The 53,821-nt window shown below is 36.9% G+C and carries 47 protein-coding genes and 1 riboswitch (1 of these 48 cut by a window edge); of the genes, 33 read left to right on the plus strand and 14 right to left on the minus strand.

The window, feature by feature from the left end:
• Positions 1 to 1,160, plus strand: partial view of a malate:quinone oxidoreductase gene (locus C1724_RS23610; RefSeq protein WP_102349234.1) — the 3' portion only. The gene continues 367 nt to the left of window position 1, outside the view; the window shows 1,160 of its 1,527 coding nt (coding positions 368–1,527); its start codon lies off the left edge, out of view; the stop codon is at positions 1,158 to 1,160.
• A gap of 410 nt (positions 1,161 to 1,570) precedes the next feature.
• Here C1724_RS23610 and C1724_RS23615 read toward each other — a convergent pair whose 3' ends face one another.
• A complete protein-coding gene (locus C1724_RS23615; RefSeq protein ID WP_102349236.1) occupies positions 1,571 to 2,530 on the minus strand; it encodes a DMT family transporter in 960 nt (319 codons plus the stop codon).
• Positions 2,531 to 2,957: 427 nt separating this feature from the next.
• On the opposite strand from C1724_RS23615, the gene C1724_RS23620 reads away from it, so the two are divergent.
• From C1724_RS23620 to C1724_RS23640, 5 genes are all read left to right on the plus strand, one after another.
• Positions 2,958 to 4,037, plus strand: a complete 1,080-nt coding sequence (locus tag C1724_RS23620) for a Wadjet anti-phage system protein JetD domain-containing protein (RefSeq protein ID WP_102349238.1) — start codon at positions 2,958 to 2,960, stop codon at positions 4,035 to 4,037.
• A complete protein-coding gene (locus tag C1724_RS23625) occupies positions 4,028 to 5,542 on the plus strand; it encodes a hypothetical protein (RefSeq protein WP_258000514.1) in 1,515 nt (504 codons plus the stop codon). The genes C1724_RS23620 and C1724_RS23625 overlap by 10 nt, the downstream gene beginning before the upstream one ends.
• Complete coding sequence (locus tag C1724_RS23630; protein WP_102349242.1) at positions 5,539 to 6,285, plus strand: DUF6063 family protein; 747 nt, start codon at positions 5,539 to 5,541, stop codon at positions 6,283 to 6,285. The genes C1724_RS23625 and C1724_RS23630 overlap by 4 nt, the downstream gene beginning before the upstream one ends.
• On the plus strand, positions 6,263 to 10,726 hold the full coding sequence (locus C1724_RS23635) for a hypothetical protein (protein ID WP_102349244.1): 4,464 nt from the start codon (positions 6,263 to 6,265) through the stop codon (positions 10,724 to 10,726). The genes C1724_RS23630 and C1724_RS23635 overlap by 23 nt, the downstream gene beginning before the upstream one ends.
• 366 nt (positions 10,727 to 11,092) lie before the next feature.
• The gene (locus C1724_RS23640; RefSeq protein ID WP_102349246.1) at positions 11,093 to 11,557 is read left to right on the plus strand and encodes a hypothetical protein; all 465 of its coding nucleotides are present in this window, start codon (positions 11,093 to 11,095) and stop codon (positions 11,555 to 11,557) included.
• A 268-nt stretch (positions 11,558 to 11,825) separates the two neighbouring features.
• Here C1724_RS23640 and gdhA read toward each other — a convergent pair whose 3' ends face one another.
• Positions 11,826 to 13,211: an NADP-specific glutamate dehydrogenase gene (gene gdhA, locus C1724_RS23645; protein ID WP_102349248.1), complete on the minus strand. Its 1,386-nt coding sequence runs from the start codon at positions 13,209 to 13,211 to the stop codon at positions 11,826 to 11,828.
• Positions 13,212 to 13,383: 172 nt separating this feature from the next.
• On the opposite strand from gdhA, the gene C1724_RS23650 reads away from it, so the two are divergent.
• Positions 13,384 to 14,286, plus strand: a complete 903-nt coding sequence (locus C1724_RS23650; protein WP_102349250.1) for a LysR family transcriptional regulator — start codon at positions 13,384 to 13,386, stop codon at positions 14,284 to 14,286.
• A 520-nt stretch (positions 14,287 to 14,806) separates the two neighbouring features.
• A complete protein-coding gene (locus tag C1724_RS23655) occupies positions 14,807 to 15,748 on the plus strand; it encodes a BadF/BadG/BcrA/BcrD ATPase family protein (RefSeq protein ID WP_102349252.1) in 942 nt (313 codons plus the stop codon).
• A 36-nt stretch (positions 15,749 to 15,784) separates the two neighbouring features.
• Here the strand turns inward: C1724_RS23655 and C1724_RS23660 are convergent, their stop codons facing one another.
• The gene (locus tag C1724_RS23660; protein ID WP_102349254.1) at positions 15,785 to 16,600 is read right to left on the minus strand and encodes a glycosyltransferase family 2 protein; all 816 of its coding nucleotides are present in this window, start codon (positions 16,598 to 16,600) and stop codon (positions 15,785 to 15,787) included.
• Between the two features lie 235 nt (positions 16,601 to 16,835).
• Between C1724_RS23660 and C1724_RS23665 the strand changes: the two genes are divergently transcribed.
• A complete protein-coding gene (locus C1724_RS23665; RefSeq protein WP_102349256.1) occupies positions 16,836 to 17,429 on the plus strand; it encodes an RIO1 family regulatory kinase/ATPase domain-containing protein in 594 nt (197 codons plus the stop codon).
• A gap of 225 nt (positions 17,430 to 17,654) precedes the next feature.
• On the opposite strand, the gene C1724_RS23670 is transcribed toward C1724_RS23665, so the two are convergent.
• A complete protein-coding gene (locus C1724_RS23670; protein WP_102349258.1) occupies positions 17,655 to 18,482 on the minus strand; it encodes a HipA family kinase in 828 nt (275 codons plus the stop codon).
• A 349-nt stretch (positions 18,483 to 18,831) separates the two neighbouring features.
• Here C1724_RS23670 and C1724_RS23675 point away from each other — a divergent pair, with 349 nt between their 5' ends.
• Positions 18,832 to 19,485 (plus strand): kinase, encoded by a 654-nt coding sequence (locus C1724_RS23675; protein WP_102349260.1) that lies wholly within the window; start codon positions 18,832 to 18,834, stop codon positions 19,483 to 19,485.
• A 49-nt stretch (positions 19,486 to 19,534) separates the two neighbouring features.
• Here the strand turns inward: C1724_RS23675 and C1724_RS23680 are convergent, their stop codons facing one another.
• Positions 19,535 to 20,356 carry a HipA family kinase gene (locus C1724_RS23680; protein ID WP_102349262.1) on the minus strand — a complete coding sequence of 274 codons (822 nt, stop codon included), beginning with the start codon at positions 20,354 to 20,356 and terminating at the stop codon, positions 19,535 to 19,537.
• 229 nt (positions 20,357 to 20,585) lie between these two features.
• On the opposite strand from C1724_RS23680, the gene recQ reads away from it, so the two are divergent.
• From recQ to C1724_RS23705, 5 genes are all read left to right on the plus strand, one after another.
• Positions 20,586 to 22,706, plus strand: coding sequence for a DNA helicase RecQ (gene recQ, locus C1724_RS23685; protein ID WP_102349264.1), 2,121 nt, complete (start codon positions 20,586 to 20,588; stop codon positions 22,704 to 22,706).
• Between the two features lie 90 nt (positions 22,707 to 22,796).
• On the plus strand, positions 22,797 to 22,988 hold the full coding sequence (locus C1724_RS23690; protein WP_102349266.1) for a hypothetical protein: 192 nt from the start codon (positions 22,797 to 22,799) through the stop codon (positions 22,986 to 22,988).
• Between the two features lie 124 nt (positions 22,989 to 23,112).
• Positions 23,113 to 23,496, plus strand: a complete 384-nt coding sequence (locus tag C1724_RS23695; RefSeq protein WP_102349268.1) for a VOC family protein — start codon at positions 23,113 to 23,115, stop codon at positions 23,494 to 23,496.
• Between the two features lie 268 nt (positions 23,497 to 23,764).
• Positions 23,765 to 24,214 carry a hypothetical protein gene (locus C1724_RS23700; RefSeq protein WP_258000515.1) on the plus strand — a complete coding sequence of 150 codons (450 nt, stop codon included), beginning with the start codon at positions 23,765 to 23,767 and terminating at the stop codon, positions 24,212 to 24,214.
• 197 nt (positions 24,215 to 24,411) lie between these two features.
• Entirely contained in the window at positions 24,412 to 24,819 is a 408-nt protein-coding gene (locus tag C1724_RS23705; protein ID WP_102349270.1) for a DUF4830 domain-containing protein, read from the plus strand.
• 401 nt (positions 24,820 to 25,220) lie between these two features.
• Here C1724_RS23705 and C1724_RS23710 read toward each other — a convergent pair whose 3' ends face one another.
• Complete coding sequence (locus C1724_RS23710) at positions 25,221 to 25,868, minus strand: nitroreductase family protein (RefSeq protein ID WP_102349272.1); 648 nt, start codon at positions 25,866 to 25,868, stop codon at positions 25,221 to 25,223.
• A gap of 223 nt (positions 25,869 to 26,091) precedes the next feature.
• Between C1724_RS23710 and C1724_RS23715 the strand changes: the two genes are divergently transcribed.
• The 3 genes from C1724_RS23715 (at position 26,092) to C1724_RS23725 (ending at position 28,567) form a co-directional block, all read left to right on the plus strand.
• Complete coding sequence (locus C1724_RS23715) at positions 26,092 to 27,054, plus strand: aldo/keto reductase (RefSeq protein WP_102349274.1); 963 nt, start codon at positions 26,092 to 26,094, stop codon at positions 27,052 to 27,054.
• A gap of 12 nt (positions 27,055 to 27,066) precedes the next feature.
• Positions 27,067 to 27,360, plus strand: coding sequence for a putative quinol monooxygenase (locus C1724_RS23720; protein WP_102349276.1), 294 nt, complete (start codon positions 27,067 to 27,069; stop codon positions 27,358 to 27,360).
• A gap of 73 nt (positions 27,361 to 27,433) precedes the next feature.
• Entirely contained in the window at positions 27,434 to 28,567 is a 1,134-nt protein-coding gene (locus C1724_RS23725; protein WP_102349278.1) for an NADH-dependent flavin oxidoreductase, read from the plus strand.
• Positions 28,568 to 28,761: 194 nt separating this feature from the next.
• Here the strand turns inward: C1724_RS23725 and C1724_RS23730 are convergent, their stop codons facing one another.
• The 4 genes from C1724_RS23730 to C1724_RS23745 form a co-directional block, all read right to left on the minus strand.
• Positions 28,762 to 29,163: a hypothetical protein gene (locus C1724_RS23730; protein WP_102349280.1), complete on the minus strand. Its 402-nt coding sequence runs from the start codon at positions 29,161 to 29,163 to the stop codon at positions 28,762 to 28,764.
• A gap of 137 nt (positions 29,164 to 29,300) precedes the next feature.
• The gene (locus tag C1724_RS23735; protein ID WP_102349282.1) at positions 29,301 to 29,840 is read right to left on the minus strand and encodes an HD domain-containing protein; all 540 of its coding nucleotides are present in this window, start codon (positions 29,838 to 29,840) and stop codon (positions 29,301 to 29,303) included.
• A gap of 84 nt (positions 29,841 to 29,924) precedes the next feature.
• Positions 29,925 to 30,356: a YueI family protein gene (locus C1724_RS23740; protein WP_102349284.1), complete on the minus strand. Its 432-nt coding sequence runs from the start codon at positions 30,354 to 30,356 to the stop codon at positions 29,925 to 29,927.
• A 96-nt stretch (positions 30,357 to 30,452) separates the two neighbouring features.
• Positions 30,453 to 30,893 (minus strand): GNAT family N-acetyltransferase, encoded by a 441-nt coding sequence (locus C1724_RS23745; protein WP_102349286.1) that lies wholly within the window; start codon positions 30,891 to 30,893, stop codon positions 30,453 to 30,455.
• Positions 30,894 to 31,109: 216 nt separating this feature from the next.
• Between C1724_RS23745 and C1724_RS23750 the strand changes: the two genes are divergently transcribed.
• A complete protein-coding gene (locus C1724_RS23750) occupies positions 31,110 to 33,296 on the plus strand; it encodes a copper amine oxidase N-terminal domain-containing protein (RefSeq protein ID WP_102349288.1) in 2,187 nt (728 codons plus the stop codon).
• A gap of 914 nt (positions 33,297 to 34,210) precedes the next feature.
• On the opposite strand, the gene C1724_RS23755 is transcribed toward C1724_RS23750, so the two are convergent.
• The 4 genes from C1724_RS23755 to C1724_RS23770 all read right to left on the minus strand — a co-directional run bounded on the left by C1724_RS23755 (position 34,211) and on the right by C1724_RS23770 (position 38,621).
• Positions 34,211 to 35,116, minus strand: coding sequence for a nuclease-related domain-containing protein (locus tag C1724_RS23755; protein ID WP_102349290.1), 906 nt, complete (start codon positions 35,114 to 35,116; stop codon positions 34,211 to 34,213).
• A 169-nt stretch (positions 35,117 to 35,285) separates the two neighbouring features.
• Positions 35,286 to 36,605 carry a nucleobase:cation symporter-2 family protein gene (locus tag C1724_RS23760; protein ID WP_102349292.1) on the minus strand — a complete coding sequence of 440 codons (1,320 nt, stop codon included), beginning with the start codon at positions 36,603 to 36,605 and terminating at the stop codon, positions 35,286 to 35,288.
• A 36-nt stretch (positions 36,606 to 36,641) separates the two neighbouring features.
• Positions 36,642 to 37,232 (minus strand): xanthine phosphoribosyltransferase, encoded by a 591-nt coding sequence (locus C1724_RS23765; protein ID WP_102349294.1) that lies wholly within the window; start codon positions 37,230 to 37,232, stop codon positions 36,642 to 36,644.
• Between the two features lie 98 nt (positions 37,233 to 37,330).
• A riboswitch (purine riboswitch) is annotated at positions 37,331 to 37,431 on the minus strand.
• Between the two features lie 230 nt (positions 37,432 to 37,661).
• Positions 37,662 to 38,621 (minus strand): thymidylate synthase, encoded by a 960-nt coding sequence (locus tag C1724_RS23770; RefSeq protein ID WP_102349296.1) that lies wholly within the window; start codon positions 38,619 to 38,621, stop codon positions 37,662 to 37,664.
• 158 nt (positions 38,622 to 38,779) lie between these two features.
• On the opposite strand from C1724_RS23770, the gene C1724_RS23775 reads away from it, so the two are divergent.
• From C1724_RS23775 to tatC, 14 genes are all read left to right on the plus strand, one after another.
• Positions 38,780 to 39,265: a dihydrofolate reductase gene (locus C1724_RS23775; protein ID WP_102349298.1), complete on the plus strand. Its 486-nt coding sequence runs from the start codon at positions 38,780 to 38,782 to the stop codon at positions 39,263 to 39,265.
• Between the two features lie 179 nt (positions 39,266 to 39,444).
• Positions 39,445 to 40,005, plus strand: a complete 561-nt coding sequence (locus C1724_RS23780; RefSeq protein ID WP_102349300.1) for an HD domain-containing protein — start codon at positions 39,445 to 39,447, stop codon at positions 40,003 to 40,005.
• Positions 40,006 to 40,328: 323 nt separating this feature from the next.
• Complete coding sequence (ilvA, locus tag C1724_RS23785; protein ID WP_102349302.1) at positions 40,329 to 41,594, plus strand: threonine ammonia-lyase IlvA; 1,266 nt, start codon at positions 40,329 to 40,331, stop codon at positions 41,592 to 41,594.
• Between the two features lie 351 nt (positions 41,595 to 41,945).
• The gene (fdhD, locus tag C1724_RS23790; protein ID WP_102349304.1) at positions 41,946 to 42,707 is read left to right on the plus strand and encodes a formate dehydrogenase accessory sulfurtransferase FdhD; all 762 of its coding nucleotides are present in this window, start codon (positions 41,946 to 41,948) and stop codon (positions 42,705 to 42,707) included.
• 74 nt (positions 42,708 to 42,781) lie between these two features.
• A complete protein-coding gene (gene fdnG, locus C1724_RS23800; protein WP_142386592.1) occupies positions 42,782 to 45,760 on the plus strand; it encodes a formate dehydrogenase-N subunit alpha in 2,979 nt (992 codons plus the stop codon).
• A 2-nt stretch (positions 45,761 to 45,762) separates the two neighbouring features.
• On the plus strand, positions 45,763 to 46,584 hold the full coding sequence (locus C1724_RS23805; protein ID WP_102349311.1) for a 4Fe-4S dicluster domain-containing protein: 822 nt from the start codon (positions 45,763 to 45,765) through the stop codon (positions 46,582 to 46,584).
• On the plus strand, positions 46,574 to 47,254 hold the full coding sequence (locus C1724_RS23810) for a formate dehydrogenase subunit gamma (protein WP_102349313.1): 681 nt from the start codon (positions 46,574 to 46,576) through the stop codon (positions 47,252 to 47,254). Before C1724_RS23805 ends, C1724_RS23810 begins: the two co-directional genes overlap by 11 nt.
• A gap of 107 nt (positions 47,255 to 47,361) precedes the next feature.
• The gene (locus C1724_RS23815) at positions 47,362 to 48,162 is read left to right on the plus strand and encodes a formate dehydrogenase accessory protein FdhE (RefSeq protein ID WP_102349315.1); all 801 of its coding nucleotides are present in this window, start codon (positions 47,362 to 47,364) and stop codon (positions 48,160 to 48,162) included.
• Positions 48,163 to 48,191: 29 nt separating this feature from the next.
• Complete coding sequence (gene mobA, locus C1724_RS23820; RefSeq protein WP_102349317.1) at positions 48,192 to 48,794, plus strand: molybdenum cofactor guanylyltransferase; 603 nt, start codon at positions 48,192 to 48,194, stop codon at positions 48,792 to 48,794.
• A gap of 64 nt (positions 48,795 to 48,858) precedes the next feature.
• Complete coding sequence (locus C1724_RS23825; RefSeq protein WP_102349319.1) at positions 48,859 to 50,091, plus strand: molybdopterin molybdotransferase MoeA; 1,233 nt, start codon at positions 48,859 to 48,861, stop codon at positions 50,089 to 50,091.
• A gap of 22 nt (positions 50,092 to 50,113) precedes the next feature.
• Entirely contained in the window at positions 50,114 to 52,036 is a 1,923-nt protein-coding gene (locus C1724_RS23830) for a molybdopterin biosynthesis protein (RefSeq protein WP_102349345.1), read from the plus strand.
• Positions 52,037 to 52,160: 124 nt separating this feature from the next.
• Positions 52,161 to 52,364 (plus strand): twin-arginine translocase TatA/TatE family subunit, encoded by a 204-nt coding sequence (gene tatA, locus C1724_RS23835; protein ID WP_102349321.1) that lies wholly within the window; start codon positions 52,161 to 52,163, stop codon positions 52,362 to 52,364.
• A 24-nt stretch (positions 52,365 to 52,388) separates the two neighbouring features.
• On the plus strand, positions 52,389 to 52,589 hold the full coding sequence (tatA, locus tag C1724_RS23840; RefSeq protein ID WP_102349323.1) for a twin-arginine translocase TatA/TatE family subunit: 201 nt from the start codon (positions 52,389 to 52,391) through the stop codon (positions 52,587 to 52,589).
• A 230-nt stretch (positions 52,590 to 52,819) separates the two neighbouring features.
• On the plus strand, positions 52,820 to 53,587 hold the full coding sequence (tatC, locus tag C1724_RS23845) for a twin-arginine translocase subunit TatC (protein WP_102349347.1): 768 nt from the start codon (positions 52,820 to 52,822) through the stop codon (positions 53,585 to 53,587).
• The last annotated feature ends 234 nt before the right edge of the window (positions 53,588 to 53,821 follow it).

The raw sequence follows: 53,821 nt of genomic DNA on the forward strand, positions 1-53,821 counted from the left end.
AACAAAATGTAACTTTTTTAAAGAACCGTTTTGAAGCGCTGGTCAACAATCCTCTATTCAAAGGGATGGAGTTTTCCGAAGATCCAGAAAAACTGAAGGAATGGATTCCGCTTATTATGGAAGACCGCGCATCAAATGAACCTATAGCGGCAACAAAAATTGACACTGGAACGGATGTCAACTTTGGTGCTTTAACCCGCATGATGTTTGAACACTTAGAGAATAAAAATGTCACAGTAAATCATAGTCATAGTGTTAAAGATATTAAACGGACTAGCGATGGTATGTGGAAATTGAAAATTCAAAATCTTGATAACGGTACTGTTGAAAACCATACTGCAAAATTCGTCTTTATTGGTGGTGGTGGCGGCAGCCTGCATTTACTGCAAAAATCCGGTATTCCTGAAGGAAAACATATTGGAGGATTCCCAGTAAGTGGATTATTTATGGTATGTAATAATCCGGCAGTTGTAGAGCAGCATCATGCTAAAGTATACGGAAAAGCTAAGGTTGGTGCACCACCAATGTCGGTACCACATCTTGACACAAGATTTATTGACAATAAAAAATCGTTGCTATTTGGACCATTTGCCGGTTTCACACCTAAGTTTTTAAAATATGGTTCAAATCTTGATCTAATAACGTCTATAAAGCCGCACAATATATTAACTATGTTGGCAGCTGGTGCAAAAGAGATGCCATTGACAAAGTACTTGATTCAGCAAGTTATGTTATCTAAAGAACAACGCATGGAAGAGCTGCGAGAGTTTATCCCGAATGCGAAAAGCGAGGATTGGGATTTAGTAGTAGCTGGCCAACGTGTACAAGTTATTAAGGATACGGCTGCTGGAAAAGGAACACTTCAATTTGGGACGGAAGTAATTACTGCAAGTGACGGCTCGATCGCTGCATTATTGGGCGCATCTCCAGGTGCATCTACTGCTGTTCATGTTATGCTTGAAGTAATTAAAAAATGTTTCCCACAGCAAAGCAAAGAGTGGGAACCTAAAATTAAAGAAATGATTCCTTCCTACGGTGTGTCACTTATGGAAAATCCAGAGCTTCTGCAAGAAATTCATAGTTCAACAGCGCAGGCGCTTGGTTTAGCAGACCAACAAGCGGAAGTTCGCCCGGAAAGAAAAGTTCCAGCAATGGTTTGATAGATTTTCAAGAGTGCTGTTCACAGCTAATTTCGCTGTCATCAATATGACCTCTTTAAGAGAATCTATCCAAGTTGATGAAGTTTTACATTCTATCAACTAAAATTCGATAATGATTTAACATTCTTGTACCAGGGATCAAGCTCTTCTAATGATGCCTGGTACAGCTATTTAATTAGTAAGTCCTCTTTTTATTTTACCCTCCTTCGATCATTTGGTAATCTTCCTTTTCAAGGACATTCTTCACTACTTGAAGCTATTGTACTCCATTTAGTAAGCCTTTTCATGGGCTAAATCTGAATAAATTGCTTCCATTTGAGTAGTGAAGAATTTACTGTCCTATCAGACAAAGTAGTCTAAACCAATAGAATCAGGAAAAAAGTAGAGACTAGGTAAACCTAGTCTCCCATTTATTGTGCGGCTTTAACTTTTGGTTGTGTTGAAATTTGCTTAGTTAATTTTCGAATATATATATTGTTCGCTACTAAACTAGCAATTGTTATTAAAGCTCCTACTAATTCAAATATAGTTAAGTGATAACCTTGAATGACAGAAATGATAAAGGTAGTTATCGGTACCAAGTTCATAAATAGAATTCCATTTATTGGAGTAATAATCTTATTACCATAATTCCAAACAAAAACGGCTAGCACCCCAGCGATAAATATCATATATAGGAGGGCTCCCGAAACATCGCCTATTATTGAGAGGGTAGGAACCTTTAACCACCCAACTAATGTTGCAAATCCCACAATAATACTGATTGAAACGACTCCATAGATTGTCGTTACAGTAGTATATCTCAACGGTGACCATGTTGGAAAGGAACTCCCGCCTGATGTATAGATAACCCAACACAATGCACCTATTAAGATCAATAGATTGGCAAATATATTACCTTCTTCAGATACGAAAACACGTAAATCTCCTTTGGAAATAACCATCACGACTCCTATTAATCCTGTTAACATAAACAGAACTGTAACAAACTTTGGAGCAGCTTTTTTAGTCACCCAATTTACAATAATTCCAAGCAAAGGTTGAACAGCCATTATAACGGCCGCTATTACAGCCCCTGATGGTCCAGCTAATTGTTGTCCTAAAAACACAAGGAAACTAAACCCAGCAAAACCCATCGTTCCAAAAAAGAATACTTTTCCTGTTTGGCCTTCCGTAGATAATTTTCCTTTTCCCTCTAATACGATTAGCAATAAAATAAATATTAGAGCCGCTGATCCATATCTTAACAATGTGAAATAAAATGGGTCCATTATCGTTAGGGCATTCCCCATTACAGGAAACATTCCGCCCCAAGATATAACAGCTATTAAACACATGAGAATACCTAATAAAAATTTATTACCGTTCATTGTGATTCCTCCTACTAAACTTATGTAAATCTTAATAGGAACCAAATTGAAACAGGTCCCTACAAATTTCATGTTCGAGAGGTACCACGAGCTCTCCCGTTTATCATTTTGTAATTGATTCTAACGTGGACTTTGAAATTATTCTTCTATTTGATCACTATAACGCTGAATTTTAGCTGTGCGAGCAAAAGGCATTCTATTATTATCATACATAATTTTGATAATTTTGTAAAAATTCACTTATTTCGCATAGGATATTTTGACTTCCTCGTTTTAATATGCGAACGGTTAACGATATTTTGTACTGGTTACCTCGCCTGTCTCACCGGTTCTAGCGCCAATATGATAACTAGTTTATAATAGAAGGATGTCGAAATTTGTTGTTAGGAATTCTTTAAATCCTAAAACACAAAGAATATGTAAGTAGGTGAGTACAATCGATATTATTGAAACGCGGGTGCGAGGTTTTATAGCAGATATTCAACACCCTAAACAAAAAAAGAAGATTAATATAAATGATTTGGAGTTGCAGTTACGCAAGCTTATGGATGATTATTTTGAAATGGATGGTTATTCGCTGTTTTATACTTCAATCGAAACATTGGAATCAGAGGGACAACTGACCCCTATACATAATAATCAATATAATGGCAGAACCCCGAGCTTGCCATTATATTACTGGGTGAATATAAAGGTTCAGGAAACGAAATGGGATCGTCTTGAGATGATGAAATTAAGTGATCAGTTTGATTTTTCTTATTATGAACATCATCCCGAATGGCAAACGAAGGACGAATGGAATCGAGTCCAGAGTTTATATACGTTTCTTAAGTTTAGTCAGGATCGCAGAATTGTATCTTTGGAAGAAAGAAGCCTAGAACTTTTTGGTCATGAAAAATTCTTACAGGACAATGATAACTTTCCGGATGGAAAAGGCTTTTTATCTCGAATCGGAATTTCAGAAAACCAGCTTAAAGTAGAGAACTACGGGGAGCCGTTTGTATTTTGGATGAAGCAGGGTAAAGAAATGAAAGAAATTCAAAGGGTACTGATTATCGAAAATCTATCATTCTTTCATACTGCCATTCAACTATTGGAAATGAATCAACTTGATTATGACCCCGAACTGATTATTTATGGGGACGCAACAAAAATAGAACGCAGCTTTTCGTTTTTCTTTAAAATGTTTCCGCCAAAAAACTATCTTGTCTATTACGTAGGTGACCTTGATGCAGCAGGGTATGGAATCTTAATTCGTCTGATTGAAAACTATCCGGATTGCTGTATCGAGCCTGCTTTAAAAATTTATCGCAAAATGCTCGAATGTATAGAACAAAGAAATGACGACCATAGCATAGGACAAACACCAAACAATATCAACTATCGTGATACGTTCTTACGATATTTTACGGAAGAGGAGCAAACGGTACTTCTGAACTTATGGAAAGAAAAAAAACGAATCCCGCAAGAAGTGTTAACAATTGAAACATGGGGGAGATGGATGTGAACGAATCATGGGAAGGTTTTGCCCAGCGAATGCAACGATTAAATCCACTGTTTGAGCTTGGCAGAGGTATGGAAGTAGGAGAACTCAAGCCGCATCTCCAAACTATTCTCATGCAAGTACTACTAACCATTTTTTATAAAGAATTAAATGATGATGAAAGCAGGCGGAAGTCTGATATCAAGTACATGGTTGAGGATGCTATTAAACAAATGAAGCTGCTAGCAGATGATAAGCAAATTGATCGGATTACAAGTGGGCTATTGTATCAGGGTAAAGAAGAGTTTAGTAAGCCGTTTGAAGCCTTATATTATGATGAAATAAGACAAACGTGGGAAACGCAGGTTTTTCGATATGTCACGATGGATGAATCGTATACGAATTTAGAGATGGGGGGCACGATTGTTTATAAACTCACAGATGTTGCGCAAGAAATGATTTTTATGAGCAGGGAAATGGCTGAGGAATTCTCAATCACGATCGAACAACTCTATAGCATGAAACTGATTAAAAACGGTAATTTTCGAAAAGCTACGCGAAACCTCGATCACCTCATTTCAAGGGTTAACCGCTTAATGGCAAAAGAATTCACTTTTCAAAAGGAAATGATAAATAATCCTAAAATCTTATTGATTGAAGAGGAATGGCAACGGGCCGACAATCGTGATGAAATTGAGACCCAGTTTGAAGAAGAAAAAACACATTTTCGGACGATTACGAGCATGATCGAAAAAACAATTCAAAGAAATGAAACAGACGATTATATTCAGCGAGAATTGATGCTACTTCAAGAAAAAATTGGCCATACAAGACAGCTGCATGATCGTTTCGCTAAATTGGTAATACAAAATATCTCTTATGAGATTAAATTAAAAGCAGAAAATCCTTCCTTGTTTTGGGAAACTAGTTTGGTTTCATTTCGTGAGCATATTTATGAAAATTGGCTGCAAAAGGAAGGAGTTCAAAGTTTCGATGCAGTTGAAAAAGTGCTTGCTCCTTTATTCTCTCCGAAGAATGAATTTATTTTGCCGCTGGATTGGATCTGGGGTGAACAAGAATTCGATGAAACGCAACGTAACGATTCAGTCATTGAGGAGGAAGTAGAGGAACAGCTTCCTCGTCAGCGCGTGACAAACTGGGATTCTGTCGTGAAGGCTTGGAGTTATGTTTTTCAATACCTGCAAACCTATGGGGAGTTTTCGCTCGCCGATCTAGCGAACTTGCCATTGGAAGTACAGGATTTATGGTTTGAAGAATCAGAAACAATTGATTTATGGATGATGTTTGATAAAAAGCCGTTAAAGGTACAAGTTCAGTATCGAAAGGAAGAAACCATAAATGATGAACGGGAGATTCTTCTTTATAAATTGATGAAAGACTATCCGCAGTTTACAGTATTTGAGGGCACAAAGATTTTTACACAATTTGATCCTCGTGGAAAGCCTTTCCGGTGGTATCAGATGAAAATGACTCCTTTTAAAATATGTGTCGAGGAGGACAAAGAATGAGTGCAGAAATAGTCAAAAAAGCATCCGCTATCTATTTTTCGTTATTAAAAGACAAGGTGATCGACGATAATAGTGAACATTTTCAGACGTATTTTGACCCGGAAGTGAGGCAAACGGTGCTTTTATTAGCAGATGAATCCGGTACATTTATCATTGAATCGCCTAAACGTATACAACTAGTGGTTCAGCCCACCGGCTCTGTGTTTGCGACGAATTTTACCCATATGAAAGAAAAGCATAAGCAAATTGAAACGAAAAAACACTTTCATCTGATTAACGTAGTGATTATGTCGTTTTTAGCAATCATTGATCGCAACCAGGCTGCTAAAATTCGAACTCAGCGCGAAGGGATCAGCTTTTATGCATTAGAACGGCAAGTGAACGACCTGATATTAAATTGGGATAGCAACCTCAAAGCAAATCCTAGATTCGGAGAAGAAGAGCGAATTGATATGAAGGAAGTGGTGACCACATGGAAATACATGGAGGTCGATACCGAAGATTATGGAGTGAAAAAAGCCAATCGCCGGACGAGAATTGGACTCATTGCAAGTGCGATGCGCTTATTAGAAACGGAGGGACTTATTATCATTCTTGATCGTGATGATATCCCTAAAGCGATTCCGAAACAAGAGCTGTTTGAACGGATTGAATATTTATATCATGATTATGATCGCTATGAACTGTTAAAGAAATTAATGACGTCGGAGGAGGATGAGCATGCCGAAGATCAATCGAATTAGAATTGTGGGCCTCAAGTATGATGGTATGCAAAAGCAATATAAAGATACCACCTTTAGCTTCCATAATGATGAGACCTCCACAAACGGGCTGATCTCGATGATGAATGGTGGAGGTAAAGGGGTTTTTCTGCAAACGATCTTTCAGGTTCTTAAGCCGGGAACGTCATGGGGCAAACAAAATAACCGCTATTATCAGCAATTCTTCTTTAACCATAAAGAGCAATTTGTTCCCTATACGTTTCATGTCGTTATTCAATGGGAATTGGACGGAACGGATCAGCGCCATTTGATCACTGGCGGCATGTTCTCCGCCGAACAGCGGATTTCAATGAGTGAGGAAAGTGGAAATGACCAGAAAACATTGGAACAAGAAGCTAAGATCCTCCCCAATATTACCTTTTATACTAGAGAGTTTGAACGAAAAGAAGAGGCAGCGCTTGAGCATATTCCTCTCACTGAAAATGATGAGGTTGCTGAAACCGAAGGCTTGAAGGATTATTTAAAATGGAATGGTTATGATGTATATCGCGATACGAAAAAACATTACCGCATCCTGGACACATACGGCATTAATCGTAAAGATTGGGATATTATGAAGGATATTAACAAAGATGAAGGTGGAGTTGGGAAGTTCTTCGAAGGAGCGGAGGATGATCACTCTTTGTTCCAAAAACGAATCATTCCTACAATCAGTCAGGTTCTGCATCGTACGGAACATGAAAAAAATGATCTAGTCGAAATTTTTAAGAGTCAGGCTAGTATTGCGAAGGATCTGCCTGTGCTTTTAAAAAGAGAGCAAGCCCATAAAGAGTTTTTAGAAGACATTGTCCCTTTCGAAGAGCATTTAGAAAAGGGAATTTTGCATAAAGAAATTATTGAGACCGATATAAAGGTTGGAAGGCAGCTGCTAGGTGCTTTAGAGCATTTGCTGCAAACCGAAAGAGAAACGCTGCTGACGTTAGAGAAGGATCTAGAAAAATTAGCGAGTAGGCAAGAGGATTTACGCTATCAAAAAGACAATTTAGAGTATGCAAAAGCACATAGAGAGGTCCTAGATTGGGAAAAGAAATTAGCTGAAGAAAAGAAGAAACACGCCTCTTTGCAAGCAGTAGTGATCGAGAAACAAGAACGGAAAGAACAGTTGGTCTTTCAGGCGTTATTGAAAGAATGGTATGAAAACGAACAAAGCATTCGCTCACTTTCACAGCAAATTGCTAAATTAGAGCAAAATAGTAGGTTAGAGCAAGTGAATCAAAGAATGGCTGAAATCAAAACAGAAACCGCAGCGCAATGGGAGCAATCTTATCAAGCTTTGCAGGAAACTGTTAAACAATATGTTGGCTATCAGAAGTTTTTAAAGAAAAAAGCAACCGAACTGGCCCAGCAGGATAAGCAAAAAACAAATGGCATTGCTCAAGTTATGGCAGAAATTGATTTTCTTTATTCTCAAATTCATGCTTTTGAAACAAAGGAAACAGCGCTGATCAAAGAATTTGGCGACCGTCTGACCTATGATTTGAATGGCTTTATTGAGGGCCTTACTAAGCAAATTGACGACAAGAAGGCAATATTAGTTGAGTTAAATGCGAAAGAAAAGACGTCGACTGAAAAGCAAAACCAACTGGCCACTTCGCATGGAACGCTCGTCCAAGCTATTCAATTTTTAGAAGAAAAACTTGAACAGTTTAAGGATGCGAATGACCAGCAAAAGCAAAAAGAAACCAAGCTGGCCGATAAGCTGCATGGTTTGCTCGATGATGACTCGGCACCGTTTACGCAAGCGCTACTGTCGAAGTATGCCCTTAAGATTGAAGATCTGCTAAGCCGTAATCGAGAGCAAGCGGAACAAATGAAGAAGGAATTGTGGGAATCGCAGCTGGACCATTCGTTAAATGATGAGCCATTCTGGGTGCCCAATAAAGATGTAAAAGAATTAAAGGAATGGATCGACGAAAAAACGGGGATTGACGTGTTTTATGGCACACAATTTCTTCAATCGTTACCGGCTGAAGAAATGGCTATATTGCTTATCACCTATCCACTGCTTCCATATGGTTTAGTTGTAAACGGGCAACAATGGCAAAAAGTAAATCAGCAGGTGCTGTCAGGACGGATGTTTAAAAGTCCTGTACCGATTTTCCTGCGAGAGGAAATGAATAGTGATCATCAGGTCTCCACGTTTGTCATTATCAACGGGACGGAGCAGGAGCTGTTAGTAGATAAAAACCAATTTAGCACATGGAAAATAAAGATTGCTAAACAAATTGATCAAAAGAAAGAAACACTTATAGAAATTGAGAAAACAGAAGTGACCCTGCGTCGGATTTTAAAAGAAATTGATCGGTTTTCAGCAGGGGAGCTATCAGTTGAGATTGAAAAAAGTATCCAACAAGAACAAACGAATTTGCTTACAAAGAAAACGCAGCTACAGGACATTACGGCTCAAGAAGAAAAAGAAAAAGAATACCAACTGCAGCTGAAAGAACAGCGGGAAAAGGCAAAGCAAAAGCTTGAAAAGCTTTCAAAAGATGTGGAAACCTTAAGCGATTTTGAACGTGAAAAAACGGTTCACCAAGAAAATAAACGGGTGAAGCTAGAAAAAGAGAAACTAAAGGAAACTTTAGTTAGCCAGCAGCAAGAAATCGGAAATGAACACCAGTCAATCGTGGACATGCAAGCCAAGTGGAATCAAACGTATTTAGAATGGAAACTGACGACCGAACAATCGATAAAAGAAGTAGCCATCTTTATCGAGGACGCGACTTTTCCTGCTGAACCAAAAGCAGAGCTATACGAAGGGGTCCCGCGTTTATCTCAGCATCTATTAGAAGAGATCACTGGCAGCGTAGATGAGCTCAAACAGCTGCAAAAATCAAAAGAAGAACAGGCTGGCGAACTACTTGTTATTCAAGCGAAAAAAGAAACCGAACAAAAACAGCAAAAGAAATTAGAGAAAAAACTAAGCTCCCAAAACAATGAGTGGAAAGACGCTCCGGAACCAGATGAACCAATTAGTATCTTGGAAAATATGCTACAATCAGCACAGAAGGAAACAAAGGCAGCGGAAAAAGATGAACGTGAGCAAGGCACGGCAGTTACCGTAGCCGAAACCTCTATACAGCATGCGATCGTCCAGCGTGACAAGGCCGGCAAGAAGATAGAGAAACATGAAAAACAGCCTGAAAAATGGGAAGACCTTGATCTTGAAGTTAAGGCTGTTGAAATTAAAGATCAAACTAAGCGAGCAAAAGATGATGTCAAACATACAGAGAAACGTCAAAAAGAAACAGAAACGACAATTGCGGGGTATGAAGGTGATCTATTAACGTTATCCGTGATCTTGAAAGAGGATGCTGCAACCTTCACGGAAGAGGATTTAGAAAAAATAAAGCGGCAAGGAAAGCAGTGTATTCTATCTTGGTGCGAAGAACATCAAAGTATTCAAGAGGAAGGGCAAGAGAAACATGCGAAAATTGAACAATCACTGCGCAATTTAAAGCTTGCGATTGAAAGTAAAGATTGGGAAATTCGCTTTAAAAATGAAGTGTTAACAACTCTGGACCATTTGGATACAAGGCATTATTCGCATATCCAAACGATTGTAAAAAATATGAAACGTTTTTCACAAAGCGGATTGGAGCAATTAGAGCGTGACAAAGAAAGAGCGGAAAAGGCACAAAGCTTTTGGGCCAGCCGAGCCAGCATGAAGGTGATGAGTATTTCCGAGGCGATTCGGTCGATGATTGCGAAGATGAAACTGAAAAATGAGCGAGGATCGTTTCCGCTTGTCCAGCTTAAAGAAGATATTTTACCTAAAAAAGCAGAAGATATTGAACCTCTACTCAAACAGCATTTTGTTACGGCTATAAATAAAATTACGAAACAATTTGAACAAATTGATGATTATAACCAAGCTTTAGATCAAGAAATTAAACAGCTTATTAATGATGAGCAAATATTATTTGTTTCGCTGCGCAATCGCTATCCAGAGTTGCTCGTCTATAATATGCGGACGGATAATGCATTTATGTACGGAAAGCCGCAACGTGAGCATTATTCATCGTGGCAAACGATTAATCAAGGTTCGAAAACGAAATCAGATGGGAGCGGCGGGCAAAAGCTATCCGCTCGTATGGTAATGATGATGATGCTTTTATCCGTCAAAAGTGAAACGGATTCCAGCTGGGTTCCGTTAGTTTGTGATAATCCATTTGGACAAGCAGCATCCGCACATGTCCTTGACCCAATCTTTGCGGTAGCTGAAAAACTGAAATTCCAATTCATCGTCGTTACACCGCCTGAGCTGGTAAAAACAGAAATCAGCCAACGTTTTGAAGTCTATTATAAATTGGATTTCATTAGGGAAAAAGGCAAAGAAATTGTTTCGGATACGATTGTCCCGGCGTTTAGAATATATCAGGGGGAGGAAGTAGGGCAGTAAGGTAAAAGAGTGTTAATATTGAAGAATAAATAAAAAGAATCTCACTTTTTTGAAAGTGGGATTTTTTTCTTCGGCATGGATGGTTAGAGAGGGATGGTGTTCAACTTGAGTATCCTAATTAATAGTCAAAAAAGATGGTATCGAAACCATATATTTAATGCTTGACAATTACATAAAAAAGCATACAATTTAGTCAAGCTCCCATTTCTTATCACAATACCTCTACATGAAAATCACTTCAACTAGGCTATAAACATACTTTCAATAAACATATCCTTAATGTTCGTCTCTATCTTTCTACTTACAAAATGATTTTTACTCTATTATCCTTAAAACTTTGCAAAATGATAATAAGGAGATGGTTTAATGGCCTCCAATATTTCTGCAGTTGAATGCCCTCAGTGTGGTCGATCTGCTATCCAAGACTATTATTATAAAACCGATGAAGTGTATATTCAATGCATTAGATGTGGATTTACCTATTCAAGAACAATAAAAATTGAAAATGAAAAGGAAATAATTTTTGATGAAGTAAGAAATAAAGGGTACGGAATAGCTTGTATAGTAAATCATGACGGTCGAAGAAAAACTACGTTATTAGGTAGCGAATTGAGCCCTGAGTTAATTGAACAATTCAAAAGTGACTATTTTAGTAGTAATGCTGATCAAAAGAAAAGTTATCTTGTAAGCTTTAACGATAAGGATTGTAATGTTCTTTTCGGAAATCCACCAGATAATTTCTTTCTCCCATTTAATCTTTATAAGGAAAAAATGAGAAAAAAGTATGGTGATAGCGAATATTTTGACGTCTTGGTGCCGCTTGATGAATAGGAAATCTTAGTGTGATAAAAATGGGGAGCTTTAGGAATTATTTATATAAAACTACTAACTTTTCATATCGAGATCAATTATGTAAGTTGAATCTTGTATGTGCTCGAAGAATAATACTTGCCTAGTAATCAGCATCGCAACGTAGTAGGGTAGCGTCTAACAAATCCCAACTTCAGATGACGTCAAATAGGGGAGAGTTTAAATAATTTATATACCAAAGAAAAGAACCAGGCTAGAATGGCCTGGTTCTTATTTAATAAATTTACTATTAAATGATGCCTTGTGCTAACATAGCATCTGCAACTTTTTTGAATCCAGCAATATTTGCACCATATACAAAATTTCCTGGGTGTCCATATTCTTCAGCAGCTTGCTTGCTTTGTTGGTAAATATTACTCATAATTTCATGTAATTTTGCATCTACTTCTTCAAATGACCATGCAATTCTAGCGCTATTTTGTGCCATTTCTAAAGCTGAAACAGCAACACCACCAGCGTTAGCAGCTTTTGCCGGTCCGAATAAAACGCCATTGTTTAAGAATACATCAATTGCTTCTAATGTAGAAGGCATGTTTGCACCTTCACCAACCGCGATAACACCATTGCTAACAAGTGTTTGTGCACTATCTTCATCGATTTCATTTTGTGTTGCACATGGAAGAGCAATATCACAAGGGATAGTCCAAATATTTGTGCAACCTTCATGGTATTCTGCACCTGGATGTGTTTGAAGATATTCAGAGATTCTTTTTCTTTCAACTTCTTTTAATTGTTTAACAAGAGCTAAATCAATGCCGTTTTTGTCATAGATATAACCGTTTGAGTCACTAAGTGCAACAACCTTAGCTCCAAGCTCTGTAGCTTTTTCAGTAGCGTAGATAGCTACGTTACCAGAGCCAGAGATAACAACAGTTTTACCTTCAAAGCTTTCGCCTTTATCTTTAAGCATTTCGTTAACGAAGTATACAGCGCCGTAACCTGTTGCTTCAGTTCTTGCTAAGCTTCCACCGTAGCCAATACCTTTACCAGTTAAAATACCAGCTGCTACAGTATTGCTAATTCTTTTGTATTGTCCGTATAAGTAACCAATTTCTCTTCCGCCAACACCAATGTCACCTGCAGGAACATCAGTATCAGGTCCGATATGTCTTGAAAGTTCAGTCATAAAACTTTGGCAGAATCTCATGATTTCAGCATCTGACTTACCTTTTGGATCGAAGTCAGATCCACCTTTACCACCGCCGATTGGCTGTCCAGTTAAAGAGTTTTTAAAGATTTGTTCAAAGCCTAAAAATTTAATGATACTAGCGTTAACAGAAGGGTGGAATCTTAAACCACCTTTGTAAGGTCCAATGGCACTATTGAATTGAACGCGGAAACCACGGTTAACTTGCACTTTACCATTATCATCAACCCATGGTACTCTAAATGTAATCATACGCTCAGGTTCTACGATTCTTTCTAAAACACCTGCTTCGATATATTTAGCATCCTTTTCAAAAACAGGAACTAATGAATCAAGAATTTCTTTAGCTGCTTGGTGGAACTCATTTTCATTTGGATTACGTTTTTTGATTGTTTCAAGAACTGAATTTACATAATTCTTTGCAACATTTTGTGTTTCTTGCACTGGTGTGTCTTGTATAGTTGTCATAATTACATATCTCCTTTATATTAAAGAATAACTTTTTGTTAGTTAAATAAATTTTTTAAAAATTATCATTTATTTATGTTTTTATTTTATAATTAATAATCATTCTATTCCAATATATTAATTAGATAAATATGATGCCGAAATTAGATGAATTATGGAAGTGGTGGTAATTATGGAGTTAAGGCAGTTACAATATTTTATTGAAGTAGCAAAACGGGAGCACGTTACAGATGCTGCAAAAGCAATGCATGTTGCACAATCAGCTGTAAGTCGACAAATCTTTAATCTAGAAGCAGAATTAGGTATTGACCTTTTTGTAAGAGAAGGTCGAAATGTTCGATTGACTCCAATTGGGGAAGTATTTTTGAAATACGTAGAAGAAGCAATGGAGGTTTTAGAAAAAGCTAAAAGAGAGGTAGACGAATTTTTGGATCCAGAAGGTGGAACTGTTCGGATTGGCTTTCCAAGTAGTATGGCCAACTATACATTGCCGACGACAATTTCTACTTTTCGAAAAAAATATCCACAAGTTAAATTTAATCTTAGACAAGGAAATTATTATTATTTAATTGATGCGGTTATCACAGGGAAAGTGGATATGGCTCTAATTGGACCATTGCCAAAGAAAAACGATAAACTTAATGGGGAGATATTGTTTTTAGAAAACATCGTAGCTCTATTACCTGAATATCATCCTTTAGCAGAACAAAAAGAGATAACTTTAAACCAACTTCGAAATGATCCATTTATATTGTTTCCACTAGGGTTTGGATTAAGAGAACTTGTAGATAATGCTTGTAAGCAGAATGGCTTTGAACCTGATGTTGCTTTTGAAGGAAAGGATATCGACAGTATTAAGGGATTGGTTTCTGCTGGTCTTGGCGTTACTTTAATACCTGAGATTAGTTTAATAGATAGCATGCCGCGCGGAACGAAGAAACTAATAATAACAAACCCTCCAGTTACACGGACGGTCGGCATTATAACACCTAGTGATCGAGAATTACTTCCAACAGAAAAAATATTTTATGATTATTTAAGAGAATTTTTCAAAGTGTTAGATCGGTTTGGTTAACTTAATTTAGGTTCCTGCCCACGATACGTTAAAGTCGAAGTATCGGGGTAGGAACCTTTTTCTTTTAACTTGATAATAAGTCTGCGGAGTTTCTACATTTCTAACAACTAATGTTGAAGATGAGCCTGGCCCACTTATTTTATAGTATATTTGTTTGCCGCTATTCCCAATAACCTTCAGTGGAGTCCGCGGGGACAGTGATTGGGGAAGACCGAGCTACGAGTTTTTTTGCGGACATTCGGTGCGTTATTTGCTCGAAAACAAGCCTTTTGAACATAAAAGCGGACAAATGGCTCGTTATTTGCCCGAGAAACGTCAATAGGAGCAAGATAAAAGTGAAATAAGGAATCAGATGGCCGGTTTACAGGAAGAAAACAAGCTTTTTAACGAAATAACGAACCGTATGTTCTCAAATGAAACTCCATGTTGAGGAATAATAAAAAATTAAGCCTGAACCTTTTTGGCTCTTCATCATAAAAATGAATTAAAAGATCTATATTGAAGAGTGATGTGGTGACCAATGAGTATTGTAATTGGAATTGATGCGGGTGGAACACATACCAGGGTAATGGCGGTTGATCTCAGCGGGAACGTTCGTTCTTTTGAAATGACAATTGGTATCTCTAGAACTGTTTCAACCCAGTATATACAACGGGCAATAAAGAAGGTTGTGTCAGATGCGGGCTTTGAGTTAAAGGATGTGAGAGCACTAGTTGCTGGTATCAAACACCTCAACAAGCCGAATGACCAGCAATGGGCGGATTCTTTTACCGATATCCCTGGGTTAACATGCCAGAGACTGCAGGTCAATGATGCTGTAGTGGCACACGCGGGTGCATTACGAAAACAACCAGGAATTGCAGTGATAGGAGGTACTGGCTCCAATATATTCGGCGTAACAGATTCAGGTAAGCAACTCTTTATACGTGAATTTCGATATAACGCTGTGGCGGGCGCAGCCGATCTCGGTCTAGATTTTGCCTGCCGGGCTATTGCAGGGAAAGGGAAACAAGCAGATGAAGAATGCATTAATAGGATGTTAACCTATTTTAACGTAACAAGCATCGAGGGCATTCGGGACTTGTTTCTTTCTGGACAGGTTCAAACCAACACGTTCTCTCCACTAGCTCCCTTTATAACAGATGCTGCTGAACGTGGGCTCCCTTTAGCTTCCGGTGTTTGCAACCGCGCGCTTGATAAAAGTAAATTCGCTATTGACCTGATGGGTTCGAGCTTTACAGCAGGTAGCATCTCAGTCGTACTCATCGGCAGCGTTTGGCAAAGCACCTATATGAAAAAAGGCTTGGAATGGCGGCTGTCTCTACCAGCCCATAAAGAATATAAATTGATCCAGCCGCAATTTACCCCGGTTGCTGGAGCAGCCATAATGGCATTGGAGTCCATAGACTGTCATCCTAATGAGGAAATGTTAAAGCGGCTGAAAAGGCATCCCTTCTGCTAACGAGACTCCGAATTAATATTAATATATCATTCCATGTCAAAGCGTTACAAATGGCTTGTAATCATTTGTATAAGTGACAAGGGAACATCTGGCCAACATCTCTTCGTCCGAAATGCTCCATGTATGGTGGTTTTGATTTGAGGATCTTAGGTAACAGAGGTTATAGTTATCCGCAGAAAATATTTTAAATCCTTTTTTAATACTTTCAATGCAGAAAATGCGATCCTCTTGGTTCGACAGAGGTGGGAACTTAACTACATCGAATACTGATTTTTTCACAATTCTTTTACCGCCGCCAACAAAGTCGACATATTGAAATTCATTAGCCGGATTGCGCAGCACAAGGGCTTGTAAACCTTGAATATAACAAAAATAAGAGGACTTTCCCACGATATCGGCATCTGTGTATTTAAAAGCTAGCATTAAGTCACTTATATAGTTGGGTGCGTAATAATCGTCATCGTCAAAGGTCGCAATATACTCGTATTTTGTTTTTTCAACAGCAAAGTTTTGACACTCACCTATCGTCTTATCTTGGGGTACTTTGTAGATTGATACGTTTGGATAGTTCTCTGCTTTCATTTTCCACACATCGAGATCCATATCGTCTCTGTTTAAAATAATAATTAGTTCTTTTATTGCATGAAATTGGTTTTCATAATTTGCAAATATATTGTTCATGAAATGCGGTCTGTTTGTACAAGTTATAATTGAAACGCCTTCCGTTTTATCGTTAGCAAATATTTGTCTTAATCTTAACACTAAAGATCTACTATATTGAGGATCTTCTAGCACTTTTGACAGACCGGGAACAATGCCTTTAAACAATTGCTCCAAAAGTTGCTTATCCATCTTTTCTCCTCCAGTTTTACAAAATTTTAATAATCTCTTTAATATTTCATATGAAAAGAACACTGTTTTTGAAAGGTACAAGTATCACATGAATAATAAAAAGACTCCTAGATTGAGAGTAGGGAATTGCGAAAACAGGCTTGTGGCTAGAACAAGCTCCTTTCCATCATCATAAAATATATAATGAATCGAAAAATAATAGATTCGAAGGACATTTTAAAAGGAGTGATGGAAATTGGAGGATATTAAATCGATACTTGCTGCAGCCGAAAAAAATGTAGAAAAGATCGAAGAATTATTTGCTTCCTACCCTTTCCTTGGCAAGGGAAACCAGGGCTTTGTATATAAAATTTCGCCTGATAAGTGCGTAAAAGTTTATAAACGTCCGGAAGATACTCTCACCGAGAGCGCAGCATTGAAAGCGTTGCAGGGTGCGACTATTATTCCCAAGCTTTACGAAGTAGGAGCCAACTATATTATTATGGAATATATAGAGGGTAGGCAGGTAAAACAGTATCTTCTATCAGAAGGTGTCATAACCAAAGATCTTACGGAAAAAATTTTACTTGTGCTTAAAGAAATGAAACGATTAAAGATTCCTCGCGTAGATGTACGTTTAAAGAACATGATACTAACAACTTCGAATGAAATTAAAGTCATTGACCATGTAAACTCATTTAAAAAAAGCAACACCATACCTGTATTGCTAATGAATGGCTTAAGAAAACAGGGGTTATTACCTTCGTTTTTGGAGCATGTAAAGGAATTGGATCCAGAATCGTACGAGCAATGGAAAGATGCTGCACAAGAATTAATGGACAAAAAGTAATAGTACAAAATATTTTATGATCAACCAAGTAGACGACGTTATTATGCATCTTCGCCACTTGCATACCTGTGCTGAGAAAATAGTTGATATTAAGCTGGTGCTATTAAAACTAATTTGGCTGGCTATCCACGCCTTCCATATTTTGGCCCCCCACTTATGGAAGTCACTTTATATAGTTAGCCTCAAAAGTGGACCGCCTATAACTCAGGACGGTCCGTTTATATGTTAGATGTTAAGGGTGCTTGCAAGAGGAATGACCTTCCTAAAGAGCGAAGCGACTTTTGGCATCCGTACTTTTTCTTTAATTAAGTATTGATAAAGTGTTTCGCGCTCCTCACTCGTTACTTCCCATTCGTCAGGGATGGATACAATCACTTCGTATATCCACTCATTCGGCAAAGCTTTAATTCTTTCCGCAAATTTTACAAGCAGTTTATCATCATCGAGCATGGAGTAGCACCAACGATACACTTGATTAAGCATCCGATATTCAGGCTTTTGGCTGCCAATTGTTTTTGCGTTCCACCTGTACCCCCCTGGAAAACAACGATCGTGATTAATCATATGAACATAATAACCCCCTTTATCAGTATGTTGCAGCAGTAAGTTATTGATACTCCGGTTTGAATTATAAACCCATTGATCGAATATGATCATTCCAGCAAGCATATTCCGGTTGATGATTTCTTGTTTCGAGGGTGGAGTTTCTAATTTATCAGCAAATACAATGCTATTTTCAATAACTAAACTGCCATATCGTAATCTGGGGTCATAATTAGGTTTGTTAGCATATAACGCTGGGGTACTTTTAATAAATTCTTCATTGAGCTGAATTAGCTCAAAGGGGATTACCGGCAGTGAAAGGAGCTTAGCTAACTTACCAAACACATACTCATTAACCATTTCTTTAGGCCGCTTGCTGACCGTATTCATTTTCATTACATATTGATTTCCGTCACTGCAGAGAATGACATGGGCGGTTCCCCCCGTTACTGCTTGTACGTACTGAACCGGATATATCGGCTGTTTTGTTAGTCCTATATCTTTTTCCATATGCCATTTCCTCCTAAAAAGACACAATATTATTTAATATTCATATGAAAGAAAGGATCTAATTGAAACGTACAGATATCACAAGAGATGTTGATAATTTTAGACCAATATGTCACCTGCAGAAGTTTATGAGAAACATAGAAAAATAGGTTAGAAGTCAAATTTCTTAGAAATCAAACCATTAGTGGGGATTTAAGCCTGCCTGATGGGAGTTTCACTTGATTGTTAGTGGATATAGTGTACTAAAAAAGGCGAGCGGCTAGAGCAAGTCTAAACCTGCAGACATAAAATATATAAGGTGATTCACTGTTTTTAAGTAATATAGCTTTCTGAAAGGAGTTGGAGGAAAATGGAAGACTTAAATTCTCTCCTCGAAGCGATTGGAAGATTTGAAGGAATGAGTTTTAGAAAAATAGATTTTGAAAAACTGACACACTATCCACTAGTTGGAAGAGGAGCGCAAGGAGCTGTTTTTAAAATTGCTCCAGATCGGGTTGTGAAAGTTTACAAGCATCAAGAAGATGTTGAAACCGAGAGTGAAGTGTTAAAAGCTGCTCAAGAATCGACTATTGTGCCCAAGCTTTATGAAATTGGTCCTAAATATGTGATTATGGAGTATATCGAAGGGCCATCACTAGATCAGTATCTGGAAGCGAATACTGTCATGACAGAAGAGCTTTCGGCCAAAATTTTCTTTTTGCTAAAAGAAATGAAACGGCTAAATTTTACCCGATTGGATGCGCGTCTGCGCCACATCCTCTTATCTAAACAAGGGGATTTAAAGATTGTTGATCATGTGAACTCTTTTATTAAACAATCATCACAACCTAAGTTAATGATGAAAGAATTAGATCAATTGGGCCTACTTTCAACGTTTCTAGAGCATGTAAAAAAATTCGATCCAGAATCCTATAATGACTGGGCCGGGGCGGTGCAAGAAATAAGGGAAAAATCATTGAAAGAATTGAAGAAGGATTCTAAGAAAAAATCAAAGGATAATTGATCAGCATAGATGAACTCCCTCACGAATGATAGGGAGTTCTTTTAAATTTTTACATTGTGATATCATCCATCATTGGGATAACCTTACGGAAAAATGTCGCGACATTCGGTAAATGATGTTTTTGGCGGATAAGATATTGGAACAGCGCTTCTTTCTCTTCATCAGAAACTTCCCAATCATCGGGGATTGATTGGATGACTTGACGAATTAATTCGTCTGGTAATGATTGGATTTTTTGTGCAAAAGAGATAAAAGAATCTGGATTATCAAGCAGAGAAAAGCACCATTGATAGACATAATTGAAAACCCTATATTCAGGTTTCTGGCAAAGTGTTTGCGTAGACCATTTATAACGGCCGGGAAAACATCTTCCATGATCTATCATATATGCAACATAGCCGCCATCTCCGAGGTGTTCTAGAAGTAAATTATTTATATTCCGATCAGAGTTATAAACCCACTGGTCGAATAGAATCATCCCAGTAAGTTCTTCGCGATTTTTTATTTTCAGCTTGGAAGGGGGGGCATTTGCAATATCAGCAAATACACTAGAATTCTCTATAAATAAACAACCGAAATGGTATCCGGGACGATATTCGACTGTTGATGAATTTAATTGTGACGTTTTTTCTATAAAGTCCTTAGGAATATAAACAAGCTCATATGGAATGACGGGTAGTGATAGAAGACTTGCCAACTTGCTGACAACATATTCATTCACTACTTCCTTTTTTCTACTGGAGTCTGATTTCCATTTTACTACATATTTTTTACCATCGTTAAAAAGGAAAACATGGGGGCCTCTTTCTTTTATGGCTTGTACATACTTAACTGGATATAGAGGTCTTCTGATATTTTGATTTTGGTCCATTTTCATTCACCTCCAATCTCTTTATAATTATTAGATTCAAAATGAAACAGTTCTGAAACGGCCAATGGCATATCTACTGCATGTTTATTATATTTGGCAGTATTTCAAAATGACTTGCTCCTTCTTCTTATTGATAAAAAATCTTAGTTATATTATCTTATTTCGATATTTCCCCCTTATTATCTGCTACAATGGAAAGGAACGATATGCAAGAGGTGATAACATAACCATGCTAGAACAAGCGAAACACACGTTAAAAACATACTTTGGTTATTCTTCCTTTAGAATTGGGCAAGAAGATATTATTTCGAGAGTTCTCGGGCATCAAGATACATTAGGGATCCTGCCAACAGGAGGAGGAAAGTCTCTATGTTATCAAATTCCGGCCTTGTTAGTTGACGGACTTACAATTGTTATTTCGCCGCTGATCTCACTGATGAAGGATCAAGTTGACCAGCTCCAGCAATTAGGGATTCCGGCAACGTTTATAAATAGTAGTTTAGATGCGATTGAAATGGATGAAAGAATTTCAGGAATCAGGAATGGTGATTATAAGCTTATATATATTGCACCAGAACGGCTAGAGGCTCAGGGTTTCCGAAATATGCTTAAAACCCTACCAATCTCTATCATAGCCGTGGATGAAGCGCATTGTATTTCTCAGTGGGGACACGATTTTCGGCCAAGTTACCGTTATATTTATAAGATTTGCGATCTGCCGGAAAAACCGACTGTTATCGCGCTAACAGCAACGGCGACACCCAATGTTATTGCAGATATTCAGGAGCTTTTACATATTGACGATCAAAATACAATCGTAACAGGCTTCAAGCGAGAAAATCTTACTTTTTCGGTGATGAAAGGTCAAGACAAACGACGATTTATTCAAAGCTACGTGAAAGAACATAGCACCCAATCTGGAATTATTTACGCAGCGACCCGCAAAGAAGTTGATCAGCTTCATGAATTTTTACAACAAAATGGGGTAAAAGCAGGTAAGTATCATGCAGGCCTTGGTGAACAACAGCGCGAAGACATGCAGAATCAATTTTTATATGACCAAGTCACTATTATGGTCGCGACTAATGCCTTTGGGATGGGTATCGACAAATCGAACGTCCGCTTTGTTATTCATTATAATTTACCGCGAACAATGGAATCGTATTATCAGGAAGCTGGTCGTGCAGGCCGTGATGGGGAACATAGTGAATGTATATTGCTGTTTACGCCGTATGATATCCAAATTCAAAAATTTTTAATTGAGCAATCCTTAATGGATGAAACAGCCAAAAAGGCGGAATATGAGAAACTGCAGAAAATGACGGATTACTGTCACACTGAATTATGTCTTCAGCGTTATATTGTGGAGTATTTTGGTGATACATATGATCAGGAGCAGTGCGGGAAATGTCAAAATTGTACAGACAACCGTGAAACAGTCGATATTACGACCGAGGCGCAGATGATTTTTTCGTGTATTCGACGGATGAATGAGCGTTTCGGAAAAACAATTGTGGCCCAGGTGTTAAAGGGCTCAAAAGGAAAGCGAATCATCGAGTTAGGCTTGAACCACTTGCCTACCTATGGTTTGCTAAAACATAAAACAGAAAAAGACATTGCAAGTGTGATAGATTTTCTTATTGCTGAAGGCTATTGCAAGCTAACGAATAGTCAATATCCTGTTGTGATGCTTACCCCGAATGTTATACCAGTTTTAAAAGGGGAGTTAAAAGTTTTCAAAAAAGAACAGGTTGTAACTAAGCATATTCAAGAAGACAATGCATTATTCGAAGTGTTAAGGAACTTGCGAAAAGAAATTGCCGATCGAGAAGGGATTCCGCCATATATAGTGTTTTCGGATAGTACATTGCGTGATATGTGTGAAAAATGCCCGACGGATGAAACGTCTATGCTCACTGTCAAAGGAGTTGCGCAAACAAAGTTCGAAAGATATGGAGTGGACTTCTTAAAGACAATTCAACAGTATTTAAATGAAAATGGACAAACTATCACGACTAACGTTGTTTCGAGTTCTACAAGTTCACCTGTTAAAAGTGATGAAAAACCGAGCTATTTTCAAACGTACGAACTGTTTCAAGCGGGTATGGACATCGCTAACATTGCCGAAGAACGCGGGTTGTCTCGCAGCACCGTTGAAAGCCACCTGTTACGAGCAATTGAAGAAGGACTTACTATAAATATAGAAAGATTAATAAATCCTGAGCATGAAAAATTGATCATTGAAAAAGCAAAGGAATTGAAATTAACAAAACTGAAAGAACTAAAAAATGCACTTCCAGAGGAATTTGATTATTTTGAAATCCGACTAGTTTTACAAAACTCCTTTTAACAGAACCTTGCATGAGAGTCATGCAGGGTATTTTTTTTGACGAAAATGGAAATAAAATAGATAGTTATTATTTAAGAGGGTGATGTGCGAGTGGAGGAAAACAATCCTATCCAAGCTTTGATTGATTATCGAAAAAACGAACTCGAGCTGGTCAATGAAGAATTAAAAAAGGGCTATAACGCCTACAATCCAATAGTGAGAATTGCTTTAGGCTCTTATAAGGAGAAGCTAGAAGCAGAGCTTAAGGAATTTAATAAATATATGCCTACATTGATTAACTGAAGTGAAACTAGACGAAATGGCCGTCTAGTTATTTTTTATTAACGGCTACTTTAATTGGGAAGGATTTTTTTTCCAAATAACGAATTTAAAGTAGAGATTAAAAAAGTGAGGAGTAGTGAATACAATGATTAGTCAAGTAGGACAAATTATGTTATATGTTAATAACCAAGATGAGGCAGTGGATTTTTGGACAGAAAAAGTAGGATTTAGTGTCATTTCAGAGGAAAACAACGGTCAAGGAATGAGATGGATTGAAATAGCGCCTAATAAAGATGTAGAAACAAGCATCGTTCTACATAACAAGGAAATAGTTGCAAGCATGTCTCCAGAATTAAACCTTGATACCCCTTCATTAATGTTTTTTACGGACAATATTGAAAAATTGCATCATGAGTTATCCAATAAAAATATCACTGTTGGGGAAATTGTAGATATGCCTTCAGGCAGGGTATTCAACTTTGCAGATAACGAAGATAATTATTTTGCCGTTATGGAAAAAAATAAATAGGTATATTTTAACGGAACAAAACTTAGGTACAAATATTGCTAAAAACAGCCTGTATCAAAGATTCTCTAGTAATCTTAGATACAGGTTTTATACATAAAAGAATCTGGTGTGAAAAGTAAGACAATGTACACTAAAGGCAGCTATAGAAGGTTTGCAGAAAAATTCAATAACTTTGTGAAGTATTTATTAAAATCCCTTCATTATATCAGGATTGGAAACTTTTTCGTAATTCAAGCGACCAATTATAGGAAGGGGGAGTTTATGAGTTATGAGGATATTAATAATTTGTTTAGTAGTAGCTATGTTCTCTTTTGCGATATATCTTGTTATGAGTGGATCATTTAGTTCAAAACCACCTTCACCAATCATAACTGTAGCAGAAAAAAAGGTGGAAGTGGCACAAGGTTCATATTGTTGGAATGGACTTTTTAATAATGTGTGTGCCGATACAATTTCTCCGTCAGAACTTATTAAGTTTCATGGAGTTAAACCAACGATTGTATCGCCCGAATCTAAAATAAAAATAAAATTTAAAATTGAGCCAAATGAACATTCATTAGGAGTAAATAAGTGGCTAAGTGATGGAAATATAGAAAGTGCACCTTTAGACAAAAATATTTTAACTGTACCAAAAGAAAAAGGGATTTATGTTTACGATGTTTTTGCGAGATGGGAAAAGGGAGATTCAAGTTACGCGTTTGTCATTGAAGTGCAATAGATCTAATGTAGCTTAGTAAGGGTGCAGTTTAGTTGATAGAAAGAAAGAGTAGAAACAGGTTCTCTTGAAATAGCTTTCTGCAGCGTTATTTGTAAATTCATAATCTTCTTGATCAACGAATATTCCAAGCATTAACCGAAAATCACAACTATTTTTAATAGTCAAATTATTTGAATGTAATTAGGGAGGGAGTAGTTGTGAAAATAAGGATGTTACTATCCATTGTAATTGGTTTATTATTAACTGCTGGTTGTGGTCAAAAAAGCTACAATGAACAACAAGAATTATTTTTAGCAAATAACGGATGGAGTATTAAAAAGTTAATGGAAGTCGAAACCTACATGTTAGATATACCTAATGAGATGTTAAGTAATTACGAGGCGAGTGGGATTACATTTTTGGAAGATTATCTTGGAAAAGAAGTTACAGAATGTCTATTCGTCTTAAAAGAAAAAGATAGAAATGGTGAGAATTTAAAAGCAGTCGTTTTTGAAACGGAAGAAGAGATTATAGGAGGTTATGGGATACTACCTAGTTGGACCCCCGGACTATTTAATTTGGGGGATAAAGAACGGTTAATTAATGAACAGATGATTAAGCAATAAAAGATATTTAATATCTTTATGGAATACCCATCATAAGGGGGATGAAGATAATTCGAGGATTAAAAAAGCGATCGAAAGCTCTTCATAAGGCGAATGAAGAGGAAACGGGCATCAAAAAAGCAAGGTTAACCTCTTCATATAAAAAGTAGCACAGGTTTTTAATTAACTAGGTCGTTGCTAACGGTCAGATATCAAAACTGATCTCTGGCGATCATGCACTTTCCAGGTATTTCCGTTTTAAATTTGCTTTTTGCTCAGCATATATACTCCTCTACTACAAGTCAATGTATCTATATAATGACTATAAATCAATTTTTAGTTTATTCTATCATGAAATCAAATACCCCCCAATAAAAAAAGAGTATTTCCTAGCCTTAAGCCAGTTCATACTCTTTCTTTAATTATTCAATAATTCGAGTAATCTCGTCGATATCTTTTCGTGCTAATCGTTTTGGTGAATCCTTTGGATAGCCAAGGGCGATTACCATATTGATTTGTTTTTCGTCTTCGACATTTAAGTATTCTTTCAGTTGCTCGGAAGCAAGCAGTACAGGCCCTGTCATTGGGCAAGTAGCCAATCCTTTTGCATGGGCAGCAAGCATAAGGTTTTGTGCGGCTAAACAGCTGCTCTTAATTCCTTCTTCCTCCCAAACTGAATCGGGTACTAATTGAATTGGTTCAAAGATTTTTTCACGGAATTTTGATTGATACGGGGTAGCTAAACAAACGATAAGAACCGGTGCATCGCTGAATGCTGTCGCATAAGGTCCAAATGAACGTGCAAGCAACTTACCTTCTTTTTTAAACCCTTTTTCTTCTGCCAATGCTGCTTTTTGGTGTAAAGCGTCCCAGGTCATTTCTTCGATATCTTTGATTTTCTGTTTGTTTTTGATCACGATAAATTCCCAAGTTTGTGAATTTGTATCACTTGGTGCATAGCGTGCACAATCAATCAATTCTCTAATATCTTCTATATGTACCTCTTGATCCGTATATTTTCGAACACTGCGTCGATTTAAAACGATTTCTTTAAAAGCATTATAATCCATGTGAACTCCTTTACCTACGTGTGAATTTGTGCGAACTAGTAACATAATTAATTTTTAGTCAATCCTCGGCTGACTATCCTACATAAAAGCTCTACAAAATACTATAATACCTAATATGTAATATTTGTGTCCACTCCCATTTTTTAATATTATTAAATAGTATGGACCATTTTTTGTAAAAAAAGCTAGCAAATACAATTTTTAAATAAAATGAGGGATATCGATGCAATATAAGAGATTAGGTAATACAGGTTTAGAAGTCTCAACTCTGTGTTTAGGAACGATGGCATTTGGCCGCTGGATTGATGAAGAAGAATCAGGAACTATTATTAATACAGCATTAGATAACGGTATTAATTTTATTGATACAGCTAATTTTTACGGCAAAGGTCAGGATGCTGATTTTGTACACGGCACAGGGGCATCAGAGGAAATCATCGGACGTGCTTTAAAGGGGAAAAGAGATCAAGTGGTGTTGGCCACGAAAGTCGGATTGCCAATGGGAACTGGCAGGAATCATTCTGGACTTTCAAGAACACATATTATGAGAGAGGTTGAGAATTCTCTAAGTCGGTTGCAGACTGATTATATTGACTTGTATCAGATACATAGATTTGATCCCAACACACCGCTAGAAGAAACGTTACGAGCACTTGATGATATCGTTCGTCAGGGGAAAGTCCGCTATATCGGTTGTTCGAATATTGCGGCCTGGCAAATAGCTAAATCTCATGGCATTAGTCAAAGTATGAACCTTGAAAAATTTGTATCGGTACAGCCACCATATAATCTACTTGCTAGGGATATAGAGAACGAACTTTTGCCTTTTTGTAAGTCAGAAGGTGTAGGCGTTGTTGTTTACAGTCCAATAGCAAGAGGCCTTTTATCTGGTAAATATAAAGGACCTAATGATGCACCACCAGAAAGCCGGGCTGCACATGGAGAAGCGAAATTGCAGGAATTATTGTCACAACGCAATTTCGATCTTATTGAAAAAATTCGCACGATTGCTGAGAAAACAGAAATGTCCATGTCCCAATTTGCGCTGTCATGGGTTTTAAACCAACCGATAGTAACATCAGCTATTGTTGGTGCAAGCAAAATGCATCATGTAACTGATGCAGTAGAAATTAGTGACTTTATATGGTCTGAAGAGTTAAGCGAGGAGATAAATAGTATTTATTAGGAGGAAACTACTATGATGATTATACATGCTCATATTCAAGTAAATCCTGAGCATCGTGATGAATTTCTTGAAGAAGTAAAAATCGTGATTAAACATTCGCAAGCAGAGGAAGGGAATATTAGCTATCAATTATTTGAACATATAACTGAACCGAATACATTTGTAATGGTTGAAGAATGGCAGGATCAAGCTGCTATTGATTATCACTTTGGTACAGGACATTATAAGGCATATAAGCAGAAAACAGGTGGATTATTATTAAAGCCTGCCCTAGTAAAGATATTTGAAACAACAGCTAAAAATTAAATAGTATGGTGAAGGCGTTTCTCGTGAAAAATAACTCTCGAGTGTCTAAGTAAGAGTAAGGAGAGTTTGCCGAATGAATTCAAAATATGGACCGCTATTAAAATCATTTGAATTTCCAAATGGTGCACGACTAGAAAATCGCATTGTCATGGCCCCGATGACTAATTTTTCTTCGAATGAAGATGGAACGGTATCGGATACAGAAGTAAACTACTATGCTCGTCGTGCAAAAGGACCAGGAATGGTTATCACGGCATGTACATATGTAACAGCAAATGGCAAAGGCTTTCATGGAGAGTTTGCGGGTCATACCGATGAAATGATCCCGAGTTTAAGAAGATTAGCAACCGCCATTAAAGAACAAGGTGCAAAAGCTATACTGCAAATCTTTCATGGCGGCAGGATGTGCCCACCTGAATTAGTACCAAATGGGGAAACTGTAAGCGCAAGTGCAGTTGCGCCAGAATCACAAGGTGGCGGAGGAACATTGCAGGTCCCTAAAGAATTAACCAATGATGAAATTCTAGCTATTATCCACGATTTTGGTGAAACAACAAGACGTGCGATTGAAGCCGGCTATGATGGAGTTGAAATACATGGTGCGAATGGTTACCTCATTCAACAATTTTTTTCTCCGCATTCTAATCGACGTGAGGATCATTGGGGAGGCTCAGTAGAAAAACGACTAACGTTTCCGTTAGCGGTTGTGGATGAGGTTCAAAAGGTTGTCAATCAGCATGCCGAGGAAACGTTTATCGTTGGCTACCAATTTTCACCAGAAGAAGCGGAAACACCTGGCATAACGATGGCAGATACACTTGTTTTAATCGATGCGTTAGCGAAGAAAAACTTAGATTATCTACATATTTCTTTGCAAGATTATAAATCGAAGCCTAGACGTGGCGTAGATGATACAAGGACTAGAATGGAAATCATCCAAGATCGAATAGGCAGTCAAGTGCCGGTAATAGGTGTCGGTTCAATTCTGACAGTGGACGATGCCCTCGATGCCCTACAAACAGGGGTACCATTAATTGCGCTAGGTCGTGAGCTTATTATTGATCCAGATTGGGTCATTAAAGTCAAAGAAGGCAGGGAAAACGAAATTGAAACAGCTTTGGATAAAAACGCTCAAGATCGTTTAGTGGTGCCAGACCCATTATGGCAAGCGATTGTTAACACACCGGGATGGTTTCCAATGAAGTGAACTTTTTAAAAGCCGTGCTCAATTAAATATTTGTTAGCGGAAAAATTCCATAATACAATTTGGGGTGCAAATTCATAGAAGGAATTGTACCCCCTTATTTGATTACAATGCGATATTTATTGTGGTATTAATTTTGGAGCCTTTTAAACTTGCTCCAAAACCAAATATATCTATAAATAGTAACTTAATACTCGTTAATTATTTTGATCATGTTCTTGCTCCGAATAAACAATCTTTTTACTTTCCCGGGACAATGATGGTAATAACCTTACAATTATAAAGCCCGTACATCCTAAAACGGATAATAAAATCAACGCTTCATATTTGTAAATAACGTATCCAATTCCCCCTATGATCGTTAGCAATACAAAAACATAGTGGTAAAATTTTTTCGTTCCGCAAGCTGTCCACATTTTTCGAACATACAAGTTCAATCCAACTAGTACGCAGATATGTATATATGTAAGCGTTACAACTCTAAACAAAGCAAGGGAAAACAAAAAGAAGAAAATGGACCCAATTAATGCTCCTAGTAATATATAATCAATTTTTTTTCGATGTTCAGCCGCTGGAAGGATAGATAAAGTGTTTTTCAATGTACAGTCTCCTTTGAAAAATATTTTATCTCCTTTATTCCCGACTTAGATAGGTTCTATTCAGTCCTTCTGATGTGGTTTAAAATTAAGTGAAGTGCTTGTTATAAACCTGTATCCATTTATAAAAGACTGCTGATTTAATCTGCAGTCTTTTCTAATGAGTTGTATTGTAAATGTGAGTCTATTAATTGATCAAGCTCGTGGATTTTTTTAAGTGCAGTACGATACGAAATTTTTCGGTAATGATGTTTTCCATTTGGTTCCTCATCCGCTTCGTCAGCTTTGGAGACAACAACCTGCAGGGGGGTACGATTACCTAATTTTTGAGGTAGGTATGAATCAGTATGAAGTAAAATGGCCAGCGCTATTTCTTTTGCATTTTGGCGGTCTTCACCAAGTCTAATTAGTAATTTATGTGCTCGTTCAGCACCTTTTATAGCATGGATATCGTTTTTTCGATACTCCTCAAAATCCCATTTACCATTGCGATACCATTCGTAATGACCAATATCATGGAGCAGTGCAGCTTTTGTAGCTAGATCGGGATTGACATTGGATTTAATGGCGAGCCTGTATGCATGATAGGCAACAGCGATGGCATGAGCAACTCCGGAGCGATTTAAATACTTTTGTGTATAAGGCTGTTTAAATAACTCTACAAGTGTAACTCTTCTCATTTTTATCCCTCCCGAAAAAGGTATTTCTAAATAGAATACCACTGTAGGAGTCTGAAGTCAATGGACAATTATAAGGGATAAAACCTATTTAAAAATTTTTTTAATAAATCCTGCTATTCCTTTATCTTCATTTTCTGGTAATGTATATTTATAGGTTTTTTGTATGAATATTTCATCGCGATCAATTGCGTAATCATACGCTAAAACGAGACCAATATCAGTTTCATCTTCTAAATTAGTTGTTAGCGTATAGGGGATATCGTATTGTGTAGCTAGTTTTACATAATCCTTTAAAAAGGAATAGTTCATATTACCGTTTAAGAACAATTGAGCTTTTGGATGTTGTTTCATCAAGTCAACAACTTCCTGATAAACACCGCTTTCCCTTACTTGTGACTTTTTTAGAGCTACGACTACTCTTTCGCGTAACGTCCCCAGAAACCTTATTCGTTCTGCTTTGTTAATTTCTTTAGGACCATGTATCCCTTGCTCTAAATAATCGTTTACATCTGTCACAGTTTCCTCACCCTCACTTATGTTCCTAAATATTAATATGTGTTTTATACAACTAATAATACAGTAAACCTGATAATTCCCAAGTATTTATAGCTGTTAATTGAGTCGATATTCCATTAATGATGTTACTTCATAAAAACCAAGCTTTTCATACATTCTTTTTGCGGGATTACCTGCGAACACATTTAAGTTGACTTTTTGAAGGCCGGTATTTTTAAAAATGAATAATGCTTGGTTAATTAGTTGTTCACCAATCCTATTCTTCCTATATTTGGGCCACACATATAGGTCGTATATAAAACCGACCATTTCATCAGAATAAAAATTACGATCTATCACTAACATAATCCATCCAAGAATTTCGTGACCATTTACTGCTACGACATAATACCCACCTTTTTTTAGTGTCTCTGTTAACATTTCTAAAGACATTAATTGATTATTCTTTATAAAACCCATTGAGCTTTCTTCTGCCAATCCTAATGACCAGTTTACAATTTGGCTTGTTTCATATTCATTTGCTAGTTTAAAGAACATACATTGTCCTCCAATTAAATGATTTCTTTATATAAGGTATTAGATGAGATCCGTGCTGTATTTGTTACATAGAGTCATTCTAAAATACTTTTTGGAATTTTACTGGAAATAATTTTGTATTGTAGAATAGTAATTATAGGTATAAAGTTTTATATAAGAGGTATCATGCTTTATATTAATATTTTAATTTAACGAAAAAGTTGGGAGGGATTAAGCATGTCTTACCTACCCAGATATTATCGTAATATAATAAATATCGGAATCGCTTTTGTTATGATCTTGCTTTCTTTACTAAGTCCGATTGTTACAGAGGCTTCAACATCTTCGATCACTTCCTTAACGAATCCAATTCTTTATGATGACCCGGGTCAAACATTAGGTCGGATAAAGATTGTCGTTCCTGCAGGTTCAATAAAGACAAATGATGTAATGGTCGTAAAATTACCCTATAACTTAAATGGCGGAATATCCACCGAAATATATAATGAGGATAGTGGTACTATTCCGACAGGAACCAATTATGTTTTTGTTCCGAAAAATAATAATGGATTACAAAATAATAATTTTACAATTACATCCATCGCAGGTGACGAATTTAAGCTAACAGCAACTGCTGATGCTTCCTATTCGACAGACACTGTTATTTATTTATTTTTCAATAGTGTTGATATTGACAAGGGTGATGAAGGTGCAATTGTAGTGAACTTTTCAAGTCCAGATTCTTCAGGATTTCCTAGAGGTAGTGTTGTTGCTGGAACTGTTGTTAACAAAGGACTAGTTATAGTCTCAGCAGAGGAAGTCGTTAAAAGTAATAACTTCTTTACTTTTAAATTGCGTTTAAAGGAAGATATTTATCAATCTCTAGAAAGTGGGAATAGTTCTTTAAAATTAAAACTTCCTAAAGGCTATAAGTGGGCAATGCCAACTCAAGGCTCAGAAACAACAATTTACGGTGAAAACGTTATTTTTAATTATAATGTTACCGAAAACGAGCTTATTCTGAATGTTGAAAGTGACCAAACTACCATTCCATCCATGTGGGAAATTCCACTTCGATATACAGTGGTAGAAGATAGTTTCATAGCTCCTGGTGATGTTATGGCGCAACTTAACGGAACGTCAAATGTCGACCATAGAGAAATCAAAGTAGGCGAATATGCTGAATATGGTGTAGCGATTTTAATAAATGATGATGTTCCTAATCTCCATAGTGGAAAAACAGATCAACGTATTGCACCTATTGAATTTCTTGAAAGGGTTCCAGGTTCATTTATTGTGAGTCGAACATTATATCTGACAGTTCCCGCTGGCGTAAAGTGGGTTGATTATGATACGGATCGTGATGGTATTAATCTTGGAATTCCATCACTTACAAATGATGGACGTTCGTTAAAATATAATCTAAGTGGCAGTAATGCAGATGTAGCAAAATTAAAGTTGGATAACTTAAAAGTAGCGATACAACCTGGCTTTAATGGTCCGCTGAAGATTGAAGTCGAGGGAGCAGGTATTGAGAAACAAGATATTGTTGTAGCAAATGTAAACGCTCCAGTTGATTTAACAACATCTTCTGTACCCAATGTTGATATAGGAGTAAGTAATCAAAAAGCTGCCAATATTATAATTAAAGAAAATGCTAAAGAAGCTTTAAATAAGGGCGGTACATTGGAATTCGTCTTACCTAATGGTGTCGATTTTGTGGACGTACCAACTGTGAATGTGACGAATGGGAACCTTTTTATTGATGATGTTCGATTACGAAACAATACATTTTCATTCGTAATTGATGAGGAAAGTACTGTAGCTTCAACGATTACACTATCAAATATTAATTTGAGAATTGATCGCAGTGTGCCAGAGGGTAACATTGACGTTCTTGTTAAAGGTTCAGCATTAATTGAAACAGTAGGTTCTTATGTATTAAATCAAAATACGTATGATTTATGGAACAATAATGATACGTATCACGAGCTTGGAATTGCTAATGTTATAACTCCAGCTCCAAGTACAGGCGGATCTTCGAAACGAGAAAAGGCTGAATTCACACTTGGAAGTACAACCTATAAAATTGGTAATCAAGTAAAAACTATGGATATTATGCCGTTTGTTGAAAAGGACCGTACGTATTTACCTGTCCGTTTTGCTGCAGATTCCATTGGTGTCGATATGGATTTTGTTATTTGGGATAACGATAGCAGAACAGTAACAATCCTAAGAGATAATCGAGTAGTCCAGCTGACGATTGGTAGTAAGGTGCTTAAATTAAACGGAATAAACGTTATGATGGACGTTCCTGCTAAAATTAGAAATGATCGCACGATTCTACCGATCCGATTTGTAGCACAAGCTATAGGTGCGCAGGTTAGTTTTGATGAGAGCGCACGAAAGGTGACAATTAGCTAAACTTAGTGTCGTACTTGTTTTTATCTGCTGTGCACTAGCAAGTGTAAAATATGATGAACAGGCACCAATCGCATGGCGAGGGGTGCCTGTTTTGTGTGTTTGTGGGTAGGGGCGGTTTGAGTCGGTTTGAGGTGAATGTTTTTTATTAGGTAGTTGTAGATTGAGCGGTTGATATCATATTACCTGTGAAGAGGAATCGGTCGGAAACAAAGCAAGCTCCCTTCCTTCATAGTACTGATGAAGAGGAATCAAGCATTAAAAAAGCAAGCGAAACCTCTTCTTGGGAGCGATGAAGAGGAAACAGGCATTAAAAAAGCAAATGAACCCTCTTCATAAGGGCGATGAAGAGGAAACAGGCGCCAAAAAAGCAAGTGAACCCTCTTCATAAGGGCGATGAAGAGGAAAAAGGCATCAAAAAAGCAAATGAACCCTCTTCATAAGGCCGATGAAGAGGAAACAGGCGCCAAAAAAGTAAACGAACCCTCTTCATAAGGCCGATGAAGAGGAAACAGGCATCAAAAAAGCAAGTGAACCCTCTTCATAAGGCCGATGAAGAGGAAACAGGCATCAAAAAATCAAACGAACCCTCTTCATAAGGCCGATGAAGAGGAAACAAGCACCCAAAAAGCAACCGACCCCTCTTCATAAAGCTGATGAAGAGGAATCGGGCATCAAAAAAGCAACCGACCCCTCTTCTTAAGGCCGATGAAGAGGAAACAGGCATCAAAAAAGCAACCGAAGCCCTCTTCATAAAATAGATGCAGTTACACATGTAACAGTAAAAAGCCCTTCATCATTTTGATGAAGGGCAAACCTAAATAATAAAAATAAAAACTAAATGTACTAAGTCATAATTGCGCGCAACTAAAATAATTAAAAGATTTTTCCGGCTGGGCTAATAAATCTTGAATAATTTATTCATAAAAAGCCCACTGATGTACTCCAATTATTTTATAATACTTTTTCAAAATCATTCTAATTCTCTCCTTTGACTTCACCACCCCGCACCAGTCAAAAATTGTATTTGTAGTGATCTTTTGACTAGGAAAGAGTCGTTGAAATTCTTCAACACACCGCAGAACAGCGTTTGTTACCGTTTCCTCATGACCGCATTCCTCGCAAACACATTTCGTTCTACTAACAGTAATCGATAACGAGCCGCATGAAATACAGGGGATACCCTTTTGAAGCTGCTCATAATCATACGATGGCAATGATAAAATAGGGGAGTCTTTAATGTGATTCACCAGTAATTTGTCAGCAAGTATTTTGTGTTTTTTATCTAACTTGAACGGAATTGTACTTAAATTTTTCATATAACGGTTAACTTGAGAACGGAAAATCATTGGTTTGTTGAGTGGTGTTTGATATAAGGTGAATTCGGGATTGATAAAAACAACAAATGCCTGAATGGGTAACTGGTTTCCGAGGTTTTGGAGTAACTGACGAAGCATCGATTCACTTCGACTTAATTGTGTTAATGGGCTACTAATTTCCGACCTTGTCTTAGTATAAAATCGTTCAGATTCATAAAAATAATCCCCTTCGTAATTTTTTACTTCAAAGCAATAAATCGTGTCTGATGTAATAATTAACGAATCGATTTGGAATTGAGTGCCGTTAAATTTAAATAGTAAATCATTTAAAATATAGCAGTCACATGCAAGTTTTTCGGTAAATGAATCAAATATAACTTCACCTTCATATCCTTTTTTAAGATTTTGGTAGTGCTGCTGGTCTTTGTCTGATAAACTCATTCGCGCATTTAAAGATCTAAGAATTAGTAACTCGGCAGATTGTGATCTAGATTTGTATAGCATAATTCAACTCCTTTCTCATATTAAGTCCATTATAGTTAAAATACTGACAAATCTATCACAAACAAATGAATTTTTTGTAAAAATTGAATCCTGATAATCATTATTTAACATAAAAAAACCAGATTCTTAAAAGGCAGAATCTGGTTTTTACATAGCCGTTGTACATTAACTACGAAGCTTGTTGTTCTTTCAATTGAGTTGAAGTGTTTGCAGCTTTTTTCTCTTGTCGACTTGGAATCACATTAAATAAAATATTTAACACAATCGCTGTAATACTTCCCGCTACAATCCCGTTACTAGTAATAATTTGAATGCTAGAAGGGAATTGCGCAAATAGTTCAGGTACAGTTGTTACGCCTAAACCCATACCTACTGAACAAGCGATAATTAGTAAGTTTCCGTTTGTTTCAAAGCTTACATTACTTAACATCTTAATACCGTACGCCACAACCATACCGAACATTGCAACCATTGCTCCACCTAGAACTGGGTCTGGAATGATAGTTGTAACCGCAGCGATTTTCGGAACAAAGCCTAAGGTAATAAGGATGAAACCTGCCATTACAATCACACTTTTTGATTTAACACCGGATAATTGAACAAGACCCACGTTCTGTGAATAAGTGGTGTAAGGGAAGGCGTTAAAAATCCCTCCAAGTGTAATCGCTAATCCTTCAGCGCGGTATCCATTCGTAATATCCTTATCAGTTAATTTTCGATCACAAATATTACTTAAAGCAAGATACGTACCTGTTGATTCGATTAAACCTACAATCGCAACTAAAGTCATAGTTAAAATTGGTGTGATTTCGAACTTAGGTGCACCGAAGTAAAATGGTTGAACCATGTGAATCCATTTTGCTTCACCGACGTTTGTAAAATCAACGATTCCCATAAAGTATGCAGCAATAGTACCAACAACCATACCAATTAAGATTGAAACAGATCGCAAAAATCCAGTTGTGAATTTGTTTAATAATAAAATTAAAATTAGAACACCAAATGATAGCATTAAAAATTTAGGAGCACCAAACTCAGGATTTCCTTGACCGCCCCCCATACTATTCATAGCAGTTGGGATTAATGTAATACCGATAATTGTTACAACAGAGCCGATTACAACCGGCGGGAAGAATTTGATTAACTTACCAAAATACTTTGCAATTAGTACAACAATGATACCTGATGCGATAATCGCTCCGTATACAGACTGAATGCCGTATTGACTTCCGATAGCAATCATTGGTCCTACAGCTGTAAATGTACAGCCAAGCATAACTGGTAAGCCGATACCGAAGTATTTATTTTTCCATACTTGCAGAAGGGATGCGACTCCGCATGTTAATATATCAATCCCGATAATATATGTTAGTTGCTCGATCGTTAAGCCTAACGCTCCGCCGACTATTAACGGTACAATAATTGCGCCAGCATACATAGCTAATACATGTTGAAAACCTAATGCGAATGTTTTAATAGAGTTTTGCATTGTAATCCTCCGAAATTTTAGTGTGATATGGACTTATTAAACAGTGGCTAGTTGTTCATTTAAAAAGGAAACAGTTCCGTTTTGTAATGAAGCAATTCTGGCTAGTGATACTAAACGATATCCTTTATCGGTAATAAGCTGTGCTCCATTTTGGAATGATTTTTCGATTACGATTCCTACACCAGAAACCTTTGCTCCAGCTTGTTCAACTAAATTAATGAGACCTAGTGCAGCTTGGCCGTTTGCAAGGAAATCATCAATGATTAGCACAGTATCATTTTCTAGTAAATAGTCTTTAGAAACGGAAATTTCGTTTTCTTCTTGCTTTGTAAATGAATAAACCTTTGTACAATACATATTGTCTTTTAAGGTTACGGATTTTTTCTTTCGTGCAAAAACAACCGGAACATCAAGGCTTAAGGCTGCCATTATCGCAGGAGCAATTCCTGAAGATTCGATCGTTAAAACTTTTGTGATTTTTTCATCGGCAAAGTGTTTGGCAAACTCCTCACCAATAGATTTCATAAGTTTTGGATCCATTTGATGATTAATGAATGAGTCTACCTTTAAAACATTGTCATTTAGAACAATGCCTTCCTTAAGGATTTTTTGCTGTAATTCGTACATAGTAAGCTCCTTTCAATTTAAGCAATAATAAAAGCCCAAAAAAGCTTGTTACTCATCACTAGAGTAAGCAGCTGTTTTGGGCTTGGCCTTAAAATATTATTTAAACAAAGCTTACTCGTAGTCGATTCATTTACGGTGATCGGTAGAAACTTGCTGGCCATATTCCAGCTATTATACGAGAGGTTAGTATTAAATTATTGCTTATTGCTATTTACTTGGATTATACATGACGTTTCTGTGAAAGAAAAGTCTTTTTTGATAAAAAAACGAACAAATTAACAACTTTTTTTTATATTGTTCGTAATTTGGTAATTGAATGGAAGTGGAGTTTAGAAAATTAAGCCAGAAACTCACGTCATAATCATTGGATATGAAAAACCACGATAGCTATTTACCGCTATCGTGGTTGTTAGTGAAAGATTTGGATTTTTATACGGCAACAGGTGCTTTGATGGTAGGATGCGGATCGTAGCCCTCGATTTTAATATCATCCATCGTAAAATCAAATAAATTGGTAACATCCGGACTTAATTGAAGGGTAGGCAGTTCCTTAAAATCTCTCTCAAGCTGTGTCTTTACTTGCTCAAGATGATTTAAATAAATGTGTGCATCGTTAATATTAATTATAAATTCGCCAACTTCAAGGTTTGTAACCTGGGCAATCATATGAGTTAACAGCGCATAGCTTGCAATGTTAAACGGTACTCCTAAGAATACATCCCCTGATCTCTGCTCCATTAAGCAAGATAACTTACCGTCGTTCACATAGAATTGAAAACTCTTATGACATGGTGGCAATGCCATTTGATGCAGTTCACCTGGGTTCCATGCATTAACAATAATCCGACGCGAGTGCGGTGTTGTTTGAATCATCTCCACAGCTTGTTTCAGCTGATCTACAGATTTCATTTGACCTGTTTCAACGTCAAAGTATTGCCAGTTTCGCCACTGCTTTGAGTAAATAGGTCCTAAATCGCCCCATTTTTCAGCAAATGCATCATCGTTTAAAATGCGTTCACAAAACATGCGCATTTCCTGTTCATATACTTCTTTAAATTGTGGATCCTCGTTTGCTCGAAGTCCAAAATTAGTCATATCAGGCCCTTTGTAGTCAATGCTTTTTACATAATTCTCAAAAGCCCATTCATCCCAAATGTGATTATTATGCTCTAATAAAAAGCGGATATTTGTATCTCCTTTTATGAACCATAATAATTCACTTGTTATTAAACGAAATGGAACACGTTTAGTCGTAACTAATGGAAATCCTTTGCTTAAATCAAAGCGCATTTGATAGCCAAAAACAGATAATGTTCCAGTGCCAGTTCTATCTTCTTTTTTTGCCCCATTTTCTAAAATATGCTTTAATAAATCATGGTATTGTTTCAAATATATCCCTCCAACAGACCTAAAACAAATTATTGATATATGTAGTATTTACTTTTTGAATTATAACATAAAATTATCAATGTTACGTTTGTATAAATAGATAGGGGTTATAGAAATGCAGTATTGAAGTGAAAAAAATATAGGACGAGGTGGACGGCATGATTTCATTAGTAGTAGCAATGGATAAAAATAGGGTAATCGGTAAGGATAATCAACTTCCATGGCATTTGCCAGCAGATTTGGCTTTTTTTAAAAAAGTGACAATGGGTAAACCGATTGTAATGGGCCGCAAAACACACCAATCTATTGGTAGGGCTTTGCCAGGCAGGGAAAATATCATCTTAACTCGAGATAAGAATTTTACAGCTGAGGGCTGTACGATCATTCATCATATAGATGAACTTAATAAAATTACTAATAATCATGATGAAATATGCATCATAGGTGGCGCTGAGATTTTTAAAGAAGTACTGCCTATAATAGATCGTCTATACATAACTGAAATTGAGCATGAATTTGAAGGAGATACGTTTTTTCCTGCAATTGATAGAACAAATTGGCAGCTAGTTTCAAGTGAGAAAGGTCCAAAAGACGAGAAAAATCCATATGATTATTATTTTAATATTTATGAAAAGAAACATTAATATTAATTCACTCTTTTTTTCGAAATAATAATTACCTTTAGATGATAAAAAAATGGTATAATTATGAAGTTAAAAAGGTAATATAGTCGACGAATTATTCACTCTTAACAAACCGTTAAGAGTTTATTTTATTGAATTTCTGTTTGTATCGGAAATACAAATAAATGGAGGAAAGTCGCTTGAATATAATCGAAAAAGCTATAAATACGGCTGCTAAAGCACATGATGGACAATATCGAAAACTTACGAATATTCCATACATCACACATCCATTCGCAGTAGGAATGATCCTAAAAGAAGCGGGGTGTAGTGATGCTGTCATCGCAGCGGGAATATTACATGATGTAGTTGAAGATACCCCTTTAACACTAGAGGTGATAGAGGAACAGTTTGGCAGAAACATTGCTAGTATCGTTAACGGTTGTTCAGAGCCAAATAAGGAGCTAGGATGGGAAGAACGAAAGAAACATACGATTGAATTTTTAAAAACTGCCTCGTATGATGTAAAATTAGTTGCTGCTGCAGACAAACTGCATAATCTTAAATCTACATTAGAAGAAATGAATGCAAGTGAAGTGGATGTGTGGGGCCGCTTTAAACGAGGGAGACAAAGTCAGGAATGGTATTATAAAAATGTTTATAATAGTATAATTTATGGATTATCTAGTAGTCAGAGAGAAAATATTATTTTGAAACAATTAGAGAATGTGCTAGAAAAAACATTTTCATGTAATTTATAATCAACATGTTATTTATATGCAAATATTTACAATTTTGCTTTTAAATAACGTCATTGGCAACGTTTACAATAAACAGAAAATTTTAATCAGTTGAAAAATTGCTATCCAACTCTAAAAAACATGTTATAATTAGAGCAATTTCAATATGTTGTTGTGATTTAAGTATTACTCATAATGTACACCATTACCATAATATTTCGGACTTACGAGTATAAAACCAACTGAATGAATAATGAGGAATGAAAACGAACGGATTTAGTAATCCTTAAAAGATTTTAATGAGAAGAGATTCTAAATTCTATAGAAAGAAAGGGATTTTTGCTATGGAAGGTACAGAACAAATGAAGAAAGTTCAAATTGAAGATATCATCATTGCGAATCATGTATTAAAGGATGTGGTTTTTCATACACCACTGCAAAAAAACGAAATCTTATCAGACCGCTATGATTGTCATGTCTATCTGAAAAGAGAGGATTTACAGGTTGTTCGTTCCTTTAAAATTCGCGGCGCCTATAATAAGATTCAAAGCTTAACCCCAGAAGAACTAAAAAACGGGGTCGTTTGTGCTAGTGCTGGAAACCATGCTCAAGGTGTTGCATACTCTTGTAACGCATTGAAAATTGAAGGAAAGATCTTTATGCCTTCTACAACACCAAGACAAAAAGTCAATCAGGTGAAACGTTTTGGTGGCGAATATGTACAAGTCGTTTTAACAGGTGATACTTTTGACGATTCAGCAGCAAAAGCAATGGAATGTTGTGAACTTGAGGGTCGTACATTTGTTCACCCCTTTGATGATAATCATGTTATTGCAGGTCAAGGTACGGTAGCAATGGAGATCATGAACGATATCGAAGAACCGGTTGATTATGTTTTTGGAGCAATTGGTGGTGGCGGATTAATTTCTGGCGTGGGAACGTACCTAAAGAGTATAAGTCCGAATACGAAGGTTGTCGGGGTCGAACCGGCAGGAGCTCCTTCCATGAAAGAAGCGATTAAACAGAATCATCTCGTTACTTTGGATCATATTGATAAATTCGTAGATGGTGCAGCAGTAAAGACGGTTGGACAAAAAACATTCGACATTTGTAAAGAAATGTTGCATGATGTACTGGTCGTTCCAGAGGGTAAAATTTGTACGACTATTCTCGAACTCTACAATGAAAATGCGATTGTAGTAGAGCCGGCAGGTGCTCTATCTGTTGCAGCATTGGATTTCTACAAGGATGAGATTAAGGGGAAAACGGTAGTTTGTGTTGTTAGTGGTGGTAATAATGATATTAGCCGTATGCAAGAAATGAAAGAAAAGTCTCTTATCTATGAAGGGCTTATGCATAATTTTATCGTAAACTTCCCACAACGTGCAGGTGCTTTGAGGGAATTCCTAGACGAAGTGTTAGGCCCTGATGACGACATTACTCGTTTTGAATACACAAAAAAGAATAATAAAGACAATGGACCGGCGCTTGTAGGAATTGAGTTAAAACATAGAGGAGATTATCAGCCGCTGATTGATCGAATGGTCAAAAAAGGCTTTAAATTTACAGAAATTAATAAGGATATGGATTTATTTAATCTACTAATCTGATTAAAAAAACATCGTAATTTATCTATTATGACAAATTACGATGTTTTTATTGTATTATCCTTGTATAATATCTTCGGATGATTTTTGAATTGTTCATGATATCGCCACAATATTGCTCACAATTTCACAAGTTGATGTGTTTTAATAAAAGTAACATAGAAAATTTATGAACACTATTTGACATTGATATGAATAATTTGTGAAAACTACATAAATGTATTTAAGGGTGTGACTTCTTTCACATCCTTAATTTTTTATTGGGACTACTATATGACTATAGTTATTAACTATAACTTTCTTGTAAATATTTATCGGTCATACGTTATTTTTCCGTAAGAATGGGGTGTTACCATGATTAAAAAAACATGCCCGGATGAGTATCCAATTAGTTTATTTTTAAATGGTCGTAATCTAGCAACATATCAACTTACAAATCAGGATTTAGAAGATTGGGCCATTGGTTATTTATTTTCCGAGGCGGTCATCAGTTCACCTAATGACCTAAAGAGTATAGTAGTTGACGAAGGACGTAATCGGATTTACGCGGAAACAACCAGTGAGTTTGATTTTGATCGTTTTCGAGAAAAGCAAATGAATTTTACTGCAGGTTGTGGGCGCGGTGTCACATTCTTTTCAATGTCTGATGTTAAACAGTTTAAAAAGGTGAAAACAAATCGTACAGTTTCTATCTCATATTTATTAAAAAAAAGACATGAATTCGCAATGAACTCTCCGCTATATTTAGAAACAGGTGGTATGCATGGGGCATGTATCGTGGACCGTGAAGGAACCATTGTAGTTAGAGAAGACATTGGAAGACATAATGCGGTTGACAAGATAATTGGTTATGCCTTGCGTAACAATCTTAAACCAGAAGATTTAATTCTGCTTACGACTGGTCGAGTTTCCTATGAAATGCTATCTAAAGCAGCAAGATTTGGTTTTGGAATTATCGGTTCTAGAACAGCAGCCACAAGGCAAGCGATTCAGCTCGCTAACTTTTTGAGTGTTGAAGTGATTGGTTACTTAAGAGGAAAGATGGTAAATGTTTATACGAACAGCGGCCGTGTCTTAAAAGATGTAAATGAGCGAGTAGCAGGCGATATGAATTAGCTTTAAATCCTTACGTATGGGGGTATGTTAAGGTTTTAAATAGATCATTGTTCAAGAAAGGGATGAAACAATATATGGCAGAATTTACTCGTAGACAGTTTTTGAAATTGTCTGGTGCTACTGCGGCAACTTTGGCTGTTGTTGAACTTGGCTTTGATACAAAAAAAGCGAAGGCACAGTCAAAGGAATTTAAATTGGCTGAAGCCACTGCCACACCTACTATTTGTTGTTTCTGTGCAGTAGGTTGCGGAATTTTAGTTCATACAAAAAATGATAGTGTTCTTTTCACTGAAGGTGACCCGGATCATCCAATTAATGAAGGCTCACTGTGCAGTAAAGGTACAAATATTCGTCAAGTATACGAATCAGATCGTCGTGTGACAAAACCGCTTTATCGTGCACCAGGCAGTGATAAATGGGAAGAAAAGTCATGGGACTGGATGTATGAAAAAATTGCGCAGAAAGTGAAAGAAACACGTGATAAAACATTCCAAACTCATGAGAATGGGGTTCCTGTTAATCGAACAGAAGCGATAGCATGCCTAGGTGGGGCGGCATTAGATAATGAAGAAACATACTTAATTGCAAAATTGATGAGAGGGCTTGGATTAACGTATATCGAACACCAAGCACGGATATGACACAGCTCTACGGTAGCCGGTCTGGCGCCATCGTTTGGTCGTGGAGCAATGACAAATCACTGGAACGACCTTCAGCATGCAGATGCAACGCTGATTATTGGAGCAAATCCAGCCGAAAACCATCCGATTAGCATGAGATGGTTACTGAAAGCAAGAGAACGCGGTGGAAAAATCATTTCGGTTGACCCGCGTTATACTCGTTCTTCGCAGATGGCCGATATTTATGCGCAGCTGCGTTCTGGAACTGATATTGCCTTTATCGGCGGCTTGATCAATTATGCAATTGAGCATAATTTAGTTCATCGAGATTATGTTGCCAAGTATACAAATGCCGCGTTTATTTTAAATGATGAGTATGATTTTAATGATGGATTATTCTCAGGATACAATGAGGAAACTCGCAAGTATGACCAAAGTACATGGAGTTTTAAGCGTGACGAGGAAGGCAATATTTTGAAAGATGAAACACTAAACGATCCTCGCTGTGTTTACCAATTAATAAAGAAACATTATTCGCGATATGATATTGATTCAGTGTGTGCTGTTACAGGAACTCCTAAGGAATTATATGAGAAAGTAGCAGCGACTTTTTGCGCAACAGGGGCAGCAGAGAAAACGGGAACGATTATGTATGCAATGGGTACAACACAGCATACAGTGGGTACGCAAAACGTTCGCAGTTATGCAATACTACAAATGTTGTTAGGGAATATTGGACGTCCGGGCGGTGGCGTAAACGCCTTGCGCGGAGAATCAAACGTTCAAGGTTCAACAGACTTTGCTTTATTATTTGATAATCTACCAGGCTATCTGGGTGCACCATACGTGGATAAGCATCCAACCTTACAGGCTTATCATGATATTGAAACACCAAAAGGTGGCTACTGGAAAAATAAGCCCAAATTCGTGGTTAGCTTGCTTAAAGCATTTTACGGACCTAATGCTACGGCTGAAAATGAATTTGGATATCATTACCTACCTAAAATGCAAAAAGGAAAAAACTATTCACATATTTCGTTATTTGAAGCTCTTTATAATGAAGAAATTAAAGGCATGTTCTTGTTCGGACAGAACCCTGTTGTAGGTGGTCCGAATGCTAATAAAGAACAAAATTCCCTTGCCAACTTAGATTGGATGGTTGCAGTCGATTTATGGGAAACAGAAACATCTAGTTTCTGGAGTAAACAGGCAGGCTCAAACCCAGCTGATATTAAAACAGAAGTGTTCTTCCTGCCAGCTTGTGGTTCTTATGAAAAAGAAGGAACGATTACGAATAGCGGACGCTGGATGCAATACCGTTGGCAAGCGATTGAACCAAAAGGTGAATCCAAAGCTGATTTAGAAATTGTTTATGAACTAGGTAAGCGGTTAAAAGCGCTTTATAAAAATCAAAATACTGCTCTAGCTGCACCGATCAATGCTATAACATGGGAATACGGTGATGATCATGGCCATCCAGAAATAGATCTTCTTCACCGTGAAATTAATGGTTATAATACGCAAACAGGTCAACTAGTTAAAAGCTTTGCTGCATTAGCCGACGATGGTACGACTTGCAGTGGTAACTGGATATATAGTGGTTTCTATCCTGCGGAAGGTAAAAACCTGTCAAAGGCTCGTGATAACAAAGATACAGGAATGGGTAACTTCTTAAATTGGTCCTATGCTTGGCCGTTAAACCGCCGGATTATTTACAATCGTTGTTCAGCTGATTGGACTGGGAAACCATGGGCTAAAGGTAAGGAAGTAATTTGGTGGGACGAAAGTAAAAAAGAGTGGACAGGTTACGACGTTCCAGACTTTGTAAAGACAAAAGCGCCTTCAGACCCAGGAGGTACAAACGCATTTATAATGACAGGTGATGAAGTCGGTGGTATTTTTGCTGGAAGAAATGACGGGCCATTACCAGAGCATTATGAGCCATATGAAAGTCCAATTCCAAACCCATTTAATAGTCAAGACTTTAACCCCGCTATTAAAATTTGGGGAGAAAAAGAAAACAAAAAAGGAAGTAGCAAAGATTTTCCAATTGTTGCAACTACTTATCGACTAACAGAACATTGGCAATCAGGTGCAATGACACGAAACCAATCTCTGTTATCAGAACTAGTGGCGCACATGTTCGTTGAAATGAGTGAAGAGCTGGCGAAGGAAAAAGGCATTAATAATAAAGATAAGATTATTATTAACTCCGCACGTGGTGAAATAGAGGCTTATGCAATGGTGACGAAACGCTTTAAGCCATACACGATTAAAGGTCAAATTGTTCACCATGTCGGTCTTCCATGGCATTTTGGCTATAACGGAATTGTTACAGGTGGAACTGCAAACCGTTTAACAAGTCATATCGGGGATGCAAATACGATGATACCAGAATACAAAGCATTCCTATGTAATGTCAGGAGGGCTTAAAGATGTCGAAATATATTAAACTAGTAGATGTAACGAGATGTGACGGCTGTCGTGCGTGTATGGTCGCTTGTAAGAATTGGAATGATTTGCCACCGGTTCCTGAAAAATTCTCTGGGAGCTATCAGTCTCATGAAACTTTAAATGCACAAACTTGGAATTTAATCACATTTAAAGAGCATGAAGATGCAAATGGAAACTTTGAATGGTTATTTCGTCATAAATCTTGTTTCCATTGTAATGATGCTGGCTGTGAAAAAGTTTGTCCGGAAAACGCAATTAGCTACACTGAATTTGGCTCGGTTGTTGTAGACAATGATGCATGTGTAGGCTGTGGCTATTGTGTTGAAGGCTGTCCATTTGATGTGATTCAGCTTGCAGACTATATTGATGAAAAAGGTAAAGAATATCGTAAAGCACAAAAATGTACATTATGTACGGACCGTCTATATGAAGGATTAATGCCGGCGTGTGCCAATACATGTCATGCTGAAGCGATTGTATTTGGAGAAGAAGAAGAAATGTTAAAGCTTGCTCAAGAACGCTTAGACTTTGCGAAGTCTCGTTACCCGAAAGCGAATATCTATAACCCACAAGGTGTAGATGGCACACATACGGTTTATGTATTAGGTGAAGATCCGCAATTCTATGACTTACCATTAAATCCGAAGGTCCCGACTTCTGCAAAGATTTGGAAGGATTATGCACAACCGCTTGGTAAAGCCCTACTCGGTGGAACTACAATGGCTGTACTCGGTGCTATGGTAGCAAATAAATTTTTAAATCAAGGTAACAAACATGAGGGAGGGGAATCAGATGAGCAATAAGCCCCGGAAGGATAAAATGATGAAACGTTTTAGTAAACCGTTTATTATTGCCCACTGGTTAAATGCATTTGCATTCATCGCCCTTTATATTACAGCTCTACCTATGTATACAGAGTTCTTTGACTGGTTATATCCTGTTCTAGGTGGACCTGCAAATGCTCGTTTCTTACATCGTGTGTTTGCATTTGTTTTTATGGCTCCGCTAGTATTTATGATTATTGCAGATCCTAAAGCCCTATTTCACTGGATTAAATCAGCATTAACATGGCGTAAGCACGATTTCGGATTTTTTATACCGTTTGCTAAAGAATTTTTTGGGAAACACGCAAACGTTCCGAAGCAGGACTTTTACAATGCAGGGGAAAAAATCAACTCTTTATTACAGATGGTTACAGCCCTAGCATTAATTGGCTCTGGTATTGTGATGTGGAATACAGGCTGGTTCCCGCCTGCGGTCGTGGATATCGCCTATCCAATTCATTCCATTTGTGTTGGACTAGCCGCTGCTGTAGTAGTGGGTCATGCTTACATGGGTACTTTCGCTCCAGGTGGAAAAGATGCTCTTAGCGGGATGACAAAAGGCGAAGTTCCAGAAGAGTGGGCTAAGAGCCACCATGGCCGTTGGTATGACGAACAAAAGCAAAAAGCTAAGCAAAATAAAGGTGCATAATTCAAGAGATTTCATCTTTAATCCTTAAGAACTTAGCTAAAACAAAATGAGAGCTGCCCATTTTAGGCGGCTCTTCTTTACACCATTAACTGTTCGAGGTGATTAACATGTCAGTTGTAACAACAGAGTATTTTAAATTACAAAAAGAAATTATTGAAAAGCAGGACCAATGGAAGCATGAGATAGTAAATCATATAAATGCTGTACCGAATGCTTTGAAAAATGATAATCAACCATTAATAAGCCAGATTCAATTAAATGTTGATCTCGAAAAATATCGCCAATACATTTTCGAATTAATCGATCTTTTGGCTGTGATTAAATCAGAGTTTAAAAACGAATTATATATGGTGAAGGACATCATTAATCCGGATATCCTACAACAATGGGTTGACGAAGTCTTAGCATATAACGACTTCTATTTTAACAATTTTGCAGAAAAAAATGGTCTTTCTCAGTGGTTGCCATACTTTCTAGCCGAGCAAGCGGTCCGTCCGTACCTACGGGCAATTTCAACTGTTTATCAAGGTGAGTTATATGAAACAGATCCGATCGAAACATGTCCTTGCTGCGGTGAACCTATTCGTCTTGCTAGATTAGAAGGAAAAGTAGGGAAAAAAGTCGTTCATTGTCCAAGATGTTTCGCGAACTGGAGTGAAAAGCGTTCAAAATGCTCACATTGTGGCAAAGATCATAGTGAGGCTTTACATTATCTTCACATTGAGGATAACAAAAAGTTACAAATTCATATCTGTGAAGATTGTAATGGTTATGTTAAAGTAATAGATACAAGAGGCACATTCAAGCAAGAGAATCCCGCAATTCTTGATTTAAATACCATTCATTTAGATATATTAGCTCAAGAAAAAGGTTATGGGGTTTCAAAAGTTAAAACTACGATTAATTGATTAATCTATGGAATAATGGGGTGTAAATAGTGGATGCAACAGGGATTATATTAGCAGGTGGAAAATCAAGTCGTATGGGTACCAATAAGGCCTTACTCTTCATTGATGGGAAAAAAACAACTATTGAAACAATTATAGGCCACCTGCGCCCTTTTTTTTCTACTATTATACTTGTAACCAATGATCATGGAACATATGATTTTCTTGAAATGCCAATCGTAAGCGATCAATATATAGGAAAAGGACCGTTAGCTGGTATTCATAGCGGTCTTAAACATAGTACAAGCTTGTATAATTTCTTTGTTGCTTGTGATATGCCCTTTGTCTCAGGTGAATTAGCACAATACCTCGTTCGGTTATGTATGGAAAATGACTACGATGCAATTGTGCCAAGTATAAACGGGAAATTACACCCGTTATTCTCCGTGTTTAAACAGACAGCACTTCCCGTTGTGGAAAAATGCTTACTGGAGGAACGGTTAAGAATAAGAGATTTATTAGACGATTTGACTGTCCGATATATTAATGAAACAGAAATAAAGGAGCACATTATTGGAGATATTGAGAAAATATTTTATAATATGAACTATCCTTTAGATTATGAAAGTGTAAAAAGAGAACTAAATATGTGAAATTAGTTGGGGTTAATCGGGCATTCCAATCGTCTTGTAAAAATAGGGGGAGGAAGTTGAATCAATGCAATTTTTTAAAGTAAAAACTGTTGAAGAGACATTAAATTTAATACATCATCACGTCCACCCGATTGGTATAGTAGAACATCAATTGATTTCAGATGCGTTTGATAGAATTCTAGCAGAGGATGTCATTGCAGCAGAGAATGTTCCAAATTTTCGTAGATCAACCGTAGATGGTTATGCTGTGAAAGCAGCAGATACATATGGCTCATCTGAATCAATGCCAGGATACTTAAATGTTGTTAGTGAAATTAAAATGGGGGAAGAAGTTACAACAAAATTAATGCCGGGTGAAGCAATTCAAATTCCGACTGGTGGAATGTTGCCGGATCATGCAGACAGTGTAATCATGATTGAACATTGTGAAGATATTAGTGGGTTATTAAATACATATAAATCCGTTGCACCAGGAGAAAATGTTGTTGGTATTGGTGAGGATATTACCGAAGGCTCCAAATTACTTACAAAGGGTACTCATTTAAGGCCACAGGAGATTGGTGCTCTAGGTTCCTTGGGAATAGAATCGGTAAATGTGTATAAGAAAATAAAGGTTGGTTATTTATCTTCTGGAGACGAAATTATTCCTTATGAAACAAAAAATCCGCAAATTGGTCAGGTACGTGATATAAATGGACTAACAATTGGCGGCATGGTTAAAGAGTGGGGGTATGATTTTGTTTATGGAGGAATTGTACCTGATGATTTTGAAACTTTTAAGAATCGGGCATTAGAATTATCTCAGCAGGTTGATTGTTTAATTTTATCTGGGGGAAGTAGTGTTGGTGCGAAGGATTATACTACTGAAGTTATACAATCATTAGGTGATCCTGGTGTTTATGTACATGGAATTTCAATTAAACCTGGTAAACCAACAATACTTTCTCAAGCAGCTGCTAAGCCGATTATTGGCCTTCCTGGACACCCAGCCTCCGCTATGATTATTTTTAAGCTATTTGGACAAGTAATTCTAGAGCGCTTAAGTGGTGAAGTATCGAATGAAGTGCCGACAAGAATGACTGCAAAAATTAAAAAAAATATTCCATCATCACCAGGTCGTTCCGATTATATTCGTGTTAAATTAGTGAAAGATAACAATGAATGGTGGGCAGAACCTATATTGGGGAAATCAGGATTATTAAAAACTCTTGTGCAGAGTGATGGCATCGTTGAAATTCCTTCTAAAAATGAAGGGGTAACGATTGGTGAATCTGTACAGGTAATTTTATTACGTTAAGGGGGTGAAGATAGTGAACAATATGCAAGACAATAGATATAATAGAAAAATATATTTAGAAGATAAACCAAAAGCCCAAGCATTGGATGAATTGCTAGCTGCATTCATGTTTGACAGAGTTATTGAACAGATTCCGACTACAGAGGCACTCGGTCGAATCACAGCAGTTCCTATTTATGCCACACTATCTCAGCCACATTATCATGCGTCTGCAATGGATGGAATAGCCGTCTGTGCTGAACATACTTACAGTGCCCATGAACAAAATCCTATACAGCTTACAATTAGTGATTGCCAGTTTATATATGTAGATACAGGAAATCCTCTTCCATCACCATTTGATGCAGTAATTATGATTGAAAACATTCAAGTAATTGATGAAGATACGATTGAAATCATAGAACCTGCAACACCTTGGCAACATATTCGTCCAATTGGTGAGGACGTTGTTACTGGTGAAATGATCGTTCCACAGGGACATAAATTACGAGCTGTTGATTTAGGTGCCTTATTAGGTGGTGGAGTATTACATGTCCCTGTCGTAAAGAAACCGACCGTAACTATAATTCCAACTGGTAACGAGATCGTTAGTCCAAGTCTTGACGTCAAACCAGGGGAAATTATTGAAACAAACGGTACGGTGTTTGCAGGTTATGTGACTGAATGGGGTGCGCTCCCTGTAAAACATCCAATAGTCAAAGACAAACCGGAACTTATACGTGAAGCTTTATTAGTAGCATGTGATCAATCTGATATTGTGATTATTAACGCAGGCTCATCGGCAGGGTCTAAGGATTACACGGTACATATAATTGGTGAACTCGGTGAAGTTTTATCACATGGAGTAGCAACTCGACCGGGTAAACCGGTTGTATTGGGGAAAATCAACGGAACGGTTGTAATTGGATTACCAGGTTATCCTGTTTCTGCGTATCTTTCCATGGAATGGTTTGTTCGGCCATTAATTTGCCAATATCTTGGGATAAACGAACCAAAAAGAGATACATTAAATGTTAAATTAGGTCGTCGTATTGTTTCTAATATGGGTTCCGAGGATTTTGTACGCATGAACATTGGCTTTGTGAACGGTGAATATATTGCTAATCCACTTACTCGGGCTGCTGGCGTATCGATGTCGATGGTACGAGCAGATGGTATTCTTACTGTTCCAGCAGATAGCTTAGGACTTGAACAAGGCGAAATTGTAAATATAGAACTTTACAAGCCTTTAGAATCTATCAAGAAGTCCATTTTATTTAGTGGTAGTCATGATTTAACCATCGATATTCTTTCATCATTAATTAGAGAAGAGGATATCAATCGACAAATCATTTCATCTCATACAGGAAGTATGGCTGGTATAATGGCGATAAAAAAAGGGGAGGCCCATATCGTCGGTATACACCTATTAGATCCAGATACAGGTGAATACAACCTTCCATTTATTCGTAAGTATATAGATGGTCAACAGCTTGTACTTCTTCGATTCTTAAAAAGAGAACAAGGCTGGATTGTTCCTAAAGGAAATCCTTATAATGTCCAATCCATTGAAGATTTAAAAACGAAAGAGCTGCATTTTATTAACCGTCAAAAAGGTGCTGGAACCCGCATGCTATTTGATCATCTTCTACGAAAAGCTAATATGGCTCCAAATGAAGTAATTGGATACCAGAGAGAAATGTTCTCGCATTTAAGTATAGCCGCAGAGGTTAAACAGCATGATAAAAATGTAGGCCTGGGAATCTATTCTGCAGCGAAAGCGATGGGGGTTGATTTTATCCCATTAGCTGATGAATCCTATGATCTATTAATGACAAAGGCCTTTTTTGAAAGTGAAGGTGGTAAGTTGTTAGTAGATGTCCTTCATTCTGAACAATTTTCATTAACTGTTGAAGGGCTGGGTGGCTATAAAGTTGATAAAAATGTTGAACCTATCTATCTTTAATATATGTGTGAAATAATCATGAACATTACAGGATTTCTAACAAAATAATAAACAAACTGATTATAATAGGAAGTGTATACATCGTAACTAATTATCCCGCATTGGGATTAGGAGGATTATCAACATGCTGACTAATATCGGTATTCCAGGATTAGTACTTATTTTATTACTTGCATTAATTATTTTTGGTCCTAAGAAATTACCTGAACTAGGTAAAGCAACAGGACAAACTATTCGTGAATTCAAAAAATCTACTAAAGAATTAACTGGTGATGTAATAGAAGAATTCGACGATATTAAAAAAGAAGTAACAGATTTGAAAAAATAGCTATATGTATAGGAGCTGATAACGATGTTATCTAATATTGGTGTTCCAGGTTTAATTTTAATTTTAGTCATTGCTCTTATTGTTTTTGGTCCTTCAAAGCTACCTGAAATTGGACGAGCAGTCGGTGGTTCCCTTAAAGAATTTAAAAAAGCAACTAGAGAAATAGTGAAAGATGATGAACCAGAAAAGATTGAAGTGAAGAACAAGGAAAAAGAGACTGTATAAATAATCGATGTATGAAAAACATAAGAAGATGTAGGATATAAAATCATCTTACATCTTCTTCTTTCGTTTAAGTTTTTGTACATATTTATATATACTTAAGGTAAAGCCGGAAGATCTCTTTTCTTAGAAGTATTAGTTAGATATATGTATTTTTACTATAAGAATGGACCTATTCTAGTAAACCTCTCATTGGATTGGGGGAAGAAAATTTGACACAACAAGATAACAGCATGAATCTCGTCGATCATTTGGATGAGCTTCGAAATAGAATTATTGTTACAGCAGTAGCATTTATCGTGTTCTTTATTGCAGCGTTTATTTTTGTACAGGATATATATAACTTTTTTGTTCGTAACTTAGAAATTAAATTATCTGTATTAAGTCCAACGGAAATTGTCTGGGTGTATTTTCAATTAGCTGGTGTAGTAGCAATTGCGTTCACAATACCCATATTAGCTTGGCAGCTTTGGTTATTTATTAAACCAGCTTTAAAGCCGTTCGAGCGGAAGGTCACATTATCATATATACCAGCCTTGTTTATATTATTTATTGCGGGACTGTGCTTTGGTTACTTTTTTATATTTCCTATTGTTTTTGACTTTTTACTATCGTTATCTGCTGACAACTTTCAAACGATGTTTACAACAGAGAAATATTTTCAGTTCTTATTAAAAATCACATTACCATTTGCCGTATTATTTGAATTACCTGTCGTGGTAATGTTTTTAACTAGCTTAGGTATTATTGATCCTCAAAAGCTATCGAAAATCAGAAAGTATGCGTATTTTGTATTAGTTATTATATCTGCAGTTGTAACACCGCCAGATTTTTTAACGCAAACACTAGTGATGATTCCGATGTTTATCTTATATGAGGCAAGTATTTCGATGTCGAGAATCATATACCGTAAAAAACTGAAAAAAGAAAAGAAACTTGCAGAAGAATATGGTTTAACAAATATAAACGATGATACGACAGATGAAACGAACGTAAAATAGACTTTATTAAGCTGTTCACTAAGTGGACAGCTTTAGTTTAATTAAGCATATTTGGGTATTCTTTTAATAGTTTCATAAGAAAAATTATATCGATATAATTTTTTCTGTAATTGGAAGAAAATTGGTATTGAGAACATTGCCGTAAGATGTTTTAATAGTATTTGTAAGGCAGTCACATCAACTTTGAAGTCGAGCTTTTGAAAAACAGCTTTATTTCAAAGTTTTTTTTATGGC

It is taken from the genome of Bacillus sp. Marseille-P3661, assembly GCF_900240995.1.
GTDB lineage: Bacteria > Bacillota > Bacilli > Bacillales > Bacillaceae_J > OESV01.

What these genes read in the sequence shown, in the direction of transcription:
- recQ (WP_102349264.1), top strand. Translation starts at nt 20,586, where the DNA reads ATGCTAGAACAAGCGAAACACACGTTAAAAACATACTTTGGTTATTCT.
- C1724_RS23775 (WP_102349298.1), top strand. Translation starts at nt 38,780, where the DNA reads ATGATTTCATTAGTAGTAGCAATGGATAAAAATAGGGTAATCGGTAAG.
- C1724_RS23670 (WP_102349258.1), bottom strand. Translation starts at nt 18,482, where the DNA reads ATGGAAAAAGATATAGGACTAACAAAACAGCCGATATATCCGGTTCAG.
- C1724_RS23695 (WP_102349268.1), top strand. Translation starts at nt 23,113, where the DNA reads ATGATTAGTCAAGTAGGACAAATTATGTTATATGTTAATAACCAAGAT.
- tatA (WP_102349321.1), top strand. Translation starts at nt 52,161, where the DNA reads ATGCTGACTAATATCGGTATTCCAGGATTAGTACTTATTTTATTACTT.
- C1724_RS23725 (WP_102349278.1), top strand. Translation starts at nt 27,434, where the DNA reads ATGAATTCAAAATATGGACCGCTATTAAAATCATTTGAATTTCCAAAT.
- C1724_RS23660 (WP_102349254.1), bottom strand. Translation starts at nt 16,600, where the DNA reads ATGGATAAGCAACTTTTGGAGCAATTGTTTAAAGGCATTGTTCCCGGT.
- C1724_RS23680 (WP_102349262.1), bottom strand. Translation starts at nt 20,356, where the DNA reads ATGGACCAAAATCAAAATATCAGAAGACCTCTATATCCAGTTAAGTAT.
- C1724_RS23805 (WP_102349311.1), top strand. Translation starts at nt 45,763, where the DNA reads ATGTCGAAATATATTAAACTAGTAGATGTAACGAGATGTGACGGCTGT.
- C1724_RS23630 (WP_102349242.1), top strand. Translation starts at nt 5,539, where the DNA reads ATGAGTGCAGAAATAGTCAAAAAAGCATCCGCTATCTATTTTTCGTTA.
- C1724_RS23700 (WP_258000515.1), top strand. Translation starts at nt 23,765, where the DNA reads ATGAGGATATTAATAATTTGTTTAGTAGTAGCTATGTTCTCTTTTGCG.
- tatC (WP_102349347.1), top strand. Translation starts at nt 52,820, where the DNA reads ATGAATCTCGTCGATCATTTGGATGAGCTTCGAAATAGAATTATTGTT.
- C1724_RS23710 (WP_102349272.1), bottom strand. Translation starts at nt 25,868, where the DNA reads ATGGATTATAATGCTTTTAAAGAAATCGTTTTAAATCGACGCAGTGTT.
- fdhD (WP_102349304.1), top strand. Translation starts at nt 41,946, where the DNA reads ATGATTAAAAAAACATGCCCGGATGAGTATCCAATTAGTTTATTTTTA.
- C1724_RS23830 (WP_102349345.1), top strand. Translation starts at nt 50,114, where the DNA reads ATGCAAGACAATAGATATAATAGAAAAATATATTTAGAAGATAAACCA.
- C1724_RS23640 (WP_102349246.1), top strand. Translation starts at nt 11,093, where the DNA reads ATGGCCTCCAATATTTCTGCAGTTGAATGCCCTCAGTGTGGTCGATCT.
- C1724_RS23760 (WP_102349292.1), bottom strand. Translation starts at nt 36,605, where the DNA reads ATGCAAAACTCTATTAAAACATTCGCATTAGGTTTTCAACATGTATTA.
- ilvA (WP_102349302.1), top strand. Translation starts at nt 40,329, where the DNA reads ATGGAAGGTACAGAACAAATGAAGAAAGTTCAAATTGAAGATATCATC.
- C1724_RS23715 (WP_102349274.1), top strand. Translation starts at nt 26,092, where the DNA reads ATGCAATATAAGAGATTAGGTAATACAGGTTTAGAAGTCTCAACTCTG.
- C1724_RS23720 (WP_102349276.1), top strand. Translation starts at nt 27,067, where the DNA reads ATGATGATTATACATGCTCATATTCAAGTAAATCCTGAGCATCGTGAT.
- C1724_RS23625 (WP_258000514.1), top strand. Translation starts at nt 4,028, where the DNA reads ATGGATGTGAACGAATCATGGGAAGGTTTTGCCCAGCGAATGCAACGA.
- C1724_RS23815 (WP_102349315.1), top strand. Translation starts at nt 47,362, where the DNA reads ATGTCAGTTGTAACAACAGAGTATTTTAAATTACAAAAAGAAATTATT.
- C1724_RS23735 (WP_102349282.1), bottom strand. Translation starts at nt 29,840, where the DNA reads ATGAGAAGAGTTACACTTGTAGAGTTATTTAAACAGCCTTATACACAA.
- C1724_RS23765 (WP_102349294.1), bottom strand. Translation starts at nt 37,232, where the DNA reads ATGTACGAATTACAGCAAAAAATCCTTAAGGAAGGCATTGTTCTAAAT.
- C1724_RS23755 (WP_102349290.1), bottom strand. Translation starts at nt 35,116, where the DNA reads ATGCTATACAAATCTAGATCACAATCTGCCGAGTTACTAATTCTTAGA.
- C1724_RS23615 (WP_102349236.1), bottom strand. Translation starts at nt 2,530, where the DNA reads ATGAACGGTAATAAATTTTTATTAGGTATTCTCATGTGTTTAATAGCT.
- C1724_RS23675 (WP_102349260.1), top strand. Translation starts at nt 18,832, where the DNA reads ATGGAAGACTTAAATTCTCTCCTCGAAGCGATTGGAAGATTTGAAGGA.
- C1724_RS23745 (WP_102349286.1), bottom strand. Translation starts at nt 30,893, where the DNA reads ATGTTCTTTAAACTAGCAAATGAATATGAAACAAGCCAAATTGTAAAC.
- C1724_RS23635 (WP_102349244.1), top strand. Translation starts at nt 6,263, where the DNA reads ATGCCGAAGATCAATCGAATTAGAATTGTGGGCCTCAAGTATGATGGT.
- tatA (WP_102349323.1), top strand. Translation starts at nt 52,389, where the DNA reads ATGTTATCTAATATTGGTGTTCCAGGTTTAATTTTAATTTTAGTCATT.
- C1724_RS23825 (WP_102349319.1), top strand. Translation starts at nt 48,859, where the DNA reads ATGCAATTTTTTAAAGTAAAAACTGTTGAAGAGACATTAAATTTAATA.
- gdhA (WP_102349248.1), bottom strand. Translation starts at nt 13,211, where the DNA reads ATGACAACTATACAAGACACACCAGTGCAAGAAACACAAAATGTTGCA.
- C1724_RS23810 (WP_102349313.1), top strand. Translation starts at nt 46,574, where the DNA reads ATGAGCAATAAGCCCCGGAAGGATAAAATGATGAAACGTTTTAGTAAA.
- C1724_RS23650 (WP_102349250.1), top strand. Translation starts at nt 13,384, where the DNA reads ATGGAGTTAAGGCAGTTACAATATTTTATTGAAGTAGCAAAACGGGAG.
- C1724_RS23750 (WP_102349288.1), top strand. Translation starts at nt 31,110, where the DNA reads ATGTCTTACCTACCCAGATATTATCGTAATATAATAAATATCGGAATC.
- C1724_RS23655 (WP_102349252.1), top strand. Translation starts at nt 14,807, where the DNA reads ATGAGTATTGTAATTGGAATTGATGCGGGTGGAACACATACCAGGGTA.